General features: G+C 73.0%; 56 protein-coding genes (2 of these 56 only partly in view). 28 read left to right on the top strand and 28 right to left on the bottom strand.

Features of this window, described 5'->3' with window-relative positions:
• The 3 genes from ACFWJB_RS08865 to mdlC all read right to left on the bottom strand — a co-directional run.
• Positions 1-1,162, bottom strand: partial view of an MFS transporter gene (locus tag ACFWJB_RS08865; RefSeq protein ID WP_385470133.1) — the 5' portion only. The gene continues 101 nt to the left of window position 1, outside the view; 1,162 of the gene's 1,263 nt are visible here — the first part of the coding sequence; it begins with the start codon at positions 1,160-1,162; its stop codon lies beyond the left edge, outside the window.
• Positions 1,163-1,224: 62 nt separating this feature from the next.
• Positions 1,225-2,679, bottom strand: coding sequence for a benzaldehyde dehydrogenase (locus ACFWJB_RS08860; RefSeq protein ID WP_386921170.1), 1,455 nt, complete (start codon positions 2,677-2,679; stop codon positions 1,225-1,227).
• 79 nt (positions 2,680-2,758) lie between these two features.
• Positions 2,759-4,339, bottom strand: coding sequence for a benzoylformate decarboxylase (mdlC, locus tag ACFWJB_RS08855; protein ID WP_385470129.1), 1,581 nt, complete (start codon positions 4,337-4,339; stop codon positions 2,759-2,761).
• 94 nt (positions 4,340-4,433) lie between these two features.
• Between mdlC and ACFWJB_RS08850 the strand changes: the two genes are divergently transcribed.
• Positions 4,434-5,369 (top strand): LysR substrate-binding domain-containing protein, encoded by a 936-nt coding sequence (locus ACFWJB_RS08850; protein ID WP_385470127.1) that lies wholly within the window; start codon positions 4,434-4,436, stop codon positions 5,367-5,369.
• Between the two features lie 132 nt (positions 5,370-5,501).
• Here the strand turns inward: ACFWJB_RS08850 and ACFWJB_RS08845 are convergent, their stop codons facing one another.
• Positions 5,502-6,242, bottom strand: a complete 741-nt coding sequence (locus ACFWJB_RS08845; RefSeq protein WP_386921167.1) for an SDR family oxidoreductase — start codon at positions 6,240-6,242, stop codon at positions 5,502-5,504.
• A gap of 161 nt (positions 6,243-6,403) precedes the next feature.
• Here ACFWJB_RS08845 and ACFWJB_RS08840 point away from each other — a divergent pair, with 161 nt between their 5' ends.
• Together ACFWJB_RS08840 and pgm are read left to right on the top strand one after the other, a co-directional pair.
• The gene (locus tag ACFWJB_RS08840; RefSeq protein ID WP_385470123.1) at positions 6,404-6,832 is read left to right on the top strand and encodes a hypothetical protein; all 429 of its coding nucleotides are present in this window, start codon (positions 6,404-6,406) and stop codon (positions 6,830-6,832) included.
• A 298-nt stretch (positions 6,833-7,130) separates the two neighbouring features.
• On the top strand, positions 7,131-8,771 hold the full coding sequence (gene pgm / locus ACFWJB_RS08835) for a phosphoglucomutase (alpha-D-glucose-1,6-bisphosphate-dependent) (RefSeq protein WP_386921165.1): 1,641 nt from the start codon (positions 7,131-7,133) through the stop codon (positions 8,769-8,771).
• A gap of 38 nt (positions 8,772-8,809) precedes the next feature.
• Here the strand turns inward: pgm and ACFWJB_RS08830 are convergent, their stop codons facing one another.
• Positions 8,810-10,006, bottom strand: coding sequence for a cytochrome P450 (locus ACFWJB_RS08830; protein WP_386921163.1), 1,197 nt, complete (start codon positions 10,004-10,006; stop codon positions 8,810-8,812).
• Between the two features lie 277 nt (positions 10,007-10,283).
• Here ACFWJB_RS08830 and ACFWJB_RS08825 point away from each other — a divergent pair, with 277 nt between their 5' ends.
• Positions 10,284-10,724 carry an ATP-binding protein gene (locus ACFWJB_RS08825; protein ID WP_385470117.1) on the top strand — a complete coding sequence of 147 codons (441 nt, stop codon included), beginning with the start codon at positions 10,284-10,286 and terminating at the stop codon, positions 10,722-10,724.
• Between the two features lie 95 nt (positions 10,725-10,819).
• Here the strand turns inward: ACFWJB_RS08825 and ACFWJB_RS08820 are convergent, their stop codons facing one another.
• On the bottom strand, positions 10,820-11,371 hold the full coding sequence (locus ACFWJB_RS08820; RefSeq protein ID WP_385470115.1) for a GNAT family N-acetyltransferase: 552 nt from the start codon (positions 11,369-11,371) through the stop codon (positions 10,820-10,822).
• A gap of 168 nt (positions 11,372-11,539) precedes the next feature.
• On the opposite strand from ACFWJB_RS08820, the gene ACFWJB_RS08815 reads away from it, so the two are divergent.
• The 4 genes from ACFWJB_RS08815 to ACFWJB_RS08800 all read left to right on the top strand — a co-directional run bounded on the left by ACFWJB_RS08815 (position 11,540) and on the right by ACFWJB_RS08800 (position 16,695).
• Complete coding sequence (locus ACFWJB_RS08815; protein WP_385470113.1) at positions 11,540-13,429, top strand: SpoIIE family protein phosphatase; 1,890 nt, start codon at positions 11,540-11,542, stop codon at positions 13,427-13,429.
• A gap of 446 nt (positions 13,430-13,875) precedes the next feature.
• Positions 13,876-14,532 (top strand): hypothetical protein, encoded by a 657-nt coding sequence (locus tag ACFWJB_RS08810; protein WP_386921160.1) that lies wholly within the window; start codon positions 13,876-13,878, stop codon positions 14,530-14,532.
• 106 nt (positions 14,533-14,638) lie between these two features.
• A complete protein-coding gene (locus ACFWJB_RS08805; RefSeq protein ID WP_386921158.1) occupies positions 14,639-15,364 on the top strand; it encodes a class F sortase in 726 nt (241 codons plus the stop codon).
• A gap of 170 nt (positions 15,365-15,534) precedes the next feature.
• Entirely contained in the window at positions 15,535-16,695 is a 1,161-nt protein-coding gene (locus ACFWJB_RS08800) for a SchA/CurD-like domain-containing protein (RefSeq protein WP_385470107.1), read from the top strand.
• An 86-nt stretch (positions 16,696-16,781) separates the two neighbouring features.
• Here the strand turns inward: ACFWJB_RS08800 and ACFWJB_RS08795 are convergent, their stop codons facing one another.
• Together ACFWJB_RS08795 and ACFWJB_RS08790 are read right to left on the bottom strand one after the other, a co-directional pair.
• The gene (locus ACFWJB_RS08795) at positions 16,782-17,816 is read right to left on the bottom strand and encodes a methyltransferase (protein WP_385457507.1); all 1,035 of its coding nucleotides are present in this window, start codon (positions 17,814-17,816) and stop codon (positions 16,782-16,784) included.
• Positions 17,817-17,865: 49 nt separating this feature from the next.
• On the bottom strand, positions 17,866-18,942 hold the full coding sequence (locus tag ACFWJB_RS08790; protein ID WP_385457505.1) for a nitrous oxide reductase family maturation protein NosD: 1,077 nt from the start codon (positions 18,940-18,942) through the stop codon (positions 17,866-17,868).
• Positions 18,943-19,106: 164 nt separating this feature from the next.
• Between ACFWJB_RS08790 and ACFWJB_RS08785 the strand changes: the two genes are divergently transcribed.
• The 4 genes from ACFWJB_RS08785 (at position 19,107) to ACFWJB_RS08770 (ending at position 22,105) form a co-directional block, all read left to right on the top strand.
• Entirely contained in the window at positions 19,107-19,970 is an 864-nt protein-coding gene (locus ACFWJB_RS08785; protein WP_386921155.1) for a restriction endonuclease, read from the top strand.
• A gap of 75 nt (positions 19,971-20,045) precedes the next feature.
• Entirely contained in the window at positions 20,046-20,582 is a 537-nt protein-coding gene (locus ACFWJB_RS08780) for a cysteine hydrolase family protein (protein WP_385457501.1), read from the top strand.
• A gap of 185 nt (positions 20,583-20,767) precedes the next feature.
• Positions 20,768-21,133 carry a transglycosylase family protein gene (locus ACFWJB_RS08775; RefSeq protein WP_385457499.1) on the top strand — a complete coding sequence of 122 codons (366 nt, stop codon included), beginning with the start codon at positions 20,768-20,770 and terminating at the stop codon, positions 21,131-21,133.
• A 96-nt stretch (positions 21,134-21,229) separates the two neighbouring features.
• The gene (locus ACFWJB_RS08770; RefSeq protein ID WP_385457497.1) at positions 21,230-22,105 is read left to right on the top strand and encodes an oxygenase MpaB family protein; all 876 of its coding nucleotides are present in this window, start codon (positions 21,230-21,232) and stop codon (positions 22,103-22,105) included.
• 28 nt (positions 22,106-22,133) lie between these two features.
• Here the strand turns inward: ACFWJB_RS08770 and ACFWJB_RS08765 are convergent, their stop codons facing one another.
• The 4 genes from ACFWJB_RS08765 to ACFWJB_RS08750 all read right to left on the bottom strand — a co-directional run bounded on the left by ACFWJB_RS08765 (position 22,134) and on the right by ACFWJB_RS08750 (position 25,398).
• A complete protein-coding gene (locus ACFWJB_RS08765; RefSeq protein WP_385457495.1) occupies positions 22,134-23,099 on the bottom strand; it encodes a YihY/virulence factor BrkB family protein in 966 nt (321 codons plus the stop codon).
• 141 nt (positions 23,100-23,240) lie between these two features.
• Complete coding sequence (locus tag ACFWJB_RS08760) at positions 23,241-23,831, bottom strand: hypothetical protein (protein WP_386921152.1); 591 nt, start codon at positions 23,829-23,831, stop codon at positions 23,241-23,243.
• Positions 23,828-24,349 (bottom strand): hypothetical protein, encoded by a 522-nt coding sequence (locus ACFWJB_RS08755; protein WP_386921150.1) that lies wholly within the window; start codon positions 24,347-24,349, stop codon positions 23,828-23,830. The genes ACFWJB_RS08760 and ACFWJB_RS08755 overlap by 4 nt, the downstream gene beginning before the upstream one ends.
• A gap of 158 nt (positions 24,350-24,507) precedes the next feature.
• A complete protein-coding gene (locus tag ACFWJB_RS08750) occupies positions 24,508-25,398 on the bottom strand; it encodes an NAD(P)H-binding protein (protein WP_386921148.1) in 891 nt (296 codons plus the stop codon).
• A 169-nt stretch (positions 25,399-25,567) separates the two neighbouring features.
• Here ACFWJB_RS08750 and ACFWJB_RS08745 point away from each other — a divergent pair, with 169 nt between their 5' ends.
• Positions 25,568-26,413 carry a LysR family transcriptional regulator gene (locus ACFWJB_RS08745; RefSeq protein WP_385457489.1) on the top strand — a complete coding sequence of 282 codons (846 nt, stop codon included), beginning with the start codon at positions 25,568-25,570 and terminating at the stop codon, positions 26,411-26,413.
• 31 nt (positions 26,414-26,444) lie between these two features.
• On the opposite strand, the gene ACFWJB_RS08740 is transcribed toward ACFWJB_RS08745, so the two are convergent.
• The gene (locus ACFWJB_RS08740; protein ID WP_385457487.1) at positions 26,445-26,732 is read right to left on the bottom strand and encodes a DUF6355 family natural product biosynthesis protein; all 288 of its coding nucleotides are present in this window, start codon (positions 26,730-26,732) and stop codon (positions 26,445-26,447) included.
• A gap of 215 nt (positions 26,733-26,947) precedes the next feature.
• On the bottom strand, positions 26,948-27,406 hold the full coding sequence (locus ACFWJB_RS08735) for a carboxymuconolactone decarboxylase family protein (protein ID WP_385457485.1): 459 nt from the start codon (positions 27,404-27,406) through the stop codon (positions 26,948-26,950).
• An 85-nt stretch (positions 27,407-27,491) separates the two neighbouring features.
• Between ACFWJB_RS08735 and ACFWJB_RS08730 the strand changes: the two genes are divergently transcribed.
• On the top strand, positions 27,492-28,379 hold the full coding sequence (locus tag ACFWJB_RS08730) for a sigma-70 family RNA polymerase sigma factor (protein ID WP_386921145.1): 888 nt from the start codon (positions 27,492-27,494) through the stop codon (positions 28,377-28,379).
• Here ACFWJB_RS08730 and ACFWJB_RS08725 read toward each other — a convergent pair.
• The 3 genes from ACFWJB_RS08725 to ACFWJB_RS08715 are packed head-to-tail and all read right to left on the bottom strand — an operon-like array spanning position 28,363 to position 31,096.
• Positions 28,363-29,394 (bottom strand): NAD(P)/FAD-dependent oxidoreductase, encoded by a 1,032-nt coding sequence (locus tag ACFWJB_RS08725; protein WP_386921143.1) that lies wholly within the window; start codon positions 29,392-29,394, stop codon positions 28,363-28,365. The genes ACFWJB_RS08730 and ACFWJB_RS08725 overlap by 17 nt on opposite strands.
• Positions 29,391-29,906 carry an isoprenylcysteine carboxyl methyltransferase family protein gene (locus ACFWJB_RS08720; protein WP_385457538.1) on the bottom strand — a complete coding sequence of 172 codons (516 nt, stop codon included), beginning with the start codon at positions 29,904-29,906 and terminating at the stop codon, positions 29,391-29,393. Before ACFWJB_RS08720 ends, ACFWJB_RS08725 begins: the two co-directional genes overlap by 4 nt.
• A gap of 8 nt (positions 29,907-29,914) precedes the next feature.
• Positions 29,915-31,096 (bottom strand): type III polyketide synthase, encoded by a 1,182-nt coding sequence (locus tag ACFWJB_RS08715; protein ID WP_386921141.1) that lies wholly within the window; start codon positions 31,094-31,096, stop codon positions 29,915-29,917.
• Positions 31,097-31,142: 46 nt separating this feature from the next.
• Here ACFWJB_RS08715 and ACFWJB_RS08710 point away from each other — a divergent pair, with 46 nt between their 5' ends.
• Positions 31,143-32,003 carry a UbiA family prenyltransferase gene (locus tag ACFWJB_RS08710; RefSeq protein ID WP_386921139.1) on the top strand — a complete coding sequence of 287 codons (861 nt, stop codon included), beginning with the start codon at positions 31,143-31,145 and terminating at the stop codon, positions 32,001-32,003.
• Between the two features lie 30 nt (positions 32,004-32,033).
• Here the strand turns inward: ACFWJB_RS08710 and ACFWJB_RS08705 are convergent, their stop codons facing one another.
• On the bottom strand, positions 32,034-32,162 hold the full coding sequence (locus tag ACFWJB_RS08705) for a hypothetical protein (RefSeq protein WP_386921137.1): 129 nt from the start codon (positions 32,160-32,162) through the stop codon (positions 32,034-32,036).
• A gap of 289 nt (positions 32,163-32,451) precedes the next feature.
• Complete coding sequence (locus tag ACFWJB_RS08700; RefSeq protein WP_386921135.1) at positions 32,452-33,246, bottom strand: hypothetical protein; 795 nt, start codon at positions 33,244-33,246, stop codon at positions 32,452-32,454.
• Between the two features lie 235 nt (positions 33,247-33,481).
• On the opposite strand from ACFWJB_RS08700, the gene ACFWJB_RS08695 reads away from it, so the two are divergent.
• On the top strand, positions 33,482-33,994 hold the full coding sequence (locus ACFWJB_RS08695) for a hypothetical protein (RefSeq protein ID WP_386921133.1): 513 nt from the start codon (positions 33,482-33,484) through the stop codon (positions 33,992-33,994).
• A gap of 33 nt (positions 33,995-34,027) precedes the next feature.
• Positions 34,028-34,612, top strand: a complete 585-nt coding sequence (locus ACFWJB_RS08690) for a DUF6529 family protein (RefSeq protein ID WP_386921131.1) — start codon at positions 34,028-34,030, stop codon at positions 34,610-34,612.
• A gap of 32 nt (positions 34,613-34,644) precedes the next feature.
• Here ACFWJB_RS08690 and ACFWJB_RS08685 read toward each other — a convergent pair whose 3' ends face one another.
• Entirely contained in the window at positions 34,645-35,022 is a 378-nt protein-coding gene (locus tag ACFWJB_RS08685; RefSeq protein ID WP_385457471.1) for an STAS domain-containing protein, read from the bottom strand.
• A gap of 168 nt (positions 35,023-35,190) precedes the next feature.
• On the opposite strand from ACFWJB_RS08685, the gene ACFWJB_RS08680 reads away from it, so the two are divergent.
• The gene (locus ACFWJB_RS08680; protein ID WP_385457469.1) at positions 35,191-35,670 is read left to right on the top strand and encodes an ATP-binding protein; all 480 of its coding nucleotides are present in this window, start codon (positions 35,191-35,193) and stop codon (positions 35,668-35,670) included.
• A gap of 100 nt (positions 35,671-35,770) precedes the next feature.
• On the opposite strand, the gene ACFWJB_RS08675 is transcribed toward ACFWJB_RS08680, so the two are convergent.
• The gene (locus ACFWJB_RS08675) at positions 35,771-37,072 is read right to left on the bottom strand and encodes a protein kinase (protein ID WP_385457467.1); all 1,302 of its coding nucleotides are present in this window, start codon (positions 37,070-37,072) and stop codon (positions 35,771-35,773) included.
• 457 nt (positions 37,073-37,529) lie between these two features.
• Here ACFWJB_RS08675 and ACFWJB_RS08670 point away from each other — a divergent pair, with 457 nt between their 5' ends.
• A complete protein-coding gene (locus ACFWJB_RS08670) occupies positions 37,530-39,176 on the top strand; it encodes a TlrC/CarA/OleB/SrmB family ABC-F type ribosomal protection protein (RefSeq protein ID WP_386921128.1) in 1,647 nt (548 codons plus the stop codon).
• Positions 39,177-39,228: 52 nt separating this feature from the next.
• On the opposite strand, the gene ACFWJB_RS08665 is transcribed toward ACFWJB_RS08670, so the two are convergent.
• From ACFWJB_RS08665 to ACFWJB_RS08655, 3 genes are all read right to left on the bottom strand, one after another.
• The gene (locus ACFWJB_RS08665) at positions 39,229-40,266 is read right to left on the bottom strand and encodes an NlpC/P60 family protein (protein WP_386921126.1); all 1,038 of its coding nucleotides are present in this window, start codon (positions 40,264-40,266) and stop codon (positions 39,229-39,231) included.
• Positions 40,267-40,493: 227 nt separating this feature from the next.
• Positions 40,494-41,330: an ABC transporter ATP-binding protein gene (locus tag ACFWJB_RS08660; RefSeq protein WP_386921124.1), complete on the bottom strand. Its 837-nt coding sequence runs from the start codon at positions 41,328-41,330 to the stop codon at positions 40,494-40,496.
• Between the two features lie 168 nt (positions 41,331-41,498).
• Positions 41,499-42,215 carry a S1 family peptidase gene (locus tag ACFWJB_RS08655; RefSeq protein ID WP_386921122.1) on the bottom strand — a complete coding sequence of 239 codons (717 nt, stop codon included), beginning with the start codon at positions 42,213-42,215 and terminating at the stop codon, positions 41,499-41,501.
• Positions 42,216-42,467: 252 nt separating this feature from the next.
• Between ACFWJB_RS08655 and ACFWJB_RS08650 the strand changes: the two genes are divergently transcribed.
• Positions 42,468-43,730, top strand: coding sequence for a sensor domain-containing protein (locus ACFWJB_RS08650; RefSeq protein WP_386921227.1), 1,263 nt, complete (start codon positions 42,468-42,470; stop codon positions 43,728-43,730).
• Positions 43,730-44,362 carry a response regulator gene (locus ACFWJB_RS08645; protein ID WP_386921225.1) on the top strand — a complete coding sequence of 211 codons (633 nt, stop codon included), beginning with the start codon at positions 43,730-43,732 and terminating at the stop codon, positions 44,360-44,362. The genes ACFWJB_RS08650 and ACFWJB_RS08645 overlap by 1 nt, the downstream gene beginning before the upstream one ends.
• 19 nt (positions 44,363-44,381) lie before the next feature.
• Here ACFWJB_RS08645 and ACFWJB_RS08640 read toward each other — a convergent pair whose 3' ends face one another.
• On the bottom strand, positions 44,382-45,131 hold the full coding sequence (locus ACFWJB_RS08640; protein ID WP_386921223.1) for a sulfite exporter TauE/SafE family protein: 750 nt from the start codon (positions 45,129-45,131) through the stop codon (positions 44,382-44,384).
• Between the two features lie 326 nt (positions 45,132-45,457).
• Between ACFWJB_RS08640 and ACFWJB_RS08635 the strand changes: the two genes are divergently transcribed.
• The 6 genes from ACFWJB_RS08635 (at position 45,458) to ACFWJB_RS08610 (ending at position 50,672) form a co-directional block, all read left to right on the top strand.
• Positions 45,458-46,636, top strand: a complete 1,179-nt coding sequence (locus ACFWJB_RS08635; protein ID WP_386921120.1) for a sensor histidine kinase — start codon at positions 45,458-45,460, stop codon at positions 46,634-46,636.
• Positions 46,633-47,034, top strand: coding sequence for a roadblock/LC7 domain-containing protein (locus tag ACFWJB_RS08630; RefSeq protein WP_385457455.1), 402 nt, complete (start codon positions 46,633-46,635; stop codon positions 47,032-47,034). Before ACFWJB_RS08635 ends, ACFWJB_RS08630 begins: the two co-directional genes overlap by 4 nt.
• Positions 47,031-47,408 carry a DUF742 domain-containing protein gene (locus ACFWJB_RS08625; protein WP_385457453.1) on the top strand — a complete coding sequence of 126 codons (378 nt, stop codon included), beginning with the start codon at positions 47,031-47,033 and terminating at the stop codon, positions 47,406-47,408. Before ACFWJB_RS08630 ends, ACFWJB_RS08625 begins: the two co-directional genes overlap by 4 nt.
• Positions 47,383-47,976: an ATP/GTP-binding protein gene (locus ACFWJB_RS08620; RefSeq protein ID WP_385457451.1), complete on the top strand. Its 594-nt coding sequence runs from the start codon at positions 47,383-47,385 to the stop codon at positions 47,974-47,976. Before ACFWJB_RS08625 ends, ACFWJB_RS08620 begins: the two co-directional genes overlap by 26 nt.
• A gap of 14 nt (positions 47,977-47,990) precedes the next feature.
• On the top strand, positions 47,991-49,340 hold the full coding sequence (locus tag ACFWJB_RS08615; RefSeq protein ID WP_386921118.1) for a cytochrome P450: 1,350 nt from the start codon (positions 47,991-47,993) through the stop codon (positions 49,338-49,340).
• A 204-nt stretch (positions 49,341-49,544) separates the two neighbouring features.
• Positions 49,545-50,672, top strand: a complete 1,128-nt coding sequence (locus ACFWJB_RS08610) for a tryptophan dimethylallyltransferase family protein (RefSeq protein ID WP_386921116.1) — start codon at positions 49,545-49,547, stop codon at positions 50,670-50,672.
• A gap of 87 nt (positions 50,673-50,759) precedes the next feature.
• Here ACFWJB_RS08610 and ACFWJB_RS08605 read toward each other — a convergent pair whose 3' ends face one another.
• The 3 genes from ACFWJB_RS08605 to paaI all read right to left on the bottom strand — a co-directional run bounded on the left by ACFWJB_RS08605 (position 50,760) and on the right by paaI (position 54,006).
• Positions 50,760-52,058 (bottom strand): flavin-containing monooxygenase, encoded by a 1,299-nt coding sequence (locus tag ACFWJB_RS08605; RefSeq protein ID WP_386921114.1) that lies wholly within the window; start codon positions 52,056-52,058, stop codon positions 50,760-50,762.
• A 164-nt stretch (positions 52,059-52,222) separates the two neighbouring features.
• Positions 52,223-53,575 carry a phenylacetate--CoA ligase PaaK gene (paaK, locus tag ACFWJB_RS08600; RefSeq protein ID WP_385457443.1) on the bottom strand — a complete coding sequence of 451 codons (1,353 nt, stop codon included), beginning with the start codon at positions 53,573-53,575 and terminating at the stop codon, positions 52,223-52,225.
• Entirely contained in the window at positions 53,572-54,006 is a 435-nt protein-coding gene (gene paaI, locus ACFWJB_RS08595) for a hydroxyphenylacetyl-CoA thioesterase PaaI (protein ID WP_385457528.1), read from the bottom strand. Before paaI ends, paaK begins: the two co-directional genes overlap by 4 nt.
• Before the next feature lie 245 nt (positions 54,007-54,251).
• Between paaI and paaA the strand changes: the two genes are divergently transcribed.
• Positions 54,252-54,647, top strand: partial view of a 1,2-phenylacetyl-CoA epoxidase subunit PaaA gene (gene paaA / locus ACFWJB_RS08590; protein ID WP_385457442.1) — the start only. Its footprint extends 582 nt past the window's final position; the window shows 396 of its 978 coding nt (coding positions 1-396); it begins with the start codon at positions 54,252-54,254; its stop codon lies off the right edge, out of view.

Below are 54,647 nucleotides of genomic sequence, written 5' to 3'. Positions count from 1 at the left end.
CGAAGAAGTAGAAGCCCCACGGGTGACCGATCCCCGAGGAGACCAGGGCGCCGGTGATCGACGGGCCGACGATCGAGCCGATCCGGCCGATGCCGGACGCCGAGCCGAGCGCCGTGCCGCGCACGGACGCCGGGTAGTAGTTCGTCACGTAGGCGTAGACGAGCACCTGCGCGGAGAAGACGAACACACCGGTGAGGAAGACGACCGTGTTGAGCAGCAGGTCGCTCTCCATCCTGACGCTCAGGCAGGCCAGCATGAGCACCGACACCGCGAACCAGCCCATCGTGGTGCCCTTGATGCCCCGCCGGTCGGCGACCCACCCGCCGAGGACCAGGCCGACGACACCGCCGACGTTGAGGACGAGGAGCTGGGTGACGGCCGTGGGAACGGGGTAGCCGGCGTCGTTCATCAGCTTCGGCAGCCAGGTGTTGAGGCCGTACACCAGCAGCAGCCCCATGAACGAGGCGACCCAGATCCCGATTCCCGCACGCAGGTACGCCGGCTTCAGCAGCTCCGTGAACGGCAGCCGTGCGGCCCCGTCCCGCTTGGCCCGCACGAAGGCCTCCGACTCCGGGAGCTTGAACCACTGGACGCCGGCGACGAGGAGGCCGACGACACCGAGCACGTAGAAGAGGATCTCCCAGTCGTCGGTGACCTGGAGGGCCAGCAACGAGGTGATCACCGCACCGGTGTGGTAGCCGGTCATCGTCAGGGTGCTGGCCCGCGCCCTGCGGCCGGCCGGCATGTGCTCGGCCATCATGGTCAGCGACACCGGCATGCAGGCGCCGAGGCCCAGACCGGCGGCGAGACGCAGGGCGGCGAACATCGCGACGGAGTCCGCCAGCGGCACCACGAGGGTGAAGACCGAGAACACCACCACCGAGCCGATGAGCAGGCGGCGGCGCCCCAGCCGGTCGGCGAGCGGGCCGACGCAGACCGCGCCGATGGCCACGCCGACGAGCGACAGCGTCGCGACGGTGGTCGCGTCACCGGCGGTCATGCCGAGATGGTGGGTCTTGAGCAGGGTGGGGATGATGGCGCCGAGGACGACGAGGTCGTAGCCCTCCAGCAGAACGGTGATCCAGCACAGGAGCACGGTCCATCTGCCGTTTCCTGTGGTGCCGGTGCGGGCCGGCGCGTCGGACGTGGTGGCGGAGGCCATGGTGACATTCCCCCCAGGGGACGGGAGCGGGCGAGCGGACGGGGAGGAGCGGGAGAGCAGGCTCAGAAGGGGTAGTCGGCGATGTCCGGGCGGACCGTGACCCATTGGGTCTCGGTGAACGCCTCGACGTTGGCCGCGGCGCCGCCGAAACGGGAGCCGGTGCCGGAGGCCTTGACCCCGCCGAAGGGGGCGTTGGGCTCGTCGCCCACGGTCTGCTCGTTGATGTGTACCTTGCCGGATTCGATCCGGTCGGCGAGCTTCATCGCCGTACCGACGTCGCCGAGGATGCCGACGGACAGCCCGTATTCGCAGTCGTCGACGATCCGCGCGGCCTCGTCCAGGGTGGCGAAGGAGACGACGGGGGCGACGGGGCCGAATATCTCCTCGCGCCAGGCCGGCATGTCGGCGGTGACGCCGGTCAGCACGGTGGCGCGGTAGCAGGCGCCGTCGATCTCGCCGCCCGCGGCGATCTTCGCGCCCGCCGCGACGCTCTCGGTGACGATGCCGTGCACCCGCTCCAGCTGGCGGCGGTCGATGATCGGCCCGAGCGCCACGTCCTCGCGCGCGGGGTCGCCGACGGCAAGCGCCTCGGCCTTCGCGGCGAGCGCGGCGGTGTACTCCTCCACCAGCGACTCGTGCACGATGTGCCGGCCGGTCGTCATGCAGATCTGGCCCTGGTGCAGGTAGGAGCCGAACGCGCCCGCCGACGCGGCCTTCCGCACGTCCGCGCCCGGCAGCACGACCAGGGCGTTGTTGCCGCCCAGCTCCAGGTGGGCCCGCTTCAGCAGCCGGCCGGCCTGCTCGCCGATCGCCCGGCCGACCGGAGTGGAACCGGTGAAGGAGACGACCCGGACCTCGGGCGCCTCGACGACCGCCCGGCCGACCGAGCCGTCGCCCGGCAGCAGGTGGAGGACGCCGGCGGGGAGCCCGGCCTCCTCGAGGACACGGGCGATGACGACACCGCCGCTCACCGCCGTGCGCGGGTCCGGCTTGAGCAGCACCGCGTTACCTAGGGCGAGTGCGGGGGCGACCGAGCGCAGGCCGAGGACGAGCGGGAAGTTGAAGGGCGCGATCACGCTGACGACACCGGCCGGGCGGCGGCGGGCGAACGACCAGCGGGCCTCCTCGGAGGTGAGCACCTCGCCCTGGGGATGCGTCGGCAGACCCGCGCACTCGAAGCACTCGCCGATCGCGAGCCCCACCTCGGAGCCCGCCTTGGTCCGCACCGATCCCGCCTCGCGCACCAGCCAGTCCTCCACCTCGGCGGCGTGCTCGGTGAAGAGCTCGCCCGCGCGGCGCAGTACGGCGGCCCGCTGCCGCGGGGAGGTGGCCGCCCACTCGCGCTGGGCCCGCGCGGCCCGGGCCGCGGCGCGCCCCACGTCCTCCGCCGAGGCCAGGCCCACCGAGCCGAGCCGGTCACCGGTCGCCGGTTCGGTCACCGGCTGTTCGGTGGGGGAGTCCTGCCAGCCGTCGCTGAAGTACTTCCCGCCCCAGACGTCGCTGTCCAGGAATGTCATCGTCTACCCCTTCGTCGGGTTCTTCGGGTGCCGAGCGCCTCAGCGGCTCCGGGTGCTCGGCCGGCCGTCGGGCCGGAGGTCAGGACGGCGTGGTGAGCGCCGTGTCCACCTGGATCAGTCGCGGGCCCTCGGGCCGCTCGGCCAGCGCCGCGCGCAGCTCCTCCACGCCGCCGACGTGCTGGGCGCGGACGCCGTACCCCTCCGCGATGCGGGTGAAGTCGAGCCCCGGGATGTCGAGTCCGGGAGCGTCCGGCACGCCGAGCAGGCCGCCGAACCAGCGCAGCGCCCCGTACGTACCGTTGCGCAGCAGCACGACGGTCAGCGGGACCCGGTGCTGCGCGGCCGTCCACAGGGCGGTGATGCCGTAGTTGGCCGAGCCGTCGCCGACGACGCCCACGACCGGGCGGCCGGGCTGCCCCATCGCGACGCCCACCGCGCCGGGCAGCCCGAAGCCGAGTCCGCCGGCCGCCGGGAAGTAGTAGGAGCCGGGCCGGCGCAGGTCCATCTGCCGCCACCACGCGGAGTTGGTCGACGTCGACTCGACGACGTACGCGGTGTCCTCGGGCAGTTCGTCGCGCAGCGCGGCGAAGACCTGCTCCGGGTGCAGGGCCGGCCCTTGCGCGGCGAGCGGCTCGGGCACCGGCCGGTAGGGGCCAACCGGCTCGGCGGGATCCTCGAGGGCCTTCAGCAGAAGGTCGACGACCGCCCCCGGGGCGGCCACCAGCGCCTCGCCCATCGGTGCCCGCGCGGCGGCGGAGGCGTCCTCGGTGACCTGGACGAGCCGGGTGCCCTCGGGCAGATACCGCCCGGGCAGGTACTCGTGGTAGCGGAACACCGGCGCGCCCAGCACGAGCACCAGGTCGTGGCCCTCGAAGGCCTCCGAGATCGGCGCGATGCCGGCGGGCAGCACGCCCCGGAACAGCGGGTGCCGGTTCGGGAAGGGCAGCCGGAACTGCGACGGCGCCGCCCACACCGGCCCGCCCAGGCGCTCCGCCAGCCGCACGGCGTCGTCGAACAGGCCGGCCGAATCGATGTCCCCGCCCAGTACCAGCGCCGGACGCCGAGCGGCGGTGACCCGCTCGACGAGCCAGCGGCTCTGCTCCGCGTCGGGCACGGAGGCCCGCCGCACCTGCCGGTCGAGGACGGCCAGGGCGTTGTCGCCGGCCTCGGCGTCCCAGTCGTCGTAGGGGACGGACAGGTACGTCGGCCGCCGCTGGAGCCGCGCCTCGAAGACGGCCTGGGCGAGCGCCCGCGGCACGTCCTCCGCGCACGCCGGCTCCGCCGCCCAGCCGACCAGCGGCTTCATCAGGGCCGGGGCGTCGACGCTGGCCAGGTTGGCCTCGGGGCCGACGGCGGGCCGCACCTGCTGCCCGGCGACGACCACGAGGGGGGTGCGGGAGGCCACGGCGTTCGTCAGGGCGCCCATCGCGTTGCCGGAGCCGGAGGCGGCGTGCAGATTGACCAGCACCGGACGGCCGGTCGCCTGGGCGTAACCGTCGGCCATGCCGACCACGGCACCCTCGTGCAGGCCGAGGACGTAGCGGAAGCCCTCGGGCAGACGGGCGAGGAACGGCAGCTCGTTGGAGCCGGGATTGCCGAAGACGGTGGTGAGGCCCTGGCGTTCCAGGAACCCGTGGGAGACACGGCGCACGGATGGCACGGACGTTCCTTTCGAAGTGACGTCGGACACGCTAGGCACCCCATGACATGGGCACCAATAGATGTTTCGGGGGCCCGATATAGAGTCGATCGATATGGGCACCTTCGATCTCAACCTGGCCCGGGTCTTCGTCCTGCTCTACGAGACCGGCAGTGTCACGGCCACTGCGGAGACGCTCCACGTCACGCAGCCCACCGTCAGCTACAGCCTGGGCAAGCTCCGCCGGCACTTCGACGACGAGCTGTTCCGCCGCACCGGGCGGGGACTGACGCCGACGGCGGGTGCCCGGCGGCTGTACGAGCCGCTGCAGCGTGCCCTCGCGGACATCGACGGGACGGTCCGGCAGGCCGACACCTTCGACCCCCGGGCGATGTCGGGCCGCTTCACCATCGCCCTGTCCGACCTCGGCGAGGCGACCCTCCTGCCGAGGCTCCTGGCCGCGGCCCGCGAGCGGGCGCCGGGGGTGTCCTTCACCGTGCGTCCGTTCGACGTGGAGGACGCCGAGAGCCAGCTGCGCCGGGGCGACCTCGACGCGTTCGTGGCCACTCCGGTGCTGACCTCGCACCGGACCGTGCGCATCCCGCTGTTCCAGGAGCGCTACGTCCTCATGGTCGCGGCCGACCACCCCCGCGTCCGGGGCGACGCGGTCACCCTGCCGGAGCTGGCCGCCGAGCACCACGCGACGGTCTTCGGGCCGAGCGGCCACGTCACGCCGCGCGCGGTGCTGGCCGCGCACGGACTGCTCGGCCGGGTGGTGGTGGACGCCACCCGCTTCTCGATGCTGCCCTACCTGCTGGAGCAGACCGACCTGATCGCCATCGTCCCCGAGTACGTCGGTGAGGTCTTCACCAGCTCCCACCGCGTAAGACTGGTACGTCTCCCGTTCGAGACCGACCCCATCGAGGTGGCGCTGTACGCCCGGCACGAGTCCTCGCGCAGCCCGGCGCAGCGGTGGCTCGTGCGGTTCATGGCGGAGGTCCTGGGCGAGCAGATCAGTCCCGCCCAACTCCCGCCGACGGCCGCCCGTTGAGGCCCGCACGGCACGGGCGGCCCGTACTCCGTCCCCACGCGGAACTCGCCGCCCGGCGCGTCGTGTCGGGGCGGCCGCGCGCCGGGGCGGCCGTGGGCCCGCTCCGCGGCGAGAGTGGTCGGCGCCGCCGGATCAGTCCTGCTTCAGCCAGTCCTCGTACCGGGTCGCGGCCCTCTCCACGGTCTCGTCCCCGGTCAGGATCCCGTCCGGGACACCGGCGAAGAGGCCCGCGTTCTCGTCGGTGACGACCGTGCGGCCGTCCGGGCGGGCCGCGAGGGTGATCTCGCCCAGCCTGTCGAGCCGGTGGAGCTCGGGGCCCGCGATCTCGCGGAAGTTCCCCAGGGGTTGGCCCTGCGCCGCGTCGGCCACCGCGCGCGCGACGTCGGCGGAGGCGATCGGGCGCAGCTGCGTCGAGGGCAGACGCACCTCCGTGCCCTGGGTGCCCATGTCCATGACCGGGCCGACGAACTCGAAGAACTGGGCGGCCCGTACGACGCTGTACGGCACACCGCCGTCGCGCAGGGCCTCCTCCTGGGCGACCTTCGCCCGGTAGTAGCCGATGCCGGGCAGCCGGTCGACGCCGATGATCGACAGTGCCACGTGATGGCGGACGCCGGTCTCCTGCCCGGCGGCGATCTGGTTGCGCGTCGAACGGACGAAGAAGTCCCGGGCGACGTCCTCCTCGAAGGAGGGGGAGTTGGTCACGTCCACGACCACGTCCGCGCCCCGCAGCGCCTCCGTCAGGCCCTGACCGCTGAGCGTGTCGACGCCCGTGCTGGGCGAGGCCGCCACGGCGTCGTGACCACTGTCGCCGAGCAGGCGCACCACCTGAGTGCCGATCAGCCCCGTACCGCCGATGACCACGATCCTCATCGTTCTCTCCGTCCACTCGTTCCGCTTCCTGCGGTGACCGGCGCCGTTCACCGGTCCCGTCGCGCCGAGGCGCACGACGACAGGACAGGACTGCGTCCGGATCCGTGACAGCCGGGCGCGCCCCCGTGTTTGCCGCCGGAGTGACAGGCAAAGCGGTGTCCATGAGCGATCCGAACAAGGACACGAACAAGAAGCCCGACACCACCCGGACGGCCGATTCCAAGGCCCGAGGTGCCGCCGACCGCGCGACCGCGCCCGCCTCGCGGGCCGCAAAGGCCGCCACCGGCAAGGCCGCTGACGCGGGGTCGACGGCCAGGGCCGGAGCCGAACGCACGGCGCAGGCCGCGAACGGCGCGGTCCAGACGGCGGCCAAGGGCGTCGAGGCCGGCCGGCAGGCGGTCATCACCACCTCGGGGCACGTCGTCACCACGGCGAAGACGGCGTGGACGGTCATCGCCCAGCGCCGGCTCGTCGCGGCCGGCGTGGGCGCCGGCCTGACCGCGCTGAGCGCGGCCTCGTACGCCATGGGCCGCCGTGCGGGACGCCAGACGTACGGCCCTCTCACCCGGCTCACCGGCGGCCGCATCTGACGCCGGCGGCGCGGCGCGCCGGGTCGGGCGGGCACGTCCGTCCGGGCACGGGGCCGGGCCGGACGGTTCACCGGTGACGTCGAGCGACCCGCACGGGGTCGGGACGACGGCCGGTGACCGCTCCGGCCCGCGCGTCGTCACCGGCGCGCCGGACGGGACACGGCCGGTCCCGGCGCCCGCCGCGTCACCGCCCACGGCGTGACGTTCGCCCCGCCTTCCGGCGGCAGGTCTTCACCGCCCCGGACGGGGGAAGATAGGACCGCGAGCGAATGCACGACCGATGCGGAGGAGTGGGCGCATGCAGCACGACCGAGCCGGCAGGCCGGCCGGCCCCGAGGACCTGATCGACGTCGCCAGGCTGGTGACGTCCTACTACGCCCTGCACCCGGACCCCGCCGAGCCGGGACAGCGCGTGGCCTTCGGCACGTCCGGGCATCGCGGATCGTCGCTGGCGGCGGCCTTCAACGAGGACCACATCGCCGCGACCAGCCAGGCCATCTGCGAGTACCGCGACTCCCAGGGCACGACCGGCCCGCTCTTCCTCGGCGCCGACACCCACGCGCTGTCCGAGCCGGCCCGGATCACCGCGCTGGAGGTGTTCGCCGCCAACGACGTCACCGTGCTCATCGACACCGCGGACGGCTACACCCCCACCCCGGCGGTCTCCCACGCCATCCTCACCCACAACCGGGGACGCACCTCCGGTCTCGCCGACGGCGTGGTCGTGACCCCCTCGCACAATCCACCGGCCGACGGCGGCTTCAAGTACAACCCGCCGAACGGCGGCCCGGCGGGCTCGGACGCGACCACCTGGATCCAGGACCGGGCCAACGAGATCATCGCCGCCGGTCTGAAGGACGTCCGGCGCGTTACCTTCGCGAAGGCCCTCGCCGCCCCCGGCACCGGCCGCTACGACTTCCTCGGCGCCTACGTCTCCGACCTGCCGAGCGTCCTGGACCTCGACGCCGTCCGGTCCGCCGGAGTGCGCATCGGCGCCGACCCGCTGGGCGGCGCCTCCGTCGCCTACTGGGGCCGGATCGCCGAGCAGCACCGCCTCGACCTGACCGTGGTCAACCCGCTGACCGACCCCACCTGGCGCTTCATGACGCTGGACTGGGACGGCAAGATCCGCATGGACTGCTCGTCGCCGCACGCGATGGCCTCCCTGATCGAGCAGCGCGACCGCTTCACCATCGCGACGGGCAACGACGCCGACGCCGACCGGCACGGCATCGTCACCCCCGACGCCGGCCTGATGAACCCCAACCACTACCTGGCCACCGCCATCCACTACCTGTACGCCCACCGCACCGAATGGCCCGCCGACGCGGGCGTGGGCAAGACGCTGGTGTCCTCCGGCATGATCGACCGGGTCGCCGCGGACCTCGGCCGACGGCTGGTCGAGGTGCCCGTCGGGTTCAAGTGGTTCGTGGACGGACTGGTCGACGGCACGCTCGGCTTCGGCGGCGAGGAGTCCGCCGGCGCCTCCTTCCTGCGCCGGGACGGCTCCGTGTGGACCACGGACAAGGACGGCATCATCCTGGCCCTGCTCGCCTCCGAGATCACCGCCGTCACCGGCCGGACCCCGTCCGAGCACTACGCCGCGCTCACCGCCCGCTTCGGCGAGCCGGCCTACGCCCGCATCGACGCGCCGGCGACCCGCGAGGAGAAGGCCCGCCTGGCCAGGCTGTCCCCGGCCGAGGTCACGGCCGACACCCTCGCCGGCGAACCGGTCACCGCTGTGCTCACCGAGGCTCCGGGCAACGGAGCGTCGATCGGCGGCATCAAGGTGACCACGGAGAATGCCTGGTTCGCGGCCCGTCCCTCGGGCACCGAGGACGTCTACAAGATCTACGGTGAGTCGTTCCTCGGCCCGGACCACCTCCGGCAGGTGCAGGACGAGGCCAAGCTCGTCGTCCTCGGCGCCCTGGGCGGCTGACGGAGCACCCGGACCCCGGGGCCCGCCTCCCGGGCCGGTCAGACCGGATGACCGGCCCGGGGGAGTGCCACGGTCAGCCCGCGGATCTCGTAGCCGTCGATCGCCCGCTGGAATCCCACGCGCGGCCGGGTGGCCATCCGGACGCCGTCGAGGGCGAACAGACGGCTGAGGAGGACGTCGGTCTCGAGCAGGGCGATGTGCGCTCCGGGGCACCGGTGCGGCCCGTCGCCGAAGGAGAGCCCCGAGCCGATCTCCCTGCCCCGGCCGGGTCTCACCAGGAACGGATCGTCGCCGACCGCCGCGGCGTCGGTGTTGACGTCGTCCAGCAGGATCTCGACGTGCTCGCCGGGGCACACCGTCACCGCCGGCCCGGACGACGGCAGGTGCAGCGTCTCGGTGGCCCGGCGGCGCAGCCGTCCGACCACCGGCTCCAGTCGCAGCAGCTCACGAAGGGTGGCCAGGCGCTCGGCCTCGTCCGCCGCGCGGTAGCGGTCGAGCAGACCGGCGTCGGTCAACAGGTGCCAGGCGGCCAGGCACACGAACTCGCGCGTGGTGACCATGCCGGCCGCGGCGAACGTCAGGCACTCACCGAGGATCTCCGCGTCCGAGCAGCCCTCGGCGATCAGGTGGGAGATCAGGTCGTCGTGCTCCCGGCGGCGGTGCGCGCGGATCGCGGGACGGACGTCGGCGAGATGGATGCGCAGCCAGTTGGTGTTCTGCCGCAGCAACCAGTAGAGGCCCCGCACACTGGTCAGACCCGGCTCGCCGAACTCGTCGGGGAAGAACCGCTCCAGCCTGCGGCGGATCCCCGGCCTGCCGTACCGCAGGCCGAGGACCTCGCTCACCACGCCGATGGCCAGCTCGAAGGCCAGGTCGGACAGCTGGGCCTCCCCGGCCGCGCGCAGGGCCGCCAGCTGTTCCCCGGCGATGCGGACCATCGGCTCGCGGTAGTGCTCGTCGACCCGCCGGGGGGTGAAGAAGCGCGCGGTCTGCCGGCGGTGCTCCCGGTGTTCGGGCCCGTCCCGGTAGAGCACGGGCCGGCGGACGCGGGGCGGCAGCTTCTCCACGGTCTCGATGCCGAGACCGGCCTGCACGGTCCCCGGGCTCCGCAGCAGCGCACGCGCCACCGCGAGGTCGTGCACCCGCCATGTCCCGTCGTCGGCGCGGGTGACCGGGCACGTCGGCCGGTCCCGGCCCCGGTCGGCCTTGCGCGCGGAATCCTTCGCGTCACGCACCGGCGGACACCCCCAAGTCGGTTGCCGCGCGGCCCGGACGGCCACCCCGCCCGACCCTCGAAGTGACAGCATCGGGCATGCCTCGGGCCGCCGGCCAGCCCCGATCACGCCGTTGGCGGAACGCCGGGAGCGGTGGTGCGGGCACCGAGGGGCGCGGACGCGCCCCGACCGGCATCCGCGCCGGCTCCGCCCGGTGACCGTCGCCGCATGATGTTTCCCGCGATCGGGGGTAGACGGGCTGGCGTAACGGTCAAGGCTCAGGAAGAGGGCGGATCGGATGAACGGGGCTGCCCGGAATGGGGATCGGCTGGAAGGGACGCCGGTCAGAGTGTCGGCGCGGTACGAGGGCATTCCCGGTGACATAGCCCGGGGCCGGGAGCTGGCCCGGGGCTTTCTGGCACGTTTACAGGCGGCCCGGGGGGTCACGGTGTCCGACCGGGCGGCGGACGTGGTGCAGCTCGTCGTCAGCGAGCTGCTGACGAACGCGTGCAAGTACGCGCCCGGGCCGTCCCTGGTCGCCCTGGAGCTCGCCGAGGACCAGGTGGAGGTGAGCGTGTGGGACAGCGACCCGGTGCTGCCCGTGGCCGAGGACGCGGATCCCGGACGGATCGGCCGGCACGGGCTGGAGATCGTGATGGCGGTCTGCGAGACGTTCGAGGTGCGCAGGGAGACGGTCGGCAAGCGCATGACGGCCGCCGTGCTGCTGACCGACGCATGAGCGCCCGGTGACGGGCCGGGTGCCCTCCGCGCCGGGAGCCGGCCGGTGCGGACGACGCCCGTCGCCGCCCGGAGCCCGGTTGCGGACGACGCCCGTCACCGCCCGGCGGGCCGCCCGCCCGGGCGGGGGAGCCGGTACAGCACACTCCGGCGCAGGGGGCCCTCGGGCACACCCGGGTCGTCGAAGTCGTCCGCCGGATCACGGGTCATGCCCAGGCGGCGCATCACCGCTCGCGACCGGCTGTTGGCCGCCGCGGTGATCGCGAGGACCTCGGGCGGACCGAGCTCCTCGAAGGCGAAGGCCACCACGGCACGGGCGGCCTCGGTGGCGTAACCGTGTCCCCACACGGGACGGGCCAGCCGCCAGCCGGCCTCGATCCCGGTGAACGGCAGGCCGTCCTCGACCGGATCGAGCCCGGTGAACCCGATGAACTCACCGGTGGCGGTGACCTCCACGGCCCACCATCCCCAGCCCCGCTGTTCCAGGTCGGCCTGGAAGGCGGCCGCGGACGCCTCGCTCTGCTCCCGTGTGAGCACCGCGGGGAAGTACTCACGGACCACCGGGTCGGCGTTCAGGGCCGCCCATGGGCCCAGGTCGGACTCCCGCCACTCGCGGAGGACAAGACGATCGGTACGCAGTTCGGGCACCAGGTCAACGTAGCGGGGCCATGCCCGCGGAGCGACCGGATTAGGGCCTGGGCGGGCGCTGCCCGGGAGACCGGCGCCGGTCCCTCCAACGGCCGTCCTCGGAGCGGTTCACCCGCCCTCCGCGGGGGAACCTGGCGGGGTGGACGGCATCGGAAGGCTGTGAGGGTCGTGACGTCACGCTGGGCGGGCCCCCAGGAGGGCGACGAGCCAGGACACGGGGCGGCCGGTGTCCCGGAGGCCGGCTCGGCCGCCGTCCTCCAGGCCCTCGGTGCCGGCGTCCTCACTCTCGACGCGTCCGCCCGCATCACGTCGGTGAACCCGTGGGCCGAGGAGATGCTCGGGCGGTCCGCGGCGGAGATGACCGGGCGCGACGCGCACGACCTGCTGCACCGGTACGCCGACGGCAGCCCCGTGCCCCGGGAGCGGTGCGCCCTGCGCGGCCCCCTGGGCGGAGCACCGGCCGTGCAGGGCAGCGACGAGTACCTCCAGCGGGCGGACGGCAGCACGGTCCCGATCATCTGGGCGGCCACCCCCCTCGTCGTGAACGGCCACCGGGAAGGGCTGGTGATCGTCTTTCACGACTTCAGCCTGCACCGCAGCGCCGCCGAGGAGGCGCAGGCGCGCACCGAGGCGCTGGAGACCCTCACCGCCCAGCTGCACCTGGTGGCCGAGATCTCGACGGTGCTGGTCCCCACCGAGCGCACCGGCGTCATCATCCGCCGCCTCCTGCGCCTGCTGGTGCCGGAGCTGGGGCAGTGGGCCGCCGTCGACACCCATCCGGGACAGCAGGACGTCCTGGAACGGCTCGCAGTCCGCAGCAGCACCCACCCGCACCGGGCCCGGCGGCTGCGGGGGCCCCTGACCCGGCTGCCGGACCGCTCGCGCGCGGCGCTCGCACGGCTGGTCAACGGCGACCGCCCCGTCCTGCTGACGGCCGAGGACCTGCTCCACGACCCGCGGGCGCCGCTCGCGGCCACCCACCGCCCCCTGTTCGAGCAGCTCGGCGGCCACAGCGCCGTGGTCGTCCCCCTGCGCACCCGGCAGCGGTCCTACGGAATCCTGACCGTGGCCCGCACCGGGGAAGCGCCCGCCCACACCGAGGCCGAGGTCGCCCTGCTCGCCGACATCGGACGCCGCGTGGGGCTGGTCATGGACAACGCCCGGCTCTACCACGAGCAGCAGAACGTCGCCGAGACCATGCAACGCCAGCTGCTCACCCCCCTCCCTCAGGTCGACCACGTCCGCATGGCCGCCCGCTACTGGCCGGCCGAGAGCGCCATGGAGATCGGCGGCGACTGGTACGACGCGTTCCTGCTCGCCGACGGGGTGATGGCCCTGGTCATCGGGGACGTCGTCGGGCACGACCTGCAGGCCGCGGCGCACATGGCGGAGGTCCGCAACATGCTCCGCGCCCTGGCCTGGGACCACCAGGAACCGCCCAGCGTGATCATGCACCGCCTCGACGAGGCCGTGACCAACACCAGCGACGCCCCCATGGCCACGCTCGTCTTCGCCCGCGTCGAGGGCCCCGAGGGCGGCCCCTGGCGACTGCACTGGGTCAACGCCGGTCACCCGCCGCCGCTGCTGATCACCTCGGACGGCGAGACCCGCTACCTGGAGGGCGGCCACGGCCCGCTGATCGGGATGAGCGACGCCCTGCGCCTCGGCCTGGAGTGGCCCGACGCGCGCGAGGAGCTGCCGCCGGAGAGCACCCTGCTGCTCTACACCGACGGCCTGGTGGAGAGCCGTGAGCGTCCGATCGACCTCGGCATGACCAAGCTCCGCCACCACGCCGGCGTCCTGGCCCGCCGGCTGAGGGAGCGGACCGTCGACGACTTCTGCGACGAACTGCTGGCACGCATCGCGCCCCGCGGCGACGACGTGGCCCTGCTCGCGCTGCGCCTGCCCGCCGCAGGAGTCGGTGCCGCCGGCGACACGGCGCCCCCTCCGCCGTCCCAGTCCCCGCTCAGCGAGGCGGCCCCCGACCGGGCCGCCCCCGGCTCCCGCCGCGAGCACCCCGAGGTCGAGGACCCGACCCGCGCCGATCCGGAGGACTAGGAACCGCCCGCGACGACGCACGGCGCCCCCACGCCGAGTCCGGCGAACAGGCGCGGCGGGTGGGTTCCGACCGTCCCTCCCGAGGTGACGAGGCGCCAGGCACAGGACCCCGAACAGGAGCCGGCCGACGACGGCCCGTCAGGGGTACCGAGCGCTCCGGGGCGCCCTGCGCGAGGTCGTCGGGTTCGTGGCCGAAAAGCCATGCGGGAAAGGACAGTTGACGGACCCCGGTGTCCGGCCGGCTCCGCCGCCCACCGGCCGGCGGAGCCGGCACGGGCGCCGCCCCCGGTGTCCGCCGGCGGCATGAACCGGGCCGGTGGCATTCACCCGGGTGAGCGCCTTGAGTGGTGGAAGCGAGTGGCCTGGCTGACGGTAAATCACGTCAGGGCCGGGTCACATCAGCTGACGAAGCACCAGCTGCCCGGTCGTGGCGGAAGGAATCTCAGATGCGATCTGCTCGCACTCTCCTGGCCACAGCGGCGGCTTCGGCCGTCGTCGTCCTCGGTGCTCCCGGCGCCTACGCGGCCGGCGGCGACTGGGACCACGGCGACTCTTCCTACAGCAAGGAGCAGGACAACGGAGGCAGGCACGACGAGCCGCGCGGTGGAATGCGCACGGGTGGCGGTGCGCTGACCGCGGTGAACGAGGGGGACTGGGGCGGTTCCGGCGACAGCGGTGAGAAGTCCGGCGGCAGCGGCGAGAAGTCGTGGGGCGGCTCGGGCGACAGCGGCGAGAAGTCCGGCGGCAGCGGCGAGCGCGACGAGCCGCGCGGCGGAATGCGCACGGGTGGCGGTGCGCTGACCGCGGTGAACGAGGGGGACTGGGGCGGCTCCGGCGACAGCACCGAGAAGTCCGGCGGCAGCGGCGAGAAGTCCTGGGGCGGCTCCGGCGACAGCGGCGAGAAGTCCTGGGGCGGCTCGGGCGACAGCGGCGAGAAGTCCTGGGGCGGCGGCGAGCAGGAGAAGCCGCGGGGCGGGATGCACACCGGCGGCGGCGGACTGTCCCAGCAGGGCGCGACCGCGGGCGGGCTGGCCGTCCTGGGCGTGGCCGCGGCCGGCCTGTACGCCGCGCGGCGCAGGAAGTCGGCTCTCGGAGCGGTCTGAGCCATGCCGGGCGCTATAGCAGTCGGGCCGCCACCCGCGCACCGCGTGGCGGCCCGGCTCGCCGCCCGCCCCCGTCCCGCCGCAGTGCCCAGTGAGGTGTTTCCCGATGGCAGTCCCCCCTTCTTCTCCCGCCGGCGCCGCGCCGGCCCCCTCCGGCCAGGGATCCCGCGGCGGCCTGACCGTGCTGTGCGCCGTCGCCCTCCTGGTCCTGGCGATGAGCCTGCTCGGCGGCCACGACACGTCCGCGGACTCCTCGCGTCCGCCGCTCGCCCCGGGGGCCGGGGCATCGGCTCCGGCGGTGGCCGGCTCGGCCGACGCCGACCCGCCCGCCACCGAACCGCCGGCAGCGGATCCGACCGGTGCGAGCCGGACGGCCGGTCTGCCGCGGTCGAGGCCCGTACGCCTGCTGATCCCGGGAATCTCCGTCGACGCCCCCTTCACCGACCTGGCCGTCGGCGAGAACGGGCAGCTCCAGCCGCCGCCCGCCGACGACACGAACCTCGTCGGCTGGTACGCCAAGGGAGCCTCCCCCGGCGAGACCGGCACCTCGATCATCGCCGGGCACGTCGACACCAAGACGTCGGCGGCCGTCTTCGCCCGGCTCGACCAACTGAAGCAGGGTGACGTCTTCCACGTCGAACGGGCCGACGGGCGCACGGCGTCCTTCGTCGTCGACAGCCTGGAGACCTTCGACAAGGACGCCTTCCCCAGCGGGCGCGTGTACGGGGACGCGGACCGGCCGGAGGTACGGCTCATCACCTGCGCGGGCGAGTACGACCACAAGGTCAAGGACTACACGGACAACCTGGTGGTCTTCGGGCACCTCACCTGAGCCCGCCCCGCACCCCCGTCCGGGCCGGTCACCCGCGCGGTTCGGCAGGTCACCCGCGCAGTTCACACGGGTCGCGCGTTCCCGGGGTCGGGCACAGGATCGAGACACACTGGCGTCGCATCACCGCGGCCGACGTTCAGTACCGCCCCCGCGAAGGAGATGTGCGCAGGATGACCACCATGTCCACCCCTGCTTCGGAATCGCCGGCGCGACAGGTGTCGCACCGCGTCTCCCAGTCCGTGTTCGACGGCTCCCGGCTCCGCGTCGTCCTGCTGGTGGACGTCAACGACGGCGCCCAGCAGCAGTTCCTCGAGACGTACGAGCAACTGCGCAAGCATGTCGAGTCCGTGCCCGGGCACGTCAGCGAACAGCTGTGCCAGTCCATCGAGAACCCGTCCCAGTGGCTCATCACCAGCGAGTGGGAGAGCGCGCCGCCGTTCCTCGACTGGGTGAGCAGCGAGGAGCACGTGCGGATGGTGAAGCCGCTGCACGCTTGCGTCCGGGACACAAGGTCGCTCCGCTTCCACGTGGTCCGTGAGACCGGTGGCCCCGCGCTGGGCGACGCCCAGACCGGCAAGGGCGGCCTCCAGACGTCCCCCCGAGTGGGTGACGGCGTGATCCGTCACGCGCTCACGTTCACCGTCGAGCCCGGCAGCGAGGAGGCTGTCGCGAAGCTCCTCGCGGACTACGCCGCCCCCGAACCGCAGGTCGACGCGAACACCCGGCTGCTCCGCACCTCCCTGTTCATGCACGGCAACCGCGTCGTGCGGGCCATCGAGGTGCGGGGCGACCTGCTCGCGGCGCTGCGGCACGTGTCCCAGCAGCCGGAGGTGCGGGCCGTCGAGGAGGCCATCAACCCGTACCTCGAGCAGGACCGGGACCTGAGCGACCCGGAGTCGGCCCGGGTCTTCTACACACGGGCCGCGCTGCCGGCCGTCCACCACGTGACGGCGGGACAGGAGGAACCGGAGGCGGAACGGCACGCGCTGTCGTATCCGGCCCGCCCCGGCTGCGGCATGCGGCTGGCCCGGCTGCTGGCCCAGCGCGACGAGGCGGCGGCCGACGATCCGCGCAGCCCGGTCCTGTGCAGCACCATCTTCCAGCGCGACGACGTCGTGGTCCGGCTGATCGACGTACGCGGCGGTCTGGACGCCTGCGACCCGGCGGTCGGCCTCGGCCTGCCCGACGCCCGCCAGGCGGCCGAGCTCACGACGCTCCTGGACGCCCCGGCGGGTGCGGACGCCGCCGGGGACGGAGGCGACGACCTCGGGCGAGCCCTGCGCGGTGCCCGGATGACCCCCGTCACCGACCGCCGCTCGCCCGGCGCCTGAGACCGCACCGGGCCACGAAACCGGCCGGCCGCCGGACCGCGACGTGCGCGGTCCGGCGGCCGTTGTGCTGGGCGCCCGCGGTCGGCCTACTTCTTCGGCGGCACGGTGCAGTCGAAGGCGTGCAGGTAGGGGTTGACCGGGCGGATGTCGTCGATGACGAGGCCCGCGTCGGTCAGCCGGCCGACCATGCTGTCGGTGGTGTGCTTGGCACCGCCGACGTTGAGGAGCAGCAGCAGGTCCATGGCGGTGCTGAACCGCATCGAGGGCGTGTCGTCGACGAGGTTCTCGATGACCACGACCCGCGCCCCGGGGCCGCCCGCCTCCATGACGTTGCGCAGGGCGCGGGCGGTGCTGTCGTCGTCCCACTCCAGGATGTTCTTGATGACGTACACGTCGGCCTGGACGGGAATGGCCGTGCGGCAGTCGCCCGGCACGATGCGCACGCGGTCCGCGAGCGCGCCCCCCTCGCGCAGCCGCGGGTCGGCGTTCTCGACGACGCGCGGAAGATCGAGCAGGACGCCCTGCATCGACGGGTACTTCTCCAGCAGGCTCGCCACCACGTGCCCCTGCCCGCCGCCGATGTCCGCGACCGACCTGCTGCCCGAGAGGTCGAGGAGGGCCGCGACGTCCTCGGCGGACTGCCGGCTGGACGTCGTCATGGCCCGGTTGAAGACCTCGGCCGACTCGGGGGCGTCCTCGTTGAGGTAGGTGAAGAACTCCTTGCCGTACAGGTCCTCGACGACGTTCCGGCCGGTCCGCACGGCCTCGTCGAGCCGGGGCCACGCGTCCCAGGTCCACGGCTCGGTGCACCACAGGGTGATGTAGCGGAGGCTGTGCGGGTCGTCCTCGCGCAGCAGCAGGGACATGTCGGTGTGGGCGAACGTCCCGTCCTTGTGCTCGGCGAAGACGCCGTAGCACGTCAGGGCGCGCAGCAGCCGGCGCAGCGGCCGGGGCTCGGTCTTCACCGCGGCCGCGAGGTCATCGACGGTCATGGGTGTCTCGCCGAGGGCGTCGGCGACGCCGAGCCGGGCGGCCGCGCGCAGGGCGGCGGCGCATGCCGCCCCGAACACGAGCTCCCTCAGCCGCATCGGCGGGGGAGGGGCGGTCTGTACGGTCGTCATGTGCCGCTTTCCTTCCTTCTTCGGTCCAGGGGTGGCTACGGCCGGGCGGTCAGCACAGTCCCGCGGGCTTGGACGCCCGGCACGAGTTGGCACTGAAGGTGTTGGTGCTGCCGGTCTCCGTGCTGACGAGGTCGGCCGGCGAGTTGTCGCGCAGCGCGTTGCGGCTGACCTCGTTCTTCTCGCCGGCGACGCCCACGAGGCTCTTGAACAGGACGATTCCGCCCGAGAGCGGGGAGGTGCCGGAGTGGCCCTCGACCGTGTTGGCCGTGACCCGGACCTTCTCGGTGCCGGTCAGGACGATGCCGGAGCCCTGCAGGGCGGGCAGCCGCTCGGTCTTCGGGCACGACTTGTTGTTGCGCGCGACGTGGTTGCCGCGCACCACGAGGTCGCCGGCCCTGGGACTGTTCTCGTCGCCGACGACGAACACCCCCGCGCAGTTGCCGGTGATGTGGTTGTCCGCGACGGCGAGGTTGCGCAGCCGCCGCACGGTGACGCCGATCCGGTTGCCCGAGAGCCGGTTGTCCTCGACGATCGTGCCCCGCGTGTCCGCGGCGCCCTGCTCGGCCTTGATCGTGTTGGCGAGGAAGATGCCCGCGTCGCCGTTGTCCCGGGCGGTGTTGCCGCGGAAGACGCCGCGGACCGAGCGCTCCTGGGCGATGCCCCAGACGTCGTTCTTGTCGGCCGTCACGTTGCGCACGGTCAGTCCGTCGGTGCCCATCGAGAACACACCGGCGCGGGCGAACCCGGTCACCCTCAGGGAGGCGACGGTGACGCCCTTGACCTTCTTGGTCTTCGTCCCGACCACGCAGATGCCGTTGCCGTTCTCGGCGCAGATGCCGGCGGCCTTCTTCGTGCTCGGCTTGATGACCGTGTGCCGGCCCATGCCGCGCAGGGTGAGCCCGGGGGTGCTGACCCTGACGCTCTCGTGGTAGGTGCCGACGCTGACGAGGACGGTGTCGCCCGCCTCGGCGGCGTCCACGGCCTTCTGGATCGACTGTCCGGGGTGGACCACGTGGAGCGAGGGGATGTGGGGGACGTCCGGGAAGGCGGCTGCCGGAGCCGCCCCGAGACCCGTTCCTACCATCGCGGCGGTGCACACCAGGTACACGATTTGGCATTTCTTCATATTCGGAACGTTATGCCCGAAGGGTTCAGGGGTGGCGGACGATGAGCCATCCGACGGCGTGTCATGTGATCGACCCGCACGGGGTGTTCACCGCGACTGGCCACGCCGCCCGAGGGCAGACGGTCAAGTGATCTTCACACCGGCTCCCCGAGGAGGACCCGCACGTGACCACGCCCGAGCAACGGACACGCCGCCTGCCCACCGGACGCCGCTTCGACCTGCGCGCGACCGCCATGTTCTTCGGACTCGCCGCCCTCGGCCTCGGCCTCGTCGGACTGGTGGTGCGCATGGCGCTGGGCGTCGCCGAGCGCCGGCCCGCGTGGGCCGTGCTCCTGCTGCTGGCTGTGGTGGTGACCCTCCTCGTCGCACGGCGCGGCAGGGCCCGCTTCTCCACCGCGCGGCTGGCCCGCCGCACCACCGACGCCCTGGAACAGGCCACGGCCACGGCGCTCGACGCGCTGGACGCGGAGCGCCCCGCCGTACCCGCACAGGCGGCGGGGCCCCGCGGCGAGCCCTCCGCGCCGGAGGTCACCGCGGTGGACGTCGCCGCGGTGGAACCCACCGTGACGCAGGTCCCCGTGGTGGAGGCCGTCGATTACGCCGCCCTGAGCCCGGACGAGTTCGAGCAGGCGATAGCCGACCTCTGCGTACGGGACGGGTGCGCCGAGGTCGAGGTCGTGGGCGGGGCCGGAGACCTGGGCGCCGACGTGCTGGCGGTGACCCCCGACGGGCGGCGCCTGGTCATCCAGTGCAAGCGCTACTGCGAGGACAACAAGGTCGGCTCCGAGGAACTGCAGCGCTTCGGCGGCACCTGCTTCACCGTCCACGAGGCCGACGTGGCCGTCCTCGTCACCTGCAGCGACTTCACCGCGCCCGCCGTCGACTACGCCGAGCAGTGCGGCATAGTCTGCGTCGACCAGTGGCGCCTGCGCGCGTGGAGCGAGGGCGCGGGACCCGAGCCGTGGGCCGTGGAGTCCTGGGCGGAGCGGCAGACGGACAGCTTCCTGCCGGACGGGGCGGCGCGGTGATGTCCCCCGCTCCCTCGCATGCTGCGTCGGCCCGGCGGCATGGTTGACCCGGCCTCCGGTGGCAACCTGGACGGCATGGGCAAGACCGCACTGATCGTCATCGACATGATCAACACCTACGACCACAAGGACGCCGACCAGCTCATCCCGTCCGTGGAGCCCGTGGTGCCGGTGGTGACCGGCCTGCTGCGCCGGGCACGGCACGAGGACGTTCCCGTGATCTACGTCAACGACAACTTCGGCGAGTGGCGCTCGCACCACGGGGAGATCCTCGACAAGGCCCTTTCGGGTCCGCACGCCCGGCTCGTCGAGCCGCTCCGGCCCGACGAGTCCTCGCTCTTCGTGGTCAAGGCACGCCACTCGATCTTCTTCGAGACCCCGCTGACGTACCTGCTCCACGAGCAGGGCATCGACCGGCTCGTGCTGTGCGGTCAGGTGACCGAACAGTGCGTGCTCTACTCGGCGCTCGACGCCCACATCCGCCACCTCGACGTCGTCGTGCCGCGGGACGCGGTCGCGCACATCCACGCCGACCTCGCGGACGCCGCGCTGCGGATGATGGAGCGCAACATGGGCGCCCGGGTGTGCGACAGCGACGAGCTGTGGACGTGACGAGACCCCGGCGCGGGTCCTGTGCGCCGCCGCGGTGACGGCGGCGGCCCGTACACCACCGTGACGCCCCGCGCTCGTCGATCTCACCGGACCGGACCCGTCGGGGGCGTCCGGATGCTCCGTCCGGCGCAACACGGACGCGGCCGGCCCGGCGCCCCACGGTCACCTGGTGTAACAGTCTTTGTATGATCTGTAGACGACATGCTCATACGAGCACGCGGACCGGTTCGCACGGCCGCGGCATCCCGTCCGTCCTGGCGACCCTGGTCGCCGCCACCGTCCTGGGGACGGCCGCGCAGGCGGCCGCCTCGCCGTCGGTCCACCGCGCGACGAACTGGGACGCCATCGCCGAGTGCGAGTCCAGCGGCAACTGGAAGGCGAACACCGGAAACGGCCACTACGGAGGCCTGCAGTTCAAGCAGTCGAGCTGGAAGGCGGCCGGCGGCCTCAAGTACGCGCCACGCGCCGACCTGGCCACCCGCAAGGAGCAGATCAAGGTCGCCGAGCGCCTGGCCCGCATGCAGGGGATGTCGGCCTGGACCTGCGCCTGACCCGGCCGACGGCGCCGATGCCTCCTTCGCGCGGACCTGGGCAGACTAGTCATGAGACCCGTCCGGTCCCGGCAGGCAGAGGAGGGCTCGGCAGCCATGACACGTCCACCGGGAGACCGCCTCACCGACCCGCGCGCACGGCTCGGCGACATGATCTTCTCCAGAGTGGCGGGGCCCGAGGGCCGGGAGAACCGTGCCCGCATCCACGGCACGCCCGGCCCCCGCTGGTTCGGCCCCGACCGGCCCGTCCGACGGGTCCACGGTGACGCCTCGATGTTCATCGGGGGCCTGTCCGCCCTGCTGCTCCAGTCCCTCCATCCCCTCGCCATGGCGGCCGTGTCGGCGCATTCCGGGTTCCGCGGAGACCCCTGGGGCCGGCTCCAGCGGACCAGCACCTTCCTGGCCGTCACCACCTTCGGCACGGCTGACAGCGCCCAGGAGGCCTGCGAACGGGTGCGGGCCGTCCACGACCGGGTGCGGGGCACCACCCCCGACGGGGAGGCCTACTCCGCGGCCGATCCGCACCTGCTGTGCTGGGTGCACGTTGCGGAGGTCGACAGCTTCCTGCGGGCCCACCAGCGCTACGGCGCCCGGCCCCTGGACGACGAGGGCTGCGACGGCTACGTCGCCGACATGGCGCGCGTCGCGACGGCGCTCGGGGTGCCCGACCCGCCCGTCGACCGCGCCGGTCTCGCCGAGCGGCTGGCCGCCTACCGCGGCGAGCTGCGCGCCACCGCCGAGGCACGCGGCACCGCCCGGTTCCTGCTGCTGAACCCGCCCGTCCCCCTCGTCGCGCGCCTCCCGTACGGTCTCATCGCCGCGAACGCGGTCTCGCTGCTGCCGAGGTGGGCCTCGCGCGCCCTGTGGCTGCCGCGGGTGCCGCCCGCCGAAGCGGTCTGCGTACGGCCGCTGGGCACGCTCGTGACCGCCGGGATCCGCTGGGCGATGACCCCGCCCCGCGACGCCGCCTGACGACCGTCCGCGCCGAGGGGACCCCGCCTCAGTCGCCCGGCCCCGGGTCCGGACGGACCGGAGTCCGCAGCCCCGCCCTGGCCGCCTCGAGCTGCGCGGCGAACGCGATGCCGAGGAAGAGCGCCACCGCGGTCAGGTTGGCCCACAGCAACAGGGCGATGAACGCGGTCAGCGGCCCGTAGACGGCCCCGAACGCGCCGCTGCGCCCGACGTACAGCGCGAGCAGCCACGTCGCGCAGACCCACAGCACCAGGTGGACGGCGGATCCGAAGGCCAGCCAGGTGTAGCCCGGCTGGTCACGCCGGGGCGACCAGCGCAGTATCACCGCCGAGGCGACCCAGGCCAGCAGCAGTCCCGCCGGCACCTCGAGGGCGCCCCACCAGCCGGCGCCGCCGCCCGAGCGGCCGGTCGACCGGGCCACCGCGTCCCCGACGGCCTCACCGGCGACGAGCACCATGAACCCCAGCACCATCGGCAGCCCGGCGGTGACCGCGAGGACCAGCGCCCTGCCGTACTTGCGGGGGAAGGGCCGGTCCCGTTCGATGCCGTAGATGCGGTTGGCGCCCCGTTCGATCTGGCCCATGGCCGACGCCAGGTTCAGCAGCGCGAACCCCAGGCCCAGCCACAGCGCGACCGTGCTCCAGGCGTCGCTGTGGGCGCTGCGCCGGGTGCCCTCGAACGCCCGCTCCACGACGTCGGCACTGGCACCCGGAACGATCCGGCCGAGCGTGAGCTCGACGACCCGGCCCACTCCCTCGGTGTGCACCGATGTGGCGAGACCCACCAGCACGACGGTGAACGGCACCAGGCCGAGGACCACCTGGAAGGCGAGGGCCCGGGCGTTGGTGAAGCCGTCCGCGTAGCGGAACCGGGCGAAGGAGTCGGTCAGCAGCCGCAGACCTCCGTACCGCCTCAGCGCGGTCAGTGCTTCGTCGCCGGAGAGTTCCTCCCCGATCATGTCCCGCGTCTGCGGCACGTGCACGGCGGTTCCCACGGTCGGCTGCTCCTCGGGTCGGGGCGGTGGAGTCTTCCACCGTCCGGATGCCCCGTCCCACCGGGTTGACCGGGGTGACCCGTGGGCGTGCACTCGGGCCGGTGGCCGCCGTGCCCCGTTTCCCTCCGCCGAGCGTGCTGACTAGCCGTGAGGCCGGCTGAACGGATGGCGCCGTCCGGCGCGCCTGCGGCTCCCGGCCGCCACCCCGTCCAATGGCACCCGCCCGAGATCCTCCGCGGTCTCTCCGGTCTCCGCGTCGAAGCCGCGTGACGGCCCCCTCGCGTTCTCCACGACCTTCCTGCCCTGCGCGTCGATCAGACGGGTGACGGATTCCTGGGCGACACCGAAGACGAGCGCCCAGGCGAGGATCTGCGCCCCGCTGTCCAGGTCGGACAGGCCGGGAATGAACCCGCCCTGGATGATGAGAAGGCCGAACAGGGCGGCAAGCGCGCCGACCGGCAACCTGAGCAACAGCAGACAGATGGGCATCATGTACGGCGTGGCGGTGCCCTGCATCTTGCGCAGCGAGACGGCGCCCGCCAGGACCGCACCGCACAGACCGAAGAACTCGACGATCAGGACGTCGCCGCCTGCCGGAGTGTCACCGATCGGGCAGAACGTCGCCCCCTTCTGTCCGGTGAAGCAGAGCTTCCCGGCGATCGCCTGCGGGTCGACGTAACCCCAGACCGCGAGCAGCGCGGCGATGACGCCGGTGATGACGACGGAGGTCAACAGGATGTTCCGGAAGCTCCGCACCCGCGAAGCTCCAGATCCTGGGCGTCGTTGGCCGCTCGCAACGCCCTTACCGCAAGGTCTCTGAACCGCCCGTCGAGTCTTCTGCCGTTCGACTCGACCCGGGACTCCAGTGCGTTGCGAATGGGGTCCTCTACGCCCAGATGCTGCCTGGTGCGCGCGAGGATCTCCGTCCCCCACCAGGTGAGGTCCTTCTCGACGGCGAGCTTCAGGATGCTCAGTTCAGCCCGGTGGATGTTCGCCCAGGCCCGGTCCACGGTTGCTCCGGAGAGCAGTGAACGCGGCGTCTCCCTGGCGTCTATGGCCTGTCGCGCGGCGGCTAGTTGCACCTCGGCCTTCTCCAGCAGACGCGCCGCCTCGTCCGACAGGTCGCCGCGGACTTCGATGCCGTCCAACTCCGCCTGCAGTTCCGCGACATACGCCGAGGCGCGCTGATGCCACGAGGACCTCTTCGAACCCGCCACATCTCCGGCCCTGTCCGGGTTGTTGATCTGCATGGAACTACTCCGAAAGGCTTCGAACTCCCCAAGTTCCGAATACCTCCGACCGCGTTGTGGGTTGGGGGAGGAGTGTTCGCCTTTCACGCTCCCGTCCCATCGCCTTGATCGCAACCCGGCCCGGCGGGGTCGCCTCCCGCCGGGCCGTCGCGGCCGGCTCAGGCGAGGCCGGCCGGCCGGAGTGTCGCCTCGCACCAGCGGCGGAAGCTCGTGGGCGCGGTGTCCGGTGTGGGAGGCTCGGCCGAGCCGTAGAAGCCCTGGGTGTCCATCGCGGAGGCCATGTCGGCCAGGCCCCGGGCGCCGTCCTCGCTCGCCCCGAGCCGCAGCGCCGCCGCCCGGTACTCCTCCGGAGTGCTCACCCGTACCCGCACCGGGCGGCCCAGTACGTCGGACATGACCTCCGCCATGCCCTCGGGGGTGAGGTCGTCGGGGCCGACCAGCGGGACGTCGGCCCGGCCGGTCCAGGAGTCGTCGAGCAGCAGCCGGGCCGCCGTCGCGGCGATGTCGCCGGTGGCGCAGCTCCGCAGGACCCGGTCCGCGGCGTACGCCACGCGGAATTCGCCCGTGGAGCGCAGGGCCGCCGTCTGGCCGAGCAGGTTCTCCATCAGGAAGGGCGGGCACAGCGCCCGGTAGTGCACGCCGGTGGCCGCGATCCGGTCGTCCATGGCGAGCGAGGCGGAGATCGGCCCGGCGTTCTTCGCGACACCGCGTCCCAGGGTGGAGACGGCGACGACCCGCTGGACACCGTGCCGCACGATCGCCTCGCACAGGGGCAGCGTGAAGTCGCGGAAGTGGCCCTCGACGCTGTCGGCGCCGGGCGCCGGCGGCACCAGCCAGAACACCCGGTCGGCACCGGCGCAGGCCGCTTCGAGAACCGCGGGGTCGGCGTGCGAGCCCTGGAAGACCTCGGTCCGTGCGCGTGCCCGGGGAGTGAGGCGGCCGGGATCGCGGGCGATCACGCGGATCGCGGTCCCGTCGCCGAGGGCGTCGAGGACGTTGTCGAGGACCTGCCGGCCGATACCGCCGGTCGGGGTGGTGATGACGATCACGGAACACAACTCCGCTTCAGGGAAAAGGTGGTGGACCGCGCCGGACCGGCGGGCCCGCTCCGGCCCGGGCTCCGGCGCGTCCTCATCCTGTGCCGCGGCCCCGTGGAACTGAAGGACCGTCCTGATCCCGGTAGTTACCCTGAGGGCAATACCAAGAGAGGCGGAGAGCATGGAGTCCCGTCCCCTGCGCTACTTCGTCGCCGTCGCCGAGGAACTCAACTTCGCGCGCGCGGCCGAGCGGCTCGGCATCTCACCGCCGCCCCTGTCCCGGGCGATCCGCCGGCTGGAGGCCGAGCTGGGCGTCACCCTGTTCGAGCGGACCACGCACCAGGTGACCCGGACTCCGGCGGGCGACGTGCTGCTCGCCGAGGCCCGCGTCGCGCTGGAGGCACTGGAGGCGGCCGGGCGCAGAGCCCGCCGTGCGGCGGCGGCCCCGGGACTGGTGCTGGCCGTGAAGGCCGACGGGGACGCGGGCCTGCTGGAGCCGATCCTGGCACGCTACGCGTCCGAACCCGGATCCGTGCCGGTCACCGTCCGGCTGTGCGGCTGGCAGGAACAGCCGAAGCTGCTGCGCGGCGGCGAGGCGGACGCCGCCCTGGTGCACGAGCCGTTCGACGGCACCGGCCTCGACAGCGAGCCGCTGACCGCCGAACCGCGCGTCGCCGTCCTCGCCTCGGACCACCCGCTCGCCGCGCGCGACCGGTTGGAGCTGGCCGACCTCGGCTGGAGTCCCGGCAGCGTGGAGCGGCGCATCGACGAGGCCCGGCGCGGCCGGGGCGACCTGGCCCAGGTGCTGACGGCCGTGTCGCTCGGGGAAGCGGTCACCCTGCTGCCCGCCTCGGTCGCCGTACGCTATCCGCGTCCGGGAGTCGCCTACCGTCCGGTGTCCGACGCGCCACCGGTCGTCCTCGCCCTCGCCTGGCCCCAGGAGTCCCGCTCGACCGCGACCGCGGCACTCGTGCGCGTGGCGGCCGAGGTGGCCGAGGTGGCCGGGACCGCCCGCGACGGAGCGTAGGCGGTCCCGGGGCCGGAGCCCTGCGTCCGGATCAGCAGGTGCGGCCGGTGTACCACGCGCCGTCGACGTCGGAAGCGGATCCCAGCCAGGTGACACCCGGTCCCACGCACCGCTCGCTGTTCGGACCCCAGTCGTCGATCTCGATGACGATGCGTGAACCGTCCGAGGTGCAGTGGTTGTAGTACGAGTCGGAGGCGGTCTTGAAGAAGCCGCAGGGATCCGCTGCGGCCGGACCCGCGCTCACGGTGACCGCGCCGACGGAGGCGAGACCGAGAGCGAGGGAACCGAGGGCACTGGTGACGATGCGACGAACGCGCAAGGAGAGCTCCCAACAGTGGAGTGATCGGTGGCCGGGCCCCGTGGGGGCCGGCCGGTCCGTTGTCGAGGCCCCAGGCTCACAGCTCGGAGCCGCCGTCACGACGGCCGCTGGTCTCGTTCACCCGGCGAATCGATTCACTGCTGCGCCGATCAGTTGATCCTCACCGGTTCCCCGCACGGCGGGCGGAGGACGGCCGGAAGGGCGCCCGGAGCGAGTCAGCCCCAGGTCCGGCCGGCCGGTTCCTTGATGGTGCGGTTGATGCGGTTGAAGAAGTTGGTCAGCGCGATCTCCAGGTTGATCGCGCCGATCTGCTCCTCGGTGAAATGGGCGTTGGCCTCCGCCCAGATCTCGTCGGTGACTCCCTCCGCACCGTCCTGCAGCCGGGTGGCGGCCTCGGCCAGCGCCAGTGCCGCGCGCTCCGCGTCGGTGTAGAACGGCGCCTCGCGCCACGCCGCCACGTTGTGCAGCCGCTCGTCGGTGTCACCGGCCTTCCTCCCTCCGGCGACACTGGCGTGGACGCACGCCGAGCAGCTGTTGATCTGGCTGGCGCGCAGGTGCACCAGCGCGAGCAGCTTCGGGTCGACGCCCCCGGCGGCGATCGCCTTCTGCAGGTGCCCGACCGCCTTCCACAGGTCGGGGTTGTCGGTGTTCTCGTTCTTCAGCCGGTTCTGCATGGCAGGTTGCTCCTTCGTCGGGGTTACCTTGCGGGGCTGGTGCCCGTCACCCCTGTGACGGAGCCGCTCCCAGGGAGGTAACACCATGTCCGGCGCCCATCCCGCCGATCCGATCGCCGAGGCCTTCGAGGCGCACCGCGAACGGCTCACGGCCGTCGCCCACCGCGTGCTCGGCTCGCACGCCGACGCGGACGACGCGGTCCAGGAGGCGTGGCTGCGCCTGTCCCGCCAGGACGCCGGCGCCATCGACAATCTCGGCGGCTGGCTGACCACCGTGGTCGGCCGCATCAGCCTCGACATCCTGCGCTCGGGCCGCACGCGCCCGACCGTCTCCCTCGACGACCAGCCGCCCGGACGCACCGTGACGCCCGACGACGGCCCGGATCCGGAAGAGCTCGTGGCACTGGGCGACTCGGTGGGCCCGGCGCTGTCGACGGTCCTGGACTCGCTGCGCCCCGACGAGCGCCTGGCGTTCGTGCTGCACGACGTGTTCGCCGTGCCCCACGGGGAGATCGGCACCATCCTCGGCAGGACCGCCGACGCGACCAAGATGCTCACCAGTCGCGCCCGCCGGAAGGTGCGCGCCGCCCGGCACACGGCAGACGACCGGCAGCGGCAACGCGAGGTGGTCGGGGCGTTCCTGGCCGCCGCCCGCGAGGGCCGGTTCGAGCGGCTGCTGGAGGTTCTCCACCCCGAGGTGGAGTTCACCGTCCACACCCCCGGCGGACGGTTCGTCACGATCGGCGCCACCGAGGTCGCCGGCCGCGCCCGCGTGGCCGGCGGCGCGGCACACGGCCACGCCGCGACCGTCGACGGGCGGCCCGGCGTCATCGCCTGGAACGAGGACGGCACGCCGCTGTCCCTGCTCGCCTTCACCGTCGCCGACGGCCGCATCACCAGGATCACCGCCGTGGTCGACCCGGCCGAACTCGCGTCCATGGACCTGCCGGGCCCGGTCAGGCCAGTGCGTTGACCGCCGCCGCGAAGAGGCGGGGCAGGCGGGCGGCCGTGGGCATGATGTGTGACGCCAGCGCCGGTTGCTGGCGGGCCCTCACCAGGAGGTCGGTCAGGAGCCGGTGGCGGCGGGTCGCGCGGAGCCAGTCGCTCTCGTAGCGGCCGGGCGTGCCGCGGCGCACGTTGGCGACCAGGGCCTCGGCACCGGTGAGGGCCAGGGAGACGCCCTCACCGGTCAGCGCGTCGGTGTAACCGGCTGCGTCACCGACGAGCAGCACCCGTCCGTGGGCGCGGGTGCGTGCCCGCTGGCGCAGCGGCCCCGCGCCGCGTACCGCGGTGACGGCCGCGTCCGCGGGGAGACGGGCCGCCAGTTCGGGAAAGCCCTCGAGCTGGGTGCCGAAGGGCGCTCGCCGGGCCGTCAGCAGGGCGACGCCGACGAGCGCGGGGCCGAGCGGAGTCACGTACGCCTCTCCGTGGGGACCCCAGTGCACCTCGACGAAGGAGGACCAGGGAGGCACCGCGTAGTGGCGGCGCAGGCCGTATCTGGGCGCCGCCCGGGTCCTCACCTCCAGGCCGAGCGAACGGCGCAACGGCGAGTGGAGTCCGTCCGCGGCGACCAGCCACCGTGCGCGCAGCCCCGTACCGGGTACGGTCACGCTCGTCGCGTCCTGTCGTACTTCCCCCACCCGCAGGGGCAGTACGGGCACCCCCGCGTCCACGACCGCCTGGTACAGGCCGCTGTGCAAGGCGGTGCGGCGCACGCCGAGGCCGGGGCCGTGCCGGAAGGCGGCCTGTGCCCGGCGGGGGCCCTGGACGTAGCGGATGCCGGTGACCGGGTGGCCGGAAAACTCCAGGCCGAGCGCGCCCAGGGCACGCACCGCGCCGGGCATCAGACCCTCGCCGCACGCCTTGTCGACCGGTGCACGGCGCGGCTCCGCCACGACGGTGTCGAGACCCGCGCGCACGGCGTGCAGGGCGGTCGCGAGACCGGCGGGACCGCCTCCGACGATCAGCACGTCGTGACGGCCGCTCACGCGGGCGCCGCCGAGACGAGGGCCGTGTTCTCGCAGCGGATGCGGACGGTGAGCAGCAGCGCGTTGGCCGCGGTGAACGCCGTGGCGGTCAGCCAGGCGGAGTGGACCAGGGGCAGTGCGGCGATCTCCACGACGACGGCGACGTAGTTGGGGTGACGCAGGAACCGGTAGGGACCGGCGCCGACCAGGCGCGCCCCGGGGACGACGATCACCCGGGTGTTCCAGTACGGCCCCAGAGCGGTGACGCACCACCAGCGCAGTGCCTGCGCCAGGAGGGCGAGCGCCAGCATGACCCACCCCAGAGCGGGCAGGAACGGCCGGTCGGCGAGCGCGGATTCGGCGAGGCAGCAGGCGAGCAGACCCGTGTGCAGCGCGACCATGACCGGGTAGTGGCCGCGGCCGTGCTCCACACCGGCGCGGGAGAGGGTCCATGCGGCGTTGCGCCGCGCGACGAGGAGCTCGGCGACGCGTTCACCCGCGACGGCGAGCACGAGAAGCGTGTACCAGGGCATGAGGTCACTCACCAGCGCAGCAGGACGACTTCGGAACAGAACCCCGGCCCCATCGCCAGGAGCAGACCCCACGTGCCGGGCTCGGGGCGGTGGGACTCCCAGGTCTCCCTCAGGATGTGGAGCACGGAGGCGGAGGACATGTTTCCCACCGTTGCGAGCGAGTGCCAGGCGGTGTTCAGGGCACCACCGGGCAGGCCGAGGGTGTCGGCCACGGTGGCGAGCACCTTGGGGCCTCCCGGGTGGCACACCCAGCTCCCGATGTCGTCCGTGGTGAGACCGTGCTCGGCCAGGAACGCGCGCAGGTGCCGGCCCAAGTGGTCCCGCACGATGTCGGGGACACCGGCGTCGATCACGACACGGAACCCGGTGGGGCCGATGTCCCACCCCAGGAGTCGTTCGGTGTCCGGATACAGGCGGCTGCGTGTCGCGACCACCAGGGGCCCGGCCCCGCCCGGCCCGGCCCCGCCCGGCCCGGACCCGCCCGGCCCGGACCCGCCCGGCCCGGCGCCGCCACCGCCGCGTGCCACGAGCGCCGCGGCGCCGTCGCCGAACAGGGCGCCGGCGACGAGGTTGGCGCGTGAGGCGTCGCGCCGCTGGAGGGTCAGTGAGCACAGTTCGACGCTGAGGAGTACGGCGGTGTCGCCCGGGTGGCCCCGCAGGTAGTCGTGCAGCCGTGCGAGTCCGGCCGCGCCGGCCACGCACCCCAGGCCGAACACCGGGAGCCTCTTGACGTCCGGCCGCAGTCCCAGGCGCCCGGCCAGCCGGGCGTCGAGCGACGGAGCGGCGATGCCGGTGATGGAGGTGCACACCAGCAGATCCACGTCGGCCGGACCGAGCCCGGCGTCCCGCAGTGCGCCGGCGAGGGCTTCCTCGCCCAGTTCGAGCCCGGCGGCCAGCCACGCGTCGTTGCTCCGCCCGAAGTCGCCGAGGTCGGTGTACCGCTCGATCGGCAGGGCCAGATGGCGTGTGCGCACACCTGCCGACGCGTGGAGGCGGCGCAACAGGGCGCGGTCGGCACCGGAGGGCAGGCACAGATCACCGATGGCCTCGGTGAGGTCCTCCTGGGCGTACCGGTACGGCGGCAGTGCGGTGCGGATCGCGGTGACCGAGGTCGCCGTGCCCGGGGGAGCCGGGCGGGAGGACGTGGCGGGCAGGGGAAGGGCGTCGTCGACGATCGCAGTGACACGCATGCCGGTCATGCCCTTCTCTTGCCGGATTCTCCCTTAACGTCCCTGTGTGTCTCTACACGCACCCGGAACCCTTACGTCCGCGACACGCCGCGTTCCGGTGCTGTTGCGCTGCTGCCACCTGGAGCCGGCGGTCGCGGTGACGGTGTTCGTGACCGCGCTCGCCGTGGCGGCGGGCCGCGGGGCGGCGGGGTCCGCCGCGGTGGCCACGGCCGTGCTGGCGGGCCAGCTCTCGGTCGGCTGGTGCAACGACGCGGTCGACGCCCGCCGCGACACGGTGTGCGGACGACGCGACAAGCCGCTGGCCACCGGTGAACTCGCGCCTCGGGCGGCGGCTGTCGCGGCCGGGACCGCGCTGGGGCTGTGCGTGCCGCTGTCGCTGCTGAGCGGCGCCGCCGCCGGAACGGCGCACCTGGGCATGGTGGCCATGGGATGGGGATACAACCTGGTGCTCAAGCGCACGGTGCTCTCACCGCTGCCCTACGCCGTGGGCTTCGGAGCGTTGCCGGCCTTCGTCACCCTCGGTCTTCCGTCACCGTCCTGGCCCGCCTGGTGGGCGGTGACGGCCGGGGCGCTGCTGGGCGTGGGTGCGCACCTGGTCAACGTGCTGCCGGACATCGAGGACGATCTCGGGACCGGTGTGCGCGGGCTGCCGCAGCGGCTCGGCCGCGGAACCTGCCGGTGGCTGGCCCCGGTCGTGATGCTGACGGCCGTGGGCGTACTGGTCGCGGGCCCGCCCGGGGCGGTGGGCGGGCCGGGCGGGGCGCTGGCGGTCACGGCGGGCGCCGTCGCGGTCGCGGGTACGGCTGTGCCGTGGGACGTCCGGAGCCGGTGGCCGTTTCGGGCGGCGATCGTGGTGGCGGGCATCGCCCTGACGCAGCTCTTGCTGCGGGGACCGGACCTGGCCTGACCGTCCCCGGCCCCTCGGTACGGCCGCGACTCAGGGTGTTTCGGTGCCGTGCCTGCGGCCGGCGGTGCGCCGACCCACGCCGATCACGACGATGCCGGCCACCATGAGCAGGCTGCCGGTCAGGGTGCCCCACTGCCGGGCGTCGAGGTTGTCGGTCATCAGCCCGAAGACCGCCTGACAGGAGAGGGCGACGGCGACGACCAGCTGCCCGCAGCCGTGGAGACGCGTGCGGCGGACGGGACCCGGTGCGTGGGAAGCACCCGTCCCCGGGTCATCGCCGCCACACCCGAGGCGGCGATGAGCAACGCCGGCACGACCACCGGTATGCCGAGACATAACGTCATCGCTGGGGGAGACATGTGCCGGGCCTTTCGAGCTCGTGTCACGGGACGGAGCGGCGCGGGGGATTCACGCCGGGACGTCGGACGGAGCCCGACCCGGCGGCGGGTCACCGTGCGGTCGCATGACGGCGTTCCCGCATGCGTTCCGCCAGGACGAGCGCGGCCACGGCGGAGGTCGCCGCGGCCCCGGTGGCCAGCGCGTCCGCGACGTAGCGGTTCAGCTCCGGTCGCAGTACGTCGACGAGCCCGAACAGCACCACGGCTCCCGCGAGGCCGGCCGCGACGGCCGCCGGCCAGGAGTGGTGGCGCGTCCAGAACCACCGCACGAGCCCGGCGCCGATGAGGGGAGCGACGGGCAGGAGAGGCTCGTCGAGGGCCGCGGTCACGCTGTGGCCCAGCACGCTGACCGCCCAGCAGGCCCCGATCACCAGGGCGGCCTCGCTCCGCAGTACGGGCCGCGTCGCCTTGTGCCGTCCGACGGGCGCCTTCCCGTCCCGACGGCGCGCCCGCCGCCGGATCACGTACGCCGCCGCGATCGAGCAGATCAGGAGCGGTCCGACCACCCAGTAGACCGCCGTCAGCCAGGCAGGCTCCCGACCGAACAGTGTGGTCACCATCCTCACGCTCGTGCAGAGACCCGACAGCACGTAGCCGAGCCCCCAGGAGCGGACCACCCACACGGGCCCCTCGAACGGCTCCGGCGGCCGGCGCGGGTGGAGGACGGCCATGCCTCCCCACCACGCCACGCCGAGCCCGACGACCGCCACGAACAATGCCCCCGCCGTGTCCAACGGATCGGTCTGGATCCCCGGCATCCGCGCCTCGCTCTTCACCTCGTACGAACCCCAGCCCCAGGAGCCGCCCCGGTTGATCATGATGGCCGCCGGGGTGCGGAGCGTCATCTGCACAAAACGGCAGACGGCGGGTGCGGCTCCCTTCCGGGGTCCGGCAATGTGGGCGCCTTGCCGCACGGCAGTGTCACAGGGCTCGGGGGAGCAGGGCGTGGTCCGCCGCCATCCCGGTGAATCCCGGGACGGCCACGGGCCTTGCGGCCCGTGGAGAGCGCGCGGATCGGTGAGCATGCGTTCGTCGGCCCCCGGACATCGGACATCGGGACCTACGCACAGTGGAGCTGAGATGAGGCGTTTCCGCCTGGCCGTCATGGTGTCGGCCGCGTTCGTGACGATCGCTGCGGCGAGTGGATGCTCCGACGGCGGCGACGGTGGTGGGTCCTCGTACTCGACGCCGTCGAGCACGGCCCCGAGCAACGCGACGGCCGTCCCGCGGGCGGTGGTGAAGACCGCCTCGGCCGGCTCGCTCGGCACCATCCTGGTCGACGGACAGGGACGCACCCTGTATCTGTTCGAGGCGGACAAGTCGACGACCTCCACCTGCAACGGGGCGTGTGCCACGGCCTGGCCGCCGCTGCTGACGTCCGGGACGCCGTCGGCCGGCGGCTCGGCGAAGTCCGGTCAGGCGGGCACGTCGAAGCGGTCCGACGGCACGACGCAGGTCACCTACCACGGGCACCCGCTCTACCGGTACGCGGGAGACTCCAAGCCCGGCGACACGAACGGTCAGGGCCTCAACCAGTTCGGCGCCGAGTGGTACGTACTCGACGCCGGCGGCAACAAGGTCGACAAGAGCTGAACCGGTGACGACCGGGAGGGACGGGCGACCGACGTGACGACGAGGACCGGCCACCGGGACCGCCGCCGCAACGCTCCGGCGCGGGTCGCCGCTGTCGTGCTCGGCGCGGCCCTGTCACTGGCCACGGCGGTGGCGATCTGGGTGACCGGCCGGCACCACAGCCCCCAGTACACGACGAACCTCTTCGGTGCCCAGGGTGCCGACGCCGTCGTGCTCAAGGCCCGCCTGGGCACGGCCCTGTTCGGCCTGGCGGTCGTCCAGCTCCTGCTGGCCCTGTGGATGTACGGGCGGCTCCCCGGTCTCGCCGCCGCGTCACGCGGCGTCCCCACCGCGCACCGTGTGACGGGCTGGGCGGCCTTCCTGCTGTCGGTGCCCATCGCCTTCCACTGCGTCAACACCTACGGTGTGGAAACCACCAGCACCCGGGTCTTCCTGCACTCGGTCGCCGGCTGCGCGCTGTACGGGGCCTTCGTCGCCAAGGTGCTGGTGGTGCACAGCCGGCACCTCCCCGGCTGGACGCTCCCGGTCGCCGGAAGTGCCCTGTTCTGCGCCGTCGGCGTGCTGTGGTACTCCGCCGCGCTCTGGGCCCTCAACGGATCCGCCGTTCCCGGTCTGTAGCGAAGGGACCCGGCGGAACGAGCACGGCCGCTTCAGCCGCTGAGCGCCTGCTCGCGGGTCTCACGGATGTCGATGAGGGTGTCGACGCCGACGAGCTCCAGGGTGCGCATCACGGCGGGGCCGACGGTGGCCAGGCGCAGCCAGCCGCCGGCCCGCGTGAGTGCCTGGTGGGCGCCGATGAGGATGTTGATGCCGCTGGAGTCCATGAAGGTCACCTGCCGCATGTCCACCACGACGCGGGGGCGGGGCGTGCCGCTCAGGTCGAGGGACCGGCGCAGGGCGTCGCCGGTGTGGTGGTCGATCTCCCCGGCCGGGGTCAGCACGTCGATGCCGTCCGTGACGGTGGCCGCGACGGACAACTGACCCGGCAGTACGACATGTTCCGTGCCCGGTACTTCTTCCTCACCCATGTCAGTGATCTTGGCACATCAGGACCCCGCCTCGACTCGCCACCCCGCGGCCACCGGCTGATTCCAGGTGCCTGGAAGGTGTGACGGAGCCGACACGGTATCGGCAGGAGTCGATCACGCGGACGCGGGTAGGCGGGGGTCGTGAACGGGGTAATGAATGCGTCTCGAATGGACTCCATGCCCGTGGGCGAGGACGGCACCACGCCCGGCGGGCAGAGCATGCACACCACGACGGCCCTGGACGGGGACGGCGCGGTCATCGCTCAGGCGCGCCACTTGGCCGCCGACTTCCTGAGCCGGGTCCAGGCCGAACACGGTCTGCCCGTCTCCCAGCGCGCGATGGAGCTCACACAACTGGTGGTCAGCGAGCTGGTCACCAACGCCCGCAAGTACGCTCCGGGTCCGGTGCTGCTCGATCTGCGCATCCTCGGCGACGTGGTCGAGGTCGAGGTGTGGGACTCCGACCCGGCCCTGCCCATCGCCCGGGCCGGGGACGCCGGCCGGGTCGGCCAGCACGGCCTGGAGATCGTGATGGCCGTCGCCCAGGGCTTCGAAGTCCAGCGCGAGCCCGTCGGCAAGCGCGTCACCGTCCGCCTCGCCCTGGCCGACGACCCCGGCGGCGCCCTCGCCGGCCGCTCGCCTCAGTAGGGCGGGACAAGGCACCCGCGCCGTCGAGGGGGCGACCGGCGGGCGCCGCCCTCGTATCGGCGCCCTTCGCCGAGGGTCCGGCCCGCCGCGCCCACTGCCCTCAGCCGTGTCCCTTCCGTACCGGGCGGTGCGCCTTGTTGGCGTTCGCGGGCACCTTCGGGGGGGTGCCGTGCGAAGTGCCGCGGGTGTGGGCGTTCGTGTTCCGGGGGTGGTGCGGCGCCGAGTCCCTAGGGCCGGTGGCGCGCTGGCGGTCCGGTGCCGGGCCGGACGGGTCCAGGGTCCGCGAGACGGGCTCGGCGTGGGATCCGGTCGGGGCAGCGGCCGGACGGGATGTACCGGTCCTGGACGGTTCGGCGCGAGAGGCGGTCGACGGGTCCGCGCTGGGCCTGCTTCCGGACGTCGCCGTGCCGGAGGGGGTGCGCACGGGGGTCGAGACCGAGTCGGCGCGGTCGTCGTTGTTTCCACTGGTGCCCGGGGCGACGGCGAGGGTCGCCCCCAGGGCCACGGAGAGTGCCGCTACGGCGGTCCCCGCCGCCAGGCGGCGGCTGTGCCGGACGGTACCCGCGAGGACGGGCCGGGCGGTCGCCACCTTGTGCGTCCGTACGGACTCGTCCGCTTCGCGGTGGGCGGAGACCGGTGCGGTCGCCGCGAGAGGCGACGAGTGCGCCGGCCGTCCGGCGTCCAGGGCGGCAAGAGCTCGCGCACACCGCTCGGCGTCCGGGCGCACCTCGGGATCCTGGGCGGTCATGGCCCGCAGGAGGGCCGTCAGGTCCGTTGGGAGGCAGGCAGGGATTACGGGCGGGCGGTGCAGGCGGGCGATCGCCGCCTCCAACGGGGTTCCCTGGTACTCCAGTTCGCCCTTCAGGCACTCCAACAGGACGAGGCCGAGCGCGTAGATGTCCGTGGGGGTTCCGACACCCCTTCCCTCGACCTGCTCGGGAGCGAGGTAGGCGGCGGTGCCGGTCAGCACGTCGGGCGAGGAGTGGCGCGTGGCGTTCGCCAGTTCCGCGATGCCGAAGTCGGCCAGGTGGGGTTCGCCGGCCGCGTCGAGCAGGACGTTCGACGGTTTGACGTCGCGGTGCACGATCCCGGCCCGGTGCACATGGGCGAGCGCTTGTGCGAGGGCGCTGCCCAGGTCGGCCACCCGTCGATGGGGCAGCGTCCCGCGCGCCAGGACATCGCGCAGTGTGGGACCTTCGACCAGTTGCATGACCAGGTAACTGCGGTCGTCGTGACGGCCGGTGTCGTAGACGGTGACCAGGCCGGGGTGTTGCAGGCGGGCGAGAAGGACGGCCTCCGCGGCAAGACGGTCCTCGATCAGTGGGTCGGGGCCCGGCCGGAAGACCTTGATCGCAACGGGCCGGCGAAGACGCGTGTCGACGCCCTCGTACACGTCGGCCATGCCACCCGATCCGATCCTCGCGCCCAGCCGGTACCGGCCGGACAGGACGTCGGCACACCGCTGGTCCGGCGGAGCCGGCGCGGCAGTCGACGGGGCTTCTGATCGGCGGGCCTTCATCTGATTCTCCGTTTGCTGTCACCGCGTACCGGGCCTGTCCTGGTCCGTGCTGTGAGGCGGGTACCCCGAGGACGCGGCAGGCATCCGGACGAAGTCGGCGACGCCCCGCCGGCGCCGGAGCCGACACCTGAAGGCCCGTCCGGACGTGCACCGAACAAGGCGAGACGTATCGTCTTGTCAAACCGCGCATCGTGGCGTACCGTCCTGTTCATGGGTTCCCTGTGAGATCACCGGCGCCGACCGCGTAGAGCAGTGCTCCGCCGTCGCCGCGCCTCGCCGTGCAGCCGTCCACCCCGATCCGGCCCGGGCCGAAGCCCGCGTGGCCAGGAGGGATCCGATCTTGCACACCTCACAACTCACGCTCGACCACGTAACCAAGCGCTACCCCGGCCGCACCGTTCTGGACCAGGTCTCCTTCACGCTGAAGCCGGGGGAGAAGGCCGGGCTGATCGGTGACAACGGCGCCGGCAAGTCCACGCTCCTCAGGCTTGTCGCAGGTCAGGAGCGCCCGGACAGCGGCGAGGTGACCGTGACCGCCGCCGGCGGAATCGGCTACCTGCCCCAGACCATCCCCCTGCCCCCGACCGCCACCGTCCAGGACGCCGTCGACCTGGCCCTCGCGGACCTGCGTTCTCTGGAGGCCGGGCTCCGCCGGGCCGAGCAGGCGCTCGGCGACGGCGAGGACCCGGCCGCACTCGCCGCGTACGGACTGCTCCTCGGACGCTACGAGGACCGGGGCGGCTACGACGCCGACCACCGGGTGGACATCGCGCTGCACCACCTCGGCCTGCCGGCTCTTCGCCGTGAGCGCCGACTCGGCACCCTCTCCGGCGGCGAGCGCTCCCGTCTCGCCCTGGCCGCCGTCCTCGCGGGCCGCCCCGAGCTGCTCCTTCTGGACGAGCCGACCAACGACCTGGACGATCAGGCCGTGGAGTGGCTGGAGGCGCAGCTGCGGGCGCACCACGGCACGGTGCTCGCGGTCACCCACGACCGCGTCTTCCTGGAACGCCTGACCAGCACGGTCCTGGAGGCCGAGGGGGGAAAGGTCACCCGCTACGGCGACGGCTACACCGGCTACCGCACGGCGAAGGCGGCGGAACGCCGCCGACGCCTCCGTGAGTACGAGGTGTGGCGGTCCGAACTCGCGCGCAACGAGCGGCTGGCCGCCGGCCAGGCTGCCCGCCTCGGCACGATCCCCCGCAAGGCGCCGCTGGCCAACTTCGGTCATGGCGGCTTCCGGGCCCGCGGCCGGGCACACGGCGCGATGGCCCGTATCCGCAACGCCCGCGAGCGGGTCGAGCGGCTGACCGCGAGCCCGGTGGCACCGCCGCCGGACCCGCTGGCCTTCACGGCGCGCGTGGCGACGACGGCCGCCGTCGCGGGCGCCGAAAGCGCCTGCGCGGAGCTTCCCGCCGCCCAGCTGTCGGACGTACGGGCAGGGAACCGCCTGCGCCTGTGCTCCCTCGCCCTCGGCCGCGGCGGCAGGCTTCTGGTCACCGGCCCCAACGGAGCCGGCAAGACCACGCTGCTGAAGCTGCTCGCCGGTGAGCTGCGGCCGGACGAGGGCTCGGTGCGGGTGCCCGGCCGGGTGGGTCATCTGCGCCAGGACGAGACGCCGTGGCCGCCGGACCTGACGGTGACCGAGGCGTTCGGACTGGGCCGTGCGGGCTCCGCCGACGAGCACGCCGACGCCCTGCTCGCCCTCGGCCTCTTCCGCCCCGCGGAACTGCGGCTGCGCATGGGCGAGCTGTCGTACGGTCAGCGCCGCCGCGTGGACGTGGCTCGACTGGTCTCGGACCCCGCCGACCTCCTGCTGCTCGACGAGCCGACGAACCACCTGTCACCGGCGCTGGTCGAGGAACTGGAGGAGGCACTGACCGGATACCCGGGGGCGATCGTGCTGGTCACCCACGACCGCGCGCTGCGGGCGCGGTTCCGGGGCGATCATCTGGTACTGCCGGAGACCGCGGGAGCCCGGGTGGAGTGAACTCGGTGTACGCCGGGTCGTGGAGCGACGTTCCGGCCGGTGGCCCGACGGGTCATACGCGGACGCCGAACATGAACGGTCCGCCGATGGTGTCCATCGACTCGTACCGCACGACCGTGCCGGTGCGAGGGGCGTGCAGGATCTGGCCGTTGCCCGCGTACAGGCCCACGTGGTGCAGGTCGTTGAAGAAGAAGACCAGGTCGCCGACCTGGAGCTGGCTCCGTGTGAGGCGGGTCCCGATGCCCGACTGGGCCTCGGAGGTGCGCGGTATGTGGACGTCGGCCTGGGCGTAGGCCCAGGAGGTCAGGCCCGAGCAGTCGTACGAGGAGGGACCGGTGGCGCCACGGATGTAGGGCTTGCCGATCTGGCTCTGGGCGGCGGCGAAAGCGGCGCCGGCCCGGCCGGACGCGGGGGCGTGATGACCGATTCCGGCCTGCTCGGCGGAGGTGCGGTCGGCGTGCTGCTGCTCGGCGGCGAGGGCGGCCTTCTCCTTCGCGGTCAGGGTGTTGAGCAGCTTCTGCGCCTCGGCGAGCTTGCTCTGGACTTCCTTCTTCCTGTTGCCCAGCTCGGTGCGGGTGGTGGCGAGATCCTCGAGCTTCTCGGTGGCCTCGGCGCGCTCCTGGGCCAGTGCCCGCTGCTTGCCCTGGATCTTCTTCAGGGCGTCGACCTGCTGGCTGCTCAACTGGTCGAGCGTGGACGCCTTGGCGAGGAAGTCGTCCGGGTCCGACGAGAGGAGGAGCTGCACCGAGGGGTCGATGCCTCCGGAGCGGTACTGGGCGGCGGCCAGTGAGCCCAGTCCGTCGCGCAGCGTGTTCAGTTCCTGCTGGCCGCGGGCGACGCTGTCCTGGAGGGCGGAGACCTCCTTCTGCAGCTTCCGCTGCTTCTCGTCGGCCCCGTTGTACTTCTCCGTGGCCTGCTCCGCCTGCACGTAGAGCTTGTCGACCTTCGCCTTGACCTCGTCCTTGCCGAGCTTCTGACCGGGTGCGGCGTCGGCGGCGTTCGCGCTCAGGGCGACGGCAGCGGCGGCTGCCGTGGTCAGCACGCTCACGCGTGTGCGGCTCGGCTGCTTGGGTCGACGATGGGACGTCACGAGAACGGACTCCTGTTCACGAGCGGCGTGGTCCTGCAGAGGCGAGGAGATGATGCCGGTGTCGCCCCCGGCCTCTGGCGAGTGGACCACGAGCGCGTGGGGGTGGACCATGCAGAACCACCGGCAGAAGTAGCCCTTCGACGGGGCGCGGTGCCATCGGACCAGCACGTCGCTGCCGCCAGGACCCTGCAAGCCGACGGCCGGCTGGTCAGGCTCGGCAGCGCCTCCTACGCGTGGGTGCGGCGGCCCGAGTAGGCCGACCAGCGGCCGTCGCGCCGGGTGACCGTGATGTCGCGGCCGAAGCAGGCGGTCAGCAGCGGATCCGTCAGCACCGCGTCCACCGGCCCCCGGGACAGGATCCGGCCCTCGCGCAGCAGCAGGGCGTGGCTGACCGCGGGGAACAGTTCCTCCAGGTGGTGGGTGACCGTCACGGTGGCCAGGTGCGGGCGGCTCTCGGCCAGCTGGTGCATCGCCTCCACCAGGTCCTCGCGGGACGGCAGGTCCAGGGCGTTGAACGGCTCGTCCAGGAGCAGCAGCGCCGGGTCGGCCATCAGTGCCCTGGCGATCAGGACGCGTGCCCGCTGTCCGCCGGAGCAGACGCCGTACGGTCGGTCCGCCAGCTCCTTGACGTCCAGCTCGGCCAGCAGGTCGTGGGCGCGGAGCCGTACCTCGTCGTCGTACGTCCGCCACAGCGGCTGCACCGTGCCGCTGTGGCCGGTGAGCACGACCGTGTGGGCGTGCAGGTCCTGCGGCACCCGCTGGGCCGAGGTGACGTGGCCGATGCGGGTCCTCAGCTCCCGCACGTCCACCCGGCCGAGCCGGCTGCCCAGGACCTCCACGCTTCCGCCCGTGGGGTGCATCAGGGCTCCGAGGAGCCGCAGCAGGGTGGTCTTCCCGGCCCCGTTGGCCCCCAGCAGGGCCCAGTGCTCCCCGGGCCGGACGGTCCAGTCGATGCCGTCCAGGATCAGCTGGTCGGTCGTGTGGCGGCGTACGCTCACGTCCTCGAGGAGGAGCACGGCCGCCCCGCGACCGTCCACCTGGGTCTGCGCTGTCTGCCCGGCCATCAGGAGCTCCTCCACTCGCGGCACCACGTCCACCGCGCACGGTAGATGCATCCACCACGCTCTTGCCGGGGCGTCCGTTTCCTGGACGCGCGGCGACCGGCGGGACACGGCCGCGCCCGCCCCGGTGACGAGGGGCGGGCGCGGAAGGGAGGACAGCCGGGGGAGAGGTCAGACGCCCGCCACGGACTGGATCCACGAGCGGTAGGCGGTCACGTTCGTGTACGCCGTCGTGGTCTGCCGGTCGCTGGTCGAGGCGACGCCGACCTGTACGCCGCCGGCCATCATCGGTCCACCGGAGTCGCCGCCCGCGGTGATGCCGTCGACGGGCCGCGCGCAGATGGCCGAACCGTAGTAGGCGTCACTGCAGCCGCTGGTCACACTGACGTTGGCCACCTTGAGGTACGGGGACTGGCAGTTGATCTCCGAGCCGCACCGGGAGGTGGCGCCCCAGCCGTAGACCTGCACGGTCTGGCCCACCCGCACCGTGCCCGGCTGGCCGAGGCGTGCGTAGGTGGCCGCCACGGAGCGGTCCAGCCGGACCAGCGCGAGGTCGGCCGAGGGATGGGTGGTGGTCTGGACGCCGTTGGCGACCGTGCCGCCGGTCCGCTGGTCGAGGCTGCCGATGCGGAAGGCCAGCCCGCCGCTGCCGACGCAGTGCTTGGCCGTCAGTATCCAGTTGGCGGAGATGATGGTCGAGGTACAGGTCTCGGCGCCGTTGGAGAACAGGCGGGCCGCCCAGGGGGCGTTCTGCGCGTACCCGCCGCCGATGATCGGCTGGGGGCCGCCGGTGCCGGGCCGCTGCTCCGCGGCGGAGGCGCTCGGCGCGAGGGCGAGGACGGACAGCAGGACGGCCAGGACGGCGGGGACGACTCTGGTGATGCGCAAGGCTCCTCGATTCCGACGGCACGCGTCGCGGCGAGTGATGGGTGTGGGCGCGGTCCAGCATTTCGGCCGGGGTGCCGGCACCGCCACTACCGGATTTCCATAACGCGCCGTTATGCCAGGGGACCTGGCGGAGAGGACGCGGCCGCGGGGTGGGGCAGGCACTACCCCCGTCCCACCCCCTGGGCCGATGGCCGTCGCCGGGGCGGACCTCCTACGGTGAGCCGCATGCATCCTCGCAATGTGCGGCAGGCCATGTCGCGGCCCGGTTTCCTGCTGTCCCCGTGGCCGTGGCGCTCGGCCGGATACCTGCTCACCGGTGTACCGGCGGGCGTCGCCGCCCTCGTGGGCATCGTGACCGCGGCCGTGCTCGGCGCCGCCCTCGCCCTCGTCCTGGTGGGCCTGCCGCTGTTGCTGCTCACCGCCCTCGCCGGCCTCCCCGTGGCCCGTGTCGAGCGCCGCCGGCTGCGCCTGGTCGACACCGAACCCGCGCCCGGCCCGCACCGCCCCTCCGCCGGCGGGGGAGCGCGGGCCTGGCTGACGACGCGGCTGCGGGAGCAGGCGACCTGGCAGGAGCTCGGCCACGCCCTGCTGCTCGCGGTACTGCTGTGGCCCCTCGACGCCCTCGTCGTCACCGTGGCGCTCCTCTTCCCCCTCTCCATGGCCGCGACACCGCTGCTCATGGCCACGGCCGGCGGCGGCGAGGAGGCGAAGGTGCTCAAGCAGTGGACGGTCACCACCTGGCCGGCCGCCTGCGCGGTCGCCCTGCTCGGGCTGGTCCTGCTTGCGCTGGGCGCCTACGTCCTGGGCGCGGCGGCCGGCGCACGCGCCGAGCTGACCCGCCTGCTGATCGCCCCGCGCGGCGGCGGACCGCAGGCGAAGGTGGTCGAACTGACGCGTTCCCGCGTGCGGTTGGTGGACGCCTTCGAGGCGGAGCGCCGCCGCATCGAACGCGACCTGCACGACGGGGCCCAGCAACGCCTGATCGCGCTGACCATGACTTTGGGCCTGGCCCGCCTGGACGTCCCGCCGGGCCCCCTCGCCGACCAGCTCGCCAAGGCCCACCGGGAGGCGGGCATGGCCCTGGAGGAGCTGCGCGAACTCATCCACGGCATCCACCCCAAGGTCCTCGCCGACTACGGCCTCGAGGCCGCCGTCGCCGACGCCGCCGACCGGTCCGCCGTCCCGGTCGACCTCGACCTGGAGCTGCCCGGACGGCTGCCGCAGGCCGTGGAGGCGGCGGCCTACTTCGTGGTGTGCGAGGCCCTCGCCAACGTCGCCCGGCACAGCGGGGCGAGCCGGGCCGAGGTGCGCGGCCGGCACCGCGGCGGGCGGCTGCTCCTCGAGATAGGGGACGACGGGCGGGGCGGCGCCCGGGCGGGGGAGGGCAGCGGGCTGACCGGGCTCGCCGACCGGGTCTCGGTGCTCGATGGCAGACTCTCCCTGTCCAGCCCGCCGGGCGGACCGACCCTGTTGCGTGTGGAGATGCCGTGCGAGTGGACCGAGCGCTGCGCGTAGTGCTGGCCGAGGACAGTGTGCTGTTGCGGGACGGGCTCATCGCCCTGCTCGACCGCTGCGGGCACCAGGTCGTCGCGGCCGTCGGCGACGCGGAGGCACTCGTCGCCGCCGTCGAGGAGCACGCGCCCGACGCCGTCGTCACGGACGTCCGCATGCCCCCCGGCTTCCAGGACGAGGGCCTGCACGCCGCGGTGCGGCTGCGGGAGAAGCGGCCCACGCTGCCCGTGCTGGTCCTCAGCCAGTACGTACAACGCGCCTACGCCGCCGAACTGCTGGACTCCGGCGACGGAACGGGCGTCGGCTACCTGCTGAAGGACCGCGTCGGCCAGGTCGAGGAGTTCGTCGCGGCGCTCTCCGAGGTCGCGTCCGGCGGCACGGTCGTCGACCCCGAGGTCGTACGGCAGTTGCTGCGCCGCCGCCGGGACCCGCTGGAGCGGCTCACCCCGCGCGAGCGGGAGGTGCTGGCGCTGATCGCGGAGGGGAAGTCCAACGGCGCGATCGCCCGCGACCTGGTCGTGTCCGAGGCGGCCGTGGGCAAGCACATCGGGAACATCCTGACCAAGCTGGACCTGCCCCCGGCCGACGAGACCCACCGCAGGGTCCTGGCGGTCCTCGCGTATCTGCGGGCGTGAGACCGGGCGGGGACGCGGGTCAGCGCAGCAGCAGCTGGACGAGCGCGACGGTACCGATCGTCAGGACGACGGCCCGCAGGAGCGTGGGGCTGAAGCGGCGGCCCACCTTGGCCCCGAGGTAACCGCCGAGCCCGGAGCCGGCCGCGACGAGTACGACGGCCGTCCAGTCGAAGTCCGCCGCGAAGAGGAAGAAGAGCGCGGCGACGCTGTTCACGACGGCGGCCAGGACGTTCTTCACGGCGTTCAGGCGTTGCAGGGGTTCGTCGAGGAGCATGCCCATCAGGGACAGGTAGATGATCCCCTGAGCGGCGGCGAAGTAGCCCCCGTAGACGCTGGCCAGCGTCAGACCGCCGTACAGCAGTGGACCGCCGTCGCGGCGGGTGTCGCCGGTCCGTTCGCGGCGCCGGCGCACCATGGCGCCGAGCCGGGGCTGGAGGGCGACCAGCACGAGGGCGAGCCCGACCAGGACCGGCACGATCGTCTCGAAGGCGTCGGCCGGCAGGGACAGCAGCAGGGTGGCCCCCGCGAGCCCGCCGAGCAGGGCCCCGGTGCCCAGTTTCAGGACGCGTCGGCGCTGGCCGCGCAGTTCCGCGCGGTAGCCGATGGCGCCGCTCACGGAACCGGGGATGAGACCGAGGGCGTTGGACACCGTGGCCGTGACGGGCGGCAGTCCGGCGGCCAGCAGCACGGGGAAGGTGATCAGCGTCCCCGAGCCGACGACGCTGTTGACCGCCCCGGCCCCGGCGCCCGCGGCGAACACCGCCGCCATGGCCTCGGGCGTCACGCCGTACCGCCCCGGTACGAGCGGATGTTCCGCCGGAAGGTGCCCTCTGCATCTGTCACGCGGCCGACTGTACCCACCGCCTGCGAATCGGTCGCGGCCGACCTCCAACCAGTCGTGCACGCACACTTCTTGACGTTAATTCACAAGATCCGACGGTGATACGATCACCGCGTTTGCGGAGCGGGCGGATGGGTGAAAGACGGCATCCCCGACTTCAGGGACGGCCCGGGCAGCAACCGGCGCGGGCGGTCCGCCGGGCCGCCCGCGTGGACGGGATTTCAGCAAGCCGTCAGTCGCCTGAAGAGAGTCTTATGACGGAATACACAGGGAACCCACTGGTGTGGGTCCTCCTCGTCGCCCTCGTCGCCGCCGCCGTGCTCGTCAGCCGTCAGCGCAGGGCGGCCCGAGCGCTGCGGCAGGAAGTACGGGGCCTGAAGGACCATTACACGGAGCTGGAGAACAATTACGGAAAGTCCGTGCAAGCCGCCCAGGAGCGGGCCGAGGACGAGACCAAGACCGTTCTGAAGTCCGCCATGCGCACCCTCCAGGGCCTGGCCGCCGAGCAGCAGCTGGTGCTCACCCGGCTCCAGACCAAGTACGGCGACTCGGCCCTGCTGCAGGACCTGCTGGAGATCGACCACACCAACTCGCAGTTCGGCCGGCGCGCGCAGTCCATCGCCGTGCTGTGCGACGGCTGGCTCGGCGGACGGCGCGACACCGCCTCCGTGTACGACGTCGTCCGCAGCGCCCAGGGCCGGATCCGGCACTTCCGGCGGGTGGAGATCCTCTCCCAGGTCGACTTCGGCATCACCAGCCGCGCCGTCGAACCCGTCGCCCTGGTGCTCGCCGAACTCCTCGACAACGCCACCAGCTACTCCAGCCCGGACACCGTCGTCGAGATCAACATCCGCACCGTGCCCAAGGGCATCTGCGTCGTCGTCGACGACGCCGGTGTCGGCATGAGCGACGAGGAGCGCACCCGCGCCGAGAAGCTGCTCTCCAGCGAGCGCGCCTCGGGCGTGGCGGGGCTCGGCAACCCCCCGCAGTTCGGCTTCGCGGTCATCGGCCTGCTGTGCGAGCGCTTCGGCTTCGAGGTGTCGGTGGACTCCTCCTCTCCCTACGGAGGCGTACGCGCGGTCGTCCTGCTGCCGCACGAACTGCTCACCGCCATGCCGGAGAAGAAGGCACCGACGCCGGCCGCGGGCACGGCCCGGCCGGTCCTGGACGGCGGGCCCGAAGCCGCGCTCCCCTCGTCGCAGACCAGCGACGGCCTTCCCCGGCGACGCCGCAAGCGGCCGATGGCCATCGTCCCCGGCAACACCTCGGCCCCGCGCGCCGCGGGCCGCTCCGAGTCCGAACAGGCTCAGATCATGGGCGCGTTCCAGCGGGGCACGCAGTCCGGCCGCGCCGGCCGCGCCGACCGGCCCGAGGACGAGGACCGGACGAGCAGAACACCTGGTGCAAGCAGCGAAGGACATGGAGTCTCGTGAACGACGATCTGTCATGGATGCTCGACAGCGCCCTGGAGATTCCCGGGGCCCTGCACGCGGTCCTGATATCCGCCGACGGTCTGCTGATGGCCCGGACGCAGGACTTCGACAAGGACGACGCGGACCGGGTCGCCGCCGCGATGAGCGGCGTGCAGTCGCTCAGCCGGACGCTCGCCTTCTTCTGTGAGGACCCGCACCAGGCGTGGCGGCAGACCCTCGTCGAGTTCGACGGCGGCTGGGTGTTCCTGATCTCCGCCGGCGAGGGCGCCTACCTCGGTGTCTCCGCCTCGCCCGAGGTCGACATGGCGGACATCACCTTCCGCATGCAGCAGCTCGTCGCGCAGCTCGGCAAGCGGCTGACGACGCCGCCCCGCGAGAACCTCGGCACCCACTCATGACCGGGCACGACGGCTGGGAGCCGGAAGCCGCGGAATTAGTACGGCCGTACGTCATCACCAAGGGCCGGGGGCTGCCCGACGACGAACAGCTCTCGCTCATCACACTGGTCACCGCGTCCGCCGACCACGCGCGGCGACCGACCCGGCTGTCGCCCGAGGAGCAGAGCCTGCTCGACCTCTGTTCCGCCGGCTACCTCTCGGTCGCCGAGATCGCCGGACACAGCCACCTCCCGCTGGGCGTGGTGCGCATCCTGCTGGCCTCCCTCATGGAAGGCGGCTTCGTCATGACCCGCCCGCCGGTGGCTCGCGCCCGCCTCGCGGACAAGGAGATCCTGGAGGAGGTGCTCAATGGTCTCCGCGCCAAGTTTGGATGAGCAGGCCTACGTTCGTGGCGGGGCGACCCAGACCGCCGTCAAGATCCTCGTCGTCGGTCACTTCGCCGTGGGCAAGACCACCCTCATCGGGTCCATCTCCGAGATCGAGCCCCTGTCGACCGAGGAGACGATGACGCAGGCCGCCGAGTCGGTCGACGACCTCAAGGGGGTCAAGGGCAAGACCACGACCACGGTCGCCATGGACTTCGGCCGTCTGACCATCAGCGACCGCGTCGTGCTCTACCTCTTCGGCACGCCCGGCCAGCAGCGCTTCGTCCAGATGTGGGAGGACATGGCGCGCGGCGCGCTCGGCGCCCTGGTGCTCGTCGACCCCGAACGGCTGGCGGACTCCTTCCCCGTGATCGACCTCATCGAGCAGTACGGACTCGAGTACGCCATCGCGGTCAACCACTTCGACGGTGCCCCGCTGCGCGACGAGCCGGCGTTGCGCGAAGCCCTGGACCTGCTCGACGACACCCCCGTCGTCACCTGCGACGCCCGCGACGAGAGGTCCTCGGCCGCCGCACTGACCACTCTGGTCCGCTACCTGCTGGACCACACCCGCTAGGAACCGAGAACAACATGGACGCTCACGACACGGCCCCGGTGCCCCCGCCCGGGTGCCCTGCCCACGGCTCCGGCGGCCGGGTGCCGCTGTACGGGCCGGAGTTCGCCGCCGCCCCCCAGGCGTACTACGACTACCTGCGCCACTACGGGCCCGCCGCTCCCGTCGAGCTCGCCCCCGGGGTGGAGGCGACCCTGGTCACGGACTACGCGGCCGCCCTGCAACTGCTGCAGGACTCAGGGACCTTCCGCAAGGACGCGCGCCGCTGGCGTGCCTTCAACGAGGGCAAGGTCGGCCCGGACAGCCCGGTCGCCCCGCTGCTCGCCTACCGGCCCAACTGCATGTTCGCCGACGGAGCCGACCACCTTCGGCTGCGGCAGGCCGTCACCGACAGCATGGCGCGCGTGGACACCCGCCGCCTGAGCCGGAGCACCGAGCAGATCTCCGGCTACCTCGTCTCCCAGTTCGCCGTCCGCGGCTCGGCCGACCTGCTCGGCGACTACGCCAAGCAGCTGCCGCTGTTCGTGTTCAACGAGCTCTTCGGCTGCCCCGCCGACATCGGCGACCGGGTGCTGTTCGGCATCTCCGGCATGTTCGACGGGGTCAACGCGGACAAGGCCACCGCGGTGCTGTTCCAGGCCGTGGGCGAGCTCGTCGCGCTCAAGCGCGCCAGGCCGGGCGACGACGTCACCTCCTGGCTGATGCAGCACCAGGCGGGCCTCACCGACGAGGAGATGGTCCACCAGCTGGCACTGCTGCTGGGAGCCGGCGCGGAACCGCTGCGCAACCTCATCGGGAACACCCTGCACCGGCTCCTCACCCACGAGCGGTACGCCCGGGAGGGCGGGCTGATCGACGAGGCCCTCGACGACACGCTGTGGGAGAACCCTCCCATGTCGAACTACGCGCCGCACTACCCGGCCGGCGACGTCGAACTCGCCGGACAGCGCCTCCAGTCGGGCGATCTGGTGCTGGTCAGCTTCGCCGCGGCCAACACCGGACCCGCCCTGCAGGCCGCCCGTCAGGCCGGCAGCAACCGCGCCCACCTGGCGTGGAGCGCGGGCCCGCACGCCTGCCCCTCCAAGGAGCCGGCCCGGCACATCACCGTCACCGCCATCGAGAACCTGTTCAACGAGCTGCCCGACGTGGAACTCGCCGTCCCCGAGGACAGCCTGACCTGGCGGCCGGGACCCTTCAACCGGGCCCTCGCCACCCTCCCGGCCCGCTTCACCCCGGTGCAGCCGGGCCGGCGTCCCGGCCCCGGCGGCCCCGCGGTCGCCACGCAGGAGGCGGCGACCGGCCAGGCGGCGCGTACGCCCGAACGCGGAGGTATGTGGAGCCAGTTCCTCAACTGGCTCACGCGGTGATATCCGTAACACACGCCCGAACCGCCACAATCGCATAAACGTTCAACGGCACGGGTAGTGAGCACGCGGCTCAATTTGCTCACGAGTAAAAGGAGGTGTCGTGGACCACATATCCGCGAACGCCGCTTCCCCGCCGCCGTTCTCCCCGATACCCGCCCGAAGGGGCGGGTATCCTCTTGTCCGCCTGCGGCCAGGGACGGACCGGTGACGGGGGCGTCCCTGGGCGGCGGGCTGCCGGGCTCCACGACTCTCGGCGCCTTCACGAGCGGTCAGTTGCGAAGACTCGGCGCGGTGGCGGGTCTGTCCGAGACCGACCTCGACACCTATGCCCGGCTGCTGACGGACAGTCTGGGGGACGAGAGCGACCGCTCGTTGGCACTTCCCCCGCCCAACCGCACCTTCCTGTCCGACGATCACACCCCGGTGGAGTTCTCCCTCTCCTTCCAGCCGGGCGCGGCCCCCGCTCTGCGGGTGCTCCTGGAACCGGGCTGCGGCGCAGACAGCCTGGCTCACAACGGTCGCGTCGGCTACGAGACGGTGCGGGCGATGGCGAAACGCTGGAACTTCGGCACCGGCCCGCTCGACGCGGTGCGGGACCTGTTCCTGCCGCGCTCCCCGCAGGGCCCGCTGGCCCTGTGGTGCGCGCTCGAACTGAGACCCGGCGGCGTGCCCAAGGTCAAGGTGTACCTGAACCCCGCCGCCTCCGGGGCGGAGCGCACCGTCGAGACGGTGCGCGAGGCCCTGTACCGGCTGGGACACCGGAAGGCGTTCGCCACGCTCCCCGCCGCCGACGGGTATCCGTTCGTCGCGCTCGACCTCGGCGACTGGGACGAGCCCCGGGTGAAGGTCTACCTGCGGCACGACGACCTGACCGCCGGGCGGGCGGGGCTGCTGTCCCGCATGGACCCGAGCCCCCACCCCGCCACGATCGAGGACTTCTTCCTCACGGCCGCGGGCGCGGCCACGCGCGTGGCGCGTCTCGACGGGCGGCCCGGCCTGACGTGCCACTCCTTCACCGACACCGGCTCGGCACGGCCGAGCGGCTTCACCCTCCACATCCCCGTCCGGGACTACGCCCGGCACGACGGGGAAGCCCTCGCGCGGGGCGTCAGCGTGCTGCGCCGGTACGGCGTGGACAGCCCCGTGCTCGGCCGGGCGCTGGCCGCCGTGACCGGGCGCCGGCCGGAGGACGGCGTGGGCCTGATCGCCTACCTGGCGCTGGCCCACCAGCGGGACCGCGCGCCACGGGTGACGGCGTACCTCTCCTCGGAGGCCTACGCGGTCAGGCCGCCGGCCGCCCGGGAGGTCCGGGACGCGGTGGGGGCGCGCTGAGCGACGCGCCCGGCACGACCGAGGGCCCCTCGGTGGACGTCACCGGGGGCCCTGGGCGTGGACGGCGCGCGTGGACGCGCGGGACGGCTACACGTTGAGCGTCTCGCGGAACTCGTTCAGGTACGGGCCCACGTCGACCTGGATCGAGGCGCCCTGCGTCCTGCCGTAACGCTGGGCGATCCCGGCGAGGTACGTGCCGATCTCCTCACGCATCGCGTCCTGGCCGGGCAGCGCGGCGTGGCCCTCGATGAGCCGCGTCACCCACTGTGCCTGGGCCTCCACCAGCCGCGTGATCGCACCCACGGGCCGGACGAGGCCGACGAAGTACAGGCCGGGCCGGCCGGCCGGGACGACCCGTCGGTACAGCTCGACCGAGCCGTCCGGCCCGAGCGGGCAGCCCGCGGGCAGGAAGGGGAAGGCCATGCGGAAGCCCGTGCAGTAGACGACCGTGTCCGCCTCCACGGCGGTGCCGTCGGTGAACACGACCCGGCTGCCGTCGAAGGAGTCGATCGCCGGCTTCGGTGTCACCGCGCCGTGCCGGATGCGGCTCAGGATCTCGTCCGACAGGGTCACGGCCGAGGAGAAGACCGGGTGGTCGGGCTCCGGCAGCCCGTAGTCGGAGAGCCTGCCCCGCGCGACGTGCAGGGCCTGTTCCACGAAACTGCGCTGCTCGGCGAAGGACATGGCGGCCCACCAGGGCGCGTCGGCGATCTCGTCGACGGACATCCCGAAGAGCTGCTTGGGCACGATGTGCAGGCCCCGGCGCACCGACAGCACGGTCTGCGCCGCGTGCCGGGAGAGGTCCGCCGCGATGTCCACCGCGGACGCGCCCAGTCCGACCACGACGGTGCGCTGCCCGGCGAAGTCGCTGCCGTCCCGGTAGTCGAGGGAGTGCAGGATCCGCCCGGTGTAGGAGGCCGCGCCCGGCGGAAGGGGGTCGGGCAGGGCCGGCTCGCTGTGGTGTCCCGAGGCGACGATCACGTGCTCGAACCGCCGCGACGTCACCTCCCCGGCCGCGTCCCGGCTGACGACCGTCCACATGCCGTCCGCGTCCTGGCGCACGGAGGCCACCTCGGTGCGCAGCTCGACCCGGTCCAGTATCCCGGCCCACTGGGCGAACGACCGCAGATAGGCGGCGACATCGCTGTGCCGCGGGTAGAGCGGGTACGAGGACGGCATCGGGTAGTCGGCGTAACAGGTGAGCTGCTTGGCGGTGTTGAGGTGCAGTGACTGGTAACCCGGGCCGCGCTCACCCGCCTGCGGCTGACGCCAGATACCGCCGACGTCGGGAGCCTTCTCCAGGCAGACGAACTCGATGCCGCGGTCGTTGAGGGCACGGGCCACAGCCAACCCCGACAGACCGGCACCGATCACACACACTCGCACGGGTTTTCCCCTCAGGACGGACACAACCTCCCCCGATCATGCATTGATTGCCCATCCGCGTCTCCCCGCACACCAGTACCCCCGCCGAACCGCTGTGTCCGTGCTCACGTTTCGCCCGGTACGGCGTCCGGTGAATCCCACCGGACGCCGTACCGGGCGGGCGGTCACGGCCGGCGGAGATCCTGCACCCGGCGAAGCTTGCCGACCGAGCGCTCCAGCGTCTCGGGATCGACGACCGCCACCTCGACGGTGATGCCGACACCGTCCTTGACCCCCTGGCCGATCGTCCGCGCGGCGGCCTCGCGCTGCTCGGGGGCGGCGTCCGGGCGGGCCTCGACCCGGACGACCATGTGGTCCATGCGGCCGCGCTCCGTGAGCTGGATCTGGAAGTGCGGCGCCACACCGGGTGTGCGCAGCACGATCTCCTCGATCTGGGTCGGGAAGACGTTCACACCGCGCAGGATGATCATGTCGTCGCAGCGGCCGGTGACCTTCTCCATCCGGCGGAAGGCGGGGCGGGCGGTCCCGGGCAGCAGCCGGGACAGGTCACGGGTGCGGTAGCGGACGACGGGGAGCGCCTCCTTGGTGAGCGAGGTGAAGACGACCTCCCCCTCCTCGCCCTCGGCCAGCACCTCGTCCGTGAGCGGGTCGACCACCTCGGGGTAGAAGTGGTCCTCCCACACGTGCAGCCCGTCCTTGGTCTCCACGCACTCCTGCGCCACCCCCGGGCCGATCACCTCGGACAGCCCGTATATGTCGACGGCGTGGATGTCCATGCGCTCCTCGATCTCCCGGCGCATCTCCTCGGTCCACGGCTCGGCGCCGAAGATGCCCACCTCGAGGGAGGTGGTGCGCGGGTCGATGCCCTGCCGCTCGAACTCGTCGAGCAGGGTGAGCATGTAGGACGGGGTGACCATGATGATCTCGGGCCGGAAGTCCTGGATGATCTGCACCTGCCGGGCCGTCATGCCGCCGGAGGCGGGGATCACGGTGCACCCGGCGCGTTCGGCGCCGTAGTGGGCGCCCAGGCCGCCGGTGAACAGGCCGTAGCCGTACGAGATGTGGACCTTGTGGCCGGGGCGGCCGCCGGCGGCCCGGATCGAGCGCGCGATGACGTCCGCCCACATGGACAGGTCGTTGTCCGTGTAACCGACGACGGTGGGGCGGCCGGTGGTGCCGCTGGAGGCGTGGACGCGCCGCACCTCGGACATCGGGACGGCGAACATGCCGAAGGGGTAGGTCTCCCGCAGGTCGGCCTTCGTGGTGAAGGGGAACCGGGCCAGGTCCGCCAGGCTGTGGCAGTCGTCGGGCTTCACCCCGGCCGCGTCGAACTTCCTCCGGTACAGCTCCACGTTCTCGTAGGCGTGCCGCAGGGTCGCGCGCAGACGGTCGAGCTGGAGTTCGCGCAGCTGTTCGCCGGTGAGACGCTCGCCGTCGTCCCGCAGGTCCCGGGGGAGGGGTCCCCCGAGGCGGGGGGCGGTGACCGTCGGTCCGCCGGTCGTCGGTTCGCTGCTCATCGCGACTCCTTCGTCGTGCTCGGCGCCCCGTCCGCGGCCGGGTCCGCCGTCGTGTCCTTCGTCGAGCCCCGGACGCTCCGGCTGCGCCCGCGGAACTCCGCGATCACTTCCTCGCCGCGCCGCACGCTCACGTCGTAGACGCCGCTGCGGCCGTACCGGGTGCGTTCCTCGGCGGTCGCCACGAGTACGTCACCCTCATGGGCGGGGGCGACGAAGACGATGTCGGCACCGGCGGCGACGGTCACCGGCCCGTGGCTGTTGCAGGCGCACGCGAAGGCGGTGTCCGCGAGCAGGAACAGATAGCCGCCGTGGGCGATCCGGTGGCCGTTCACCATCGAGGGGGTCACGGTCATGCGGACCACGGCCGTGCCCTCGCCCCGCTCGAGCAGCTCGATGCCGAGCCGACGGGACGCCTCGTCCGCGGCGAACATCACCTCCGCCGACGTCGTCGTCTCAACGGCCTGCGCCACGTCGTCCACCACCTTGTTTCCCGACCGAACATTCGGTTACCGTGCGGCACGGCCTAGTAATCCAGCCGCATCGGGGCCTGTCAAGAGCCGGACGCCCGTGCCGTGCCCCGTCGGCCGGGGAGGCGGCCGGCTGCGGGTCTTGCCCGGTCCCGGGAAACACGTCAGACTGGTACCGAACGAATGGTCGGTAGGGGAAGCTGGTATCGATGACCACGACACACGCCGCCGAGGCGCCGCCCCCCGAGGGGCTGCAGGAGCACTTCGACGCGACGATCGCGCACGACCAGCGGATCGAGCCGCGCGACTGGATGCCGGACGGCTACCGCAGGACGCTCGTCCGCCAGGTCGCCCAGCACGCGCACTCGGAGATCATCGGCATGCAGCCCGAGGGCGAATGGATCACCCGGGCGCCGTCGCTGCGCCGCAAGGCGATCCTGTTCGCCAAGGTCCAGGACGAGGCCGGCCACGGCCTCTACCTGTACTCGGCGGCCGAGACGCTCGGCGCCGACCGGGCCGACCTCACCGAGCGGCTCATCGAAGGCCGGCAGAAGTACTCGTCGATCTTCAACTACCCGACCCTCAGCTTCGCCGACGTCGGCGTG

This window comes from Streptomyces sp. NPDC127100 (assembly GCF_042724095.1).
GTDB lineage: Bacteria > Actinomycetota > Actinomycetes > Streptomycetales > Streptomycetaceae > Streptomyces.
The sequence above is the reverse complement of the archived record's forward strand: the minus strand, read 5'-3'. Positions and strand labels throughout refer to the sequence as shown.

What these genes read in the sequence shown, in the direction of transcription:
- ACFWJB_RS08755 (WP_386921150.1), bottom strand. Translation starts at nt 24,349, where the DNA reads ATGCAGATCAACAACCCGGACAGGGCCGGAGATGTGGCGGGTTCGAAG.
- ACFWJB_RS08780 (WP_385457501.1), top strand. Translation starts at nt 20,046, where the DNA reads ATGGGCAAGACCGCACTGATCGTCATCGACATGATCAACACCTACGAC.
- ACFWJB_RS08770 (WP_385457497.1), top strand. Translation starts at nt 21,230, where the DNA reads ATGACACGTCCACCGGGAGACCGCCTCACCGACCCGCGCGCACGGCTC.
- ACFWJB_RS08720 (WP_385457538.1), bottom strand. Translation starts at nt 29,906, where the DNA reads ATGCCCTGGTACACGCTTCTCGTGCTCGCCGTCGCGGGTGAACGCGTC.
- ACFWJB_RS08705 (WP_386921137.1), bottom strand. Translation starts at nt 32,162, where the DNA reads ATGACCGACAACCTCGACGCCCGGCAGTGGGGCACCCTGACCGGCAGC.
- ACFWJB_RS08810 (WP_386921160.1), top strand. Translation starts at nt 13,876, where the DNA reads ATGCGATCTGCTCGCACTCTCCTGGCCACAGCGGCGGCTTCGGCCGTC.
- ACFWJB_RS08850 (WP_385470127.1), top strand. Translation starts at nt 4,434, where the DNA reads ATGGGCACCTTCGATCTCAACCTGGCCCGGGTCTTCGTCCTGCTCTAC.
- paaK (WP_385457443.1), bottom strand. Translation starts at nt 53,575, where the DNA reads ATGAGCAGCGAACCGACGACCGGCGGACCGACGGTCACCGCCCCCCGC.
- ACFWJB_RS08805 (WP_386921158.1), top strand. Translation starts at nt 14,639, where the DNA reads ATGGCAGTCCCCCCTTCTTCTCCCGCCGGCGCCGCGCCGGCCCCCTCC.
- ACFWJB_RS08775 (WP_385457499.1), top strand. Translation starts at nt 20,768, where the DNA reads ATGATCTGTAGACGACATGCTCATACGAGCACGCGGACCGGTTCGCAC.
- ACFWJB_RS08840 (WP_385470123.1), top strand. Translation starts at nt 6,404, where the DNA reads ATGAGCGATCCGAACAAGGACACGAACAAGAAGCCCGACACCACCCGG.
- ACFWJB_RS08745 (WP_385457489.1), top strand. Translation starts at nt 25,568, where the DNA reads ATGGAGTCCCGTCCCCTGCGCTACTTCGTCGCCGTCGCCGAGGAACTC.
- ACFWJB_RS08625 (WP_385457453.1), top strand. Translation starts at nt 47,031, where the DNA reads ATGACCGGGCACGACGGCTGGGAGCCGGAAGCCGCGGAATTAGTACGG.
- ACFWJB_RS08730 (WP_386921145.1), top strand. Translation starts at nt 27,492, where the DNA reads ATGTCCGGCGCCCATCCCGCCGATCCGATCGCCGAGGCCTTCGAGGCG.
- ACFWJB_RS08735 (WP_385457485.1), bottom strand. Translation starts at nt 27,406, where the DNA reads ATGCAGAACCGGCTGAAGAACGAGAACACCGACAACCCCGACCTGTGG.
- pgm (WP_386921165.1), top strand. Translation starts at nt 7,131, where the DNA reads ATGCAGCACGACCGAGCCGGCAGGCCGGCCGGCCCCGAGGACCTGATC.
- paaI (WP_385457528.1), bottom strand. Translation starts at nt 54,006, where the DNA reads ATGTTCGCCGCGGACGAGGCGTCCCGTCGGCTCGGCATCGAGCTGCTC.
- ACFWJB_RS08680 (WP_385457469.1), top strand. Translation starts at nt 35,191, where the DNA reads ATGGACTCCATGCCCGTGGGCGAGGACGGCACCACGCCCGGCGGGCAG.
- ACFWJB_RS08845 (WP_386921167.1), bottom strand. Translation starts at nt 6,242, where the DNA reads ATGAGGATCGTGGTCATCGGCGGTACGGGGCTGATCGGCACTCAGGTG.
- ACFWJB_RS08825 (WP_385470117.1), top strand. Translation starts at nt 10,284, where the DNA reads ATGAACGGGGCTGCCCGGAATGGGGATCGGCTGGAAGGGACGCCGGTC.
- ACFWJB_RS08615 (WP_386921118.1), top strand. Translation starts at nt 47,991, where the DNA reads ATGGACGCTCACGACACGGCCCCGGTGCCCCCGCCCGGGTGCCCTGCC.
- ACFWJB_RS08790 (WP_385457505.1), bottom strand. Translation starts at nt 18,942, where the DNA reads ATGAAGAAATGCCAAATCGTGTACCTGGTGTGCACCGCCGCGATGGTA.
- ACFWJB_RS08640 (WP_386921223.1), bottom strand. Translation starts at nt 45,131, where the DNA reads ATGGCGGCGGTGTTCGCCGCGGGCGCCGGGGCCGGGGCGGTCAACAGC.
- ACFWJB_RS08695 (WP_386921133.1), top strand. Translation starts at nt 33,482, where the DNA reads ATGAGGCGTTTCCGCCTGGCCGTCATGGTGTCGGCCGCGTTCGTGACG.
- ACFWJB_RS08800 (WP_385470107.1), top strand. Translation starts at nt 15,535, where the DNA reads ATGACCACCATGTCCACCCCTGCTTCGGAATCGCCGGCGCGACAGGTG.
- ACFWJB_RS08675 (WP_385457467.1), bottom strand. Translation starts at nt 37,072, where the DNA reads ATGGCCGACGTGTACGAGGGCGTCGACACGCGTCTTCGCCGGCCCGTT.
- ACFWJB_RS08660 (WP_386921124.1), bottom strand. Translation starts at nt 41,330, where the DNA reads ATGGCCGGGCAGACAGCGCAGACCCAGGTGGACGGTCGCGGGGCGGCC.
- ACFWJB_RS08685 (WP_385457471.1), bottom strand. Translation starts at nt 35,022, where the DNA reads ATGGGTGAGGAAGAAGTACCGGGCACGGAACATGTCGTACTGCCGGGT.
- ACFWJB_RS08700 (WP_386921135.1), bottom strand. Translation starts at nt 33,246, where the DNA reads ATGACGCTCCGCACCCCGGCGGCCATCATGATCAACCGGGGCGGCTCC.
- ACFWJB_RS08860 (WP_386921170.1), bottom strand. Translation starts at nt 2,679, where the DNA reads ATGACATTCCTGGACAGCGACGTCTGGGGCGGGAAGTACTTCAGCGAC.
- ACFWJB_RS08715 (WP_386921141.1), bottom strand. Translation starts at nt 31,096, where the DNA reads ATGCGTGTCACTGCGATCGTCGACGACGCCCTTCCCCTGCCCGCCACG.
- ACFWJB_RS08620 (WP_385457451.1), top strand. Translation starts at nt 47,383, where the DNA reads ATGGTCTCCGCGCCAAGTTTGGATGAGCAGGCCTACGTTCGTGGCGGG.
- ACFWJB_RS08795 (WP_385457507.1), bottom strand. Translation starts at nt 17,816, where the DNA reads ATGACGACCGTACAGACCGCCCCTCCCCCGCCGATGCGGCTGAGGGAG.
- ACFWJB_RS08635 (WP_386921120.1), top strand. Translation starts at nt 45,458, where the DNA reads ATGACGGAATACACAGGGAACCCACTGGTGTGGGTCCTCCTCGTCGCC.
- ACFWJB_RS08650 (WP_386921227.1), top strand. Translation starts at nt 42,468, where the DNA reads ATGTCGCGGCCCGGTTTCCTGCTGTCCCCGTGGCCGTGGCGCTCGGCC.